42 protein-coding genes, 1 tRNA gene and 8 pseudogenes (2 of these 51 running past the window's edge) are annotated in these 57,671 nt (G+C 70.5%); 29 read left to right on the forward strand and 22 right to left on the reverse strand.

Annotated features, from left to right (window positions below; translation table 11 throughout):
* Nucleotides 1-226: the 5' portion of a winged helix-turn-helix transcriptional regulator gene (locus ACTYVM_RS08715; RefSeq protein WP_445525337.1), read on the reverse strand. It extends 197 nt beyond the left edge of the window; 226 of the gene's 423 nt are visible here — the first part of the coding sequence; the start codon lies at nt 224-226; its stop codon lies beyond the left edge, outside the window.
* A gap of 87 nt (nt 227-313) precedes the next feature.
* Here ACTYVM_RS08715 and ACTYVM_RS08720 point away from each other — a divergent pair, with 87 nt between their 5' ends.
* From ACTYVM_RS08720 to ACTYVM_RS08745, 6 genes and pseudogenes are all read left to right on the forward strand, one after another.
* Nucleotides 314-1,129 carry an NAD(P)H-binding protein gene (locus ACTYVM_RS08720; RefSeq protein WP_445525338.1) on the forward strand — a complete coding sequence of 272 codons (816 nt, stop codon included), beginning with the start codon at nt 314-316 and terminating at the stop codon, nt 1,127-1,129.
* 5 nt (nt 1,130-1,134) lie between these two features.
* Nucleotides 1,135-1,707: pseudogene (locus ACTYVM_RS08725) on the forward strand (helix-turn-helix domain-containing protein); the annotation flags it as partial.
* Nucleotides 1,708-1,774: 67 nt separating this feature from the next.
* Entirely contained in the window at nt 1,775-1,900 is a 126-nt protein-coding gene (locus ACTYVM_RS08730) for a hypothetical protein (protein WP_445525339.1), read from the forward strand.
* A 170-nt stretch (nt 1,901-2,070) separates the two neighbouring features.
* Complete coding sequence (locus ACTYVM_RS08735) at nt 2,071-2,460, forward strand: hypothetical protein (RefSeq protein ID WP_445525340.1); 390 nt, start codon at nt 2,071-2,073, stop codon at nt 2,458-2,460.
* Between the two features lie 469 nt (nt 2,461-2,929).
* A complete protein-coding gene (locus tag ACTYVM_RS08740) occupies nt 2,930-4,504 on the forward strand; it encodes a pentapeptide repeat-containing protein (RefSeq protein WP_445525341.1) in 1,575 nt (524 codons plus the stop codon).
* 139 nt (nt 4,505-4,643) lie between these two features.
* Nucleotides 4,644-4,735 (forward strand) — tRNA-Pro (locus tag ACTYVM_RS08745).
* Between the two features lie 206 nt (nt 4,736-4,941).
* Here ACTYVM_RS08745 and ACTYVM_RS08750 read toward each other — a convergent pair.
* The 4 genes from ACTYVM_RS08750 to ACTYVM_RS08765 are packed head-to-tail and all read right to left on the reverse strand — an operon-like array spanning nt 4,942 to nt 10,793.
* Nucleotides 4,942-6,642 (reverse strand): ABC transporter family substrate-binding protein, encoded by a 1,701-nt coding sequence (locus ACTYVM_RS08750; RefSeq protein ID WP_445525342.1) that lies wholly within the window; start codon nt 6,640-6,642, stop codon nt 4,942-4,944.
* A 23-nt stretch (nt 6,643-6,665) separates the two neighbouring features.
* A complete protein-coding gene (locus ACTYVM_RS08755) occupies nt 6,666-8,792 on the reverse strand; it encodes an ABC transporter ATP-binding protein (protein ID WP_445525343.1) in 2,127 nt (708 codons plus the stop codon).
* Complete coding sequence (locus ACTYVM_RS08760) at nt 8,789-9,745, reverse strand: ABC transporter permease (RefSeq protein ID WP_445525344.1); 957 nt, start codon at nt 9,743-9,745, stop codon at nt 8,789-8,791. Before ACTYVM_RS08760 ends, ACTYVM_RS08755 begins: the two co-directional genes overlap by 4 nt.
* A gap of 1 nt (nt 9,746) precedes the next feature.
* Nucleotides 9,747-10,793: an ABC transporter permease gene (locus ACTYVM_RS08765; protein ID WP_445525345.1), complete on the reverse strand. Its 1,047-nt coding sequence runs from the start codon at nt 10,791-10,793 to the stop codon at nt 9,747-9,749.
* A 651-nt stretch (nt 10,794-11,444) separates the two neighbouring features.
* Here ACTYVM_RS08765 and ACTYVM_RS08770 point away from each other — a divergent pair.
* From ACTYVM_RS08770 to ACTYVM_RS08810, 9 genes are all read left to right on the forward strand, one after another.
* Nucleotides 11,445-12,665: a substrate-binding domain-containing protein gene (locus ACTYVM_RS08770; protein WP_445525477.1), complete on the forward strand. Its 1,221-nt coding sequence runs from the start codon at nt 11,445-11,447 to the stop codon at nt 12,663-12,665.
* Between the two features lie 4 nt (nt 12,666-12,669).
* Nucleotides 12,670-13,482, forward strand: coding sequence for an ABC transporter ATP-binding protein (locus ACTYVM_RS08775; RefSeq protein WP_445525346.1), 813 nt, complete (start codon nt 12,670-12,672; stop codon nt 13,480-13,482).
* 26 nt (nt 13,483-13,508) lie between these two features.
* The gene (locus tag ACTYVM_RS08780; protein WP_445525478.1) at nt 13,509-14,306 is read left to right on the forward strand and encodes an ABC transporter ATP-binding protein; all 798 of its coding nucleotides are present in this window, start codon (nt 13,509-13,511) and stop codon (nt 14,304-14,306) included.
* Nucleotides 14,306-15,193: a branched-chain amino acid ABC transporter permease gene (locus ACTYVM_RS08785; RefSeq protein ID WP_400027994.1), complete on the forward strand. Its 888-nt coding sequence runs from the start codon at nt 14,306-14,308 to the stop codon at nt 15,191-15,193. Before ACTYVM_RS08780 ends, ACTYVM_RS08785 begins: the two co-directional genes overlap by 1 nt.
* Nucleotides 15,190-16,323 (forward strand): branched-chain amino acid ABC transporter permease, encoded by a 1,134-nt coding sequence (locus tag ACTYVM_RS08790; protein ID WP_445525347.1) that lies wholly within the window; start codon nt 15,190-15,192, stop codon nt 16,321-16,323. Before ACTYVM_RS08785 ends, ACTYVM_RS08790 begins: the two co-directional genes overlap by 4 nt.
* 190 nt (nt 16,324-16,513) lie before the next feature.
* On the forward strand, nt 16,514-17,989 hold the full coding sequence (locus ACTYVM_RS08795) for an extracellular catalytic domain type 1 short-chain-length polyhydroxyalkanoate depolymerase (RefSeq protein WP_445525348.1): 1,476 nt from the start codon (nt 16,514-16,516) through the stop codon (nt 17,987-17,989).
* Between the two features lie 277 nt (nt 17,990-18,266).
* Nucleotides 18,267-19,184 carry an alpha/beta fold hydrolase gene (locus ACTYVM_RS08800; RefSeq protein WP_445525349.1) on the forward strand — a complete coding sequence of 306 codons (918 nt, stop codon included), beginning with the start codon at nt 18,267-18,269 and terminating at the stop codon, nt 19,182-19,184.
* Nucleotides 19,185-19,285: 101 nt separating this feature from the next.
* A complete protein-coding gene (locus ACTYVM_RS08805) occupies nt 19,286-20,707 on the forward strand; it encodes an APC family permease (protein ID WP_445525350.1) in 1,422 nt (473 codons plus the stop codon).
* Between the two features lie 52 nt (nt 20,708-20,759).
* Complete coding sequence (locus ACTYVM_RS08810) at nt 20,760-21,782, forward strand: acetamidase/formamidase family protein (RefSeq protein ID WP_445525351.1); 1,023 nt, start codon at nt 20,760-20,762, stop codon at nt 21,780-21,782.
* Between the two features lie 21 nt (nt 21,783-21,803).
* Here the strand turns inward: ACTYVM_RS08810 and ACTYVM_RS08815 are convergent, their stop codons facing one another.
* A complete protein-coding gene (locus ACTYVM_RS08815; protein ID WP_445525352.1) occupies nt 21,804-22,283 on the reverse strand; it encodes a carboxymuconolactone decarboxylase family protein in 480 nt (159 codons plus the stop codon).
* A gap of 124 nt (nt 22,284-22,407) precedes the next feature.
* Between ACTYVM_RS08815 and ACTYVM_RS08820 the strand changes: the two genes are divergently transcribed.
* Nucleotides 22,408-23,397, forward strand: coding sequence for a pirin family protein (locus tag ACTYVM_RS08820; RefSeq protein WP_445525353.1), 990 nt, complete (start codon nt 22,408-22,410; stop codon nt 23,395-23,397).
* A gap of 57 nt (nt 23,398-23,454) precedes the next feature.
* Complete coding sequence (locus tag ACTYVM_RS08825) at nt 23,455-23,793, forward strand: GNAT family N-acetyltransferase (RefSeq protein WP_445525354.1); 339 nt, start codon at nt 23,455-23,457, stop codon at nt 23,791-23,793.
* Between the two features lie 88 nt (nt 23,794-23,881).
* Here ACTYVM_RS08825 and ACTYVM_RS08830 read toward each other — a convergent pair whose 3' ends face one another.
* The 4 genes and pseudogenes from ACTYVM_RS08830 to ACTYVM_RS08845 form a co-directional block, all read right to left on the reverse strand.
* Nucleotides 23,882-24,733, reverse strand: a complete 852-nt coding sequence (locus tag ACTYVM_RS08830) for a 3-keto-disaccharide hydrolase (RefSeq protein WP_445525479.1) — start codon at nt 24,731-24,733, stop codon at nt 23,882-23,884.
* Nucleotides 24,734-24,811: 78 nt separating this feature from the next.
* Nucleotides 24,812-26,974, reverse strand: a pseudogene (locus ACTYVM_RS08835) (ThuA domain-containing protein); the annotation flags it as partial.
* 6 nt (nt 26,975-26,980) lie between these two features.
* Nucleotides 26,981-27,916: pseudogene (locus ACTYVM_RS08840) on the reverse strand (ThuA domain-containing protein); the annotation flags it as partial.
* Between the two features lie 459 nt (nt 27,917-28,375).
* Nucleotides 28,376-29,401 (reverse strand): multicopper oxidase domain-containing protein, encoded by a 1,026-nt coding sequence (locus ACTYVM_RS08845; RefSeq protein ID WP_445525355.1) that lies wholly within the window; start codon nt 29,399-29,401, stop codon nt 28,376-28,378.
* 577 nt (nt 29,402-29,978) lie between these two features.
* Between ACTYVM_RS08845 and ACTYVM_RS08850 the strand changes: the two are divergent.
* The 3 genes and pseudogenes from ACTYVM_RS08850 to ACTYVM_RS08860 form a co-directional block, all read left to right on the forward strand.
* Nucleotides 29,979-31,514: pseudogene (locus ACTYVM_RS08850) on the forward strand (cupredoxin domain-containing protein); the annotation flags it as partial.
* Nucleotides 31,515-31,794: 280 nt separating this feature from the next.
* The gene (locus ACTYVM_RS08855; protein WP_400028010.1) at nt 31,795-32,976 is read left to right on the forward strand and encodes an ROK family protein; all 1,182 of its coding nucleotides are present in this window, start codon (nt 31,795-31,797) and stop codon (nt 32,974-32,976) included.
* A 282-nt stretch (nt 32,977-33,258) separates the two neighbouring features.
* Nucleotides 33,259-34,284, forward strand: a complete 1,026-nt coding sequence (locus ACTYVM_RS08860; protein WP_445525356.1) for a TrmB family transcriptional regulator — start codon at nt 33,259-33,261, stop codon at nt 34,282-34,284.
* 123 nt (nt 34,285-34,407) lie between these two features.
* Here the strand turns inward: ACTYVM_RS08860 and ACTYVM_RS08865 are convergent, their stop codons facing one another.
* On the reverse strand, nt 34,408-37,413 hold the full coding sequence (locus ACTYVM_RS08865; protein ID WP_445525357.1) for a M36 family metallopeptidase: 3,006 nt from the start codon (nt 37,411-37,413) through the stop codon (nt 34,408-34,410).
* A gap of 349 nt (nt 37,414-37,762) precedes the next feature.
* On the reverse strand, nt 37,763-40,327 hold the full coding sequence (locus ACTYVM_RS08870) for a CHAT domain-containing protein (protein ID WP_445525480.1): 2,565 nt from the start codon (nt 40,325-40,327) through the stop codon (nt 37,763-37,765).
* 158 nt (nt 40,328-40,485) lie between these two features.
* On the opposite strand from ACTYVM_RS08870, the gene ACTYVM_RS08875 reads away from it, so the two are divergent.
* The 3 genes from ACTYVM_RS08875 to ACTYVM_RS08885 are packed head-to-tail and all read left to right on the forward strand — an operon-like array spanning nt 40,486 to nt 43,072.
* Complete coding sequence (locus tag ACTYVM_RS08875; RefSeq protein ID WP_445525358.1) at nt 40,486-41,922, forward strand: S8/S53 family peptidase; 1,437 nt, start codon at nt 40,486-40,488, stop codon at nt 41,920-41,922.
* Between the two features lie 59 nt (nt 41,923-41,981).
* Nucleotides 41,982-42,557 (forward strand): RNA polymerase sigma factor, encoded by a 576-nt coding sequence (locus ACTYVM_RS08880; protein ID WP_400028016.1) that lies wholly within the window; start codon nt 41,982-41,984, stop codon nt 42,555-42,557.
* Nucleotides 42,554-43,072: a hypothetical protein gene (locus tag ACTYVM_RS08885; protein ID WP_445525359.1), complete on the forward strand. Its 519-nt coding sequence runs from the start codon at nt 42,554-42,556 to the stop codon at nt 43,070-43,072. Before ACTYVM_RS08880 ends, ACTYVM_RS08885 begins: the two co-directional genes overlap by 4 nt.
* Before the next feature lie 24 nt (nt 43,073-43,096).
* Here ACTYVM_RS08885 and ACTYVM_RS08890 read toward each other — a convergent pair whose 3' ends face one another.
* From ACTYVM_RS08890 to ACTYVM_RS08915, 6 genes and pseudogenes are all read right to left on the reverse strand, one after another.
* Nucleotides 43,097-43,897, reverse strand: a complete 801-nt coding sequence (locus ACTYVM_RS08890; protein WP_445525360.1) for an N-formylglutamate amidohydrolase — start codon at nt 43,895-43,897, stop codon at nt 43,097-43,099.
* 138 nt (nt 43,898-44,035) lie between these two features.
* Nucleotides 44,036-44,329 (reverse strand): annotated as a pseudogene (locus ACTYVM_RS08895) (homoserine O-acetyltransferase); the annotation flags it as partial.
* Nucleotides 44,299-44,436: pseudogene (locus ACTYVM_RS08900) on the reverse strand (PLP-dependent transferase); the annotation flags it as partial. The pseudogenes ACTYVM_RS08895 and ACTYVM_RS08900, both read right to left, overlap by 31 nt.
* 112 nt (nt 44,437-44,548) lie before the next feature.
* Nucleotides 44,549-46,765: an NADP-dependent isocitrate dehydrogenase gene (locus ACTYVM_RS08905; RefSeq protein ID WP_445525361.1), complete on the reverse strand. Its 2,217-nt coding sequence runs from the start codon at nt 46,763-46,765 to the stop codon at nt 44,549-44,551.
* A 98-nt stretch (nt 46,766-46,863) separates the two neighbouring features.
* On the reverse strand, nt 46,864-47,628 hold the full coding sequence (locus tag ACTYVM_RS08910; RefSeq protein WP_445525362.1) for a crotonase/enoyl-CoA hydratase family protein: 765 nt from the start codon (nt 47,626-47,628) through the stop codon (nt 46,864-46,866).
* Between the two features lie 117 nt (nt 47,629-47,745).
* Entirely contained in the window at nt 47,746-48,669 is a 924-nt protein-coding gene (locus tag ACTYVM_RS08915; protein ID WP_445525481.1) for a lysylphosphatidylglycerol synthase transmembrane domain-containing protein, read from the reverse strand.
* A 246-nt stretch (nt 48,670-48,915) separates the two neighbouring features.
* Between ACTYVM_RS08915 and ACTYVM_RS08920 the strand changes: the two genes are divergently transcribed.
* Entirely contained in the window at nt 48,916-50,850 is a 1,935-nt protein-coding gene (locus ACTYVM_RS08920) for an ABC transporter ATP-binding protein (RefSeq protein ID WP_445525482.1), read from the forward strand.
* A gap of 65 nt (nt 50,851-50,915) precedes the next feature.
* Here the strand turns inward: ACTYVM_RS08920 and ACTYVM_RS08925 are convergent, their stop codons facing one another.
* Nucleotides 50,916-51,554 (reverse strand): DedA family protein, encoded by a 639-nt coding sequence (locus ACTYVM_RS08925; protein ID WP_445525483.1) that lies wholly within the window; start codon nt 51,552-51,554, stop codon nt 50,916-50,918.
* 100 nt (nt 51,555-51,654) lie between these two features.
* Complete coding sequence (locus tag ACTYVM_RS08930; protein WP_445525363.1) at nt 51,655-52,179, reverse strand: PadR family transcriptional regulator; 525 nt, start codon at nt 52,177-52,179, stop codon at nt 51,655-51,657.
* 115 nt (nt 52,180-52,294) lie between these two features.
* Between ACTYVM_RS08930 and ACTYVM_RS08935 the strand changes: the two genes are divergently transcribed.
* The 4 genes and pseudogenes from ACTYVM_RS08935 to ACTYVM_RS08950 all read left to right on the forward strand — a co-directional run.
* The gene (locus ACTYVM_RS08935) at nt 52,295-53,701 is read left to right on the forward strand and encodes an MATE family efflux transporter (RefSeq protein ID WP_445525364.1); all 1,407 of its coding nucleotides are present in this window, start codon (nt 52,295-52,297) and stop codon (nt 53,699-53,701) included.
* A complete protein-coding gene (locus ACTYVM_RS08940) occupies nt 53,698-53,970 on the forward strand; it encodes a hypothetical protein (RefSeq protein WP_445525365.1) in 273 nt (90 codons plus the stop codon). The genes ACTYVM_RS08935 and ACTYVM_RS08940 overlap by 4 nt, the downstream gene beginning before the upstream one ends.
* 24 nt (nt 53,971-53,994) lie before the next feature.
* Nucleotides 53,995-54,411: an NAD-dependent epimerase/dehydratase family protein gene (locus tag ACTYVM_RS08945; RefSeq protein WP_445525366.1), complete on the forward strand. Its 417-nt coding sequence runs from the start codon at nt 53,995-53,997 to the stop codon at nt 54,409-54,411.
* Nucleotides 54,357-54,761, forward strand: a pseudogene (locus tag ACTYVM_RS08950) (sigma factor); the annotation flags it as partial. The gene ACTYVM_RS08945 and the pseudogene ACTYVM_RS08950, both read left to right, overlap by 55 nt.
* Nucleotides 54,762-55,064: 303 nt before the next feature.
* Here ACTYVM_RS08950 and ACTYVM_RS08955 read toward each other — a convergent pair.
* On the reverse strand, nt 55,065-56,135 hold the full coding sequence (locus ACTYVM_RS08955) for a protein kinase family protein (protein ID WP_445525484.1): 1,071 nt from the start codon (nt 56,133-56,135) through the stop codon (nt 55,065-55,067).
* A 201-nt stretch (nt 56,136-56,336) separates the two neighbouring features.
* Here ACTYVM_RS08955 and ACTYVM_RS08960 point away from each other — a divergent pair.
* Nucleotides 56,337-56,585: pseudogene (locus ACTYVM_RS08960) on the forward strand (ISL3 family transposase); the annotation flags it as partial.
* Nucleotides 56,586-56,895: 310 nt separating this feature from the next.
* On the opposite strand, the gene ACTYVM_RS08965 reads toward ACTYVM_RS08960, so the two are convergent.
* A protein-coding gene (locus ACTYVM_RS08965) for an aldo/keto reductase family oxidoreductase (protein ID WP_445525367.1) crosses the window boundary here: on the reverse strand, nt 56,896-57,671 show its 3' portion. Its footprint extends 97 nt past the window's final position; the window shows 776 of its 873 coding nt (coding positions 98-873); its start codon lies beyond the right edge, outside the window; the stop codon is at nt 56,896-56,898.

The following is a 57,671-nucleotide window of genomic DNA, read 5'->3' on the forward strand; positions in this document are numbered from 1 at the left end:
GCCGGCGCACCGTAAGGGTCAGCATGCGCTGGGAGATCCCATCGATGGCGCGCTGAAGTTGCCGGAAGCGCTGCGGGCCGTTGGCGAGCTCGACGATGACGAGGACCGACCACTTGTCACCGACCCGGTCGAGGACGTCGCGGATCCCGCAGTCAGGGTGGTCCTGCTGTCCGCAGGGTTCGAGTTCAGCGGGTTCAGCGGTTACCTCGGTGTGCGTCACTGACACGAAACTGCCTCCTTGTGGGTCGACCTGGGCCGGTTGAAGATCTCACCGTAGTTACTGAAGAGAACCACGGTAGGAGACAGAACCACAATGATCATGGTGACCGGCGCGAACGGGCAGCTCGCCTCTCTCACGCTCCAGGAGTTGACTGAGCGCCACGTGCCCGCCCTGGGCGGCACGCGATCGCCCGCAGAAGGGCAGCGGCGACTCGACTTCGACGACCACACAAGCCTCGACCTCACCGGCGTTTCTACCCTGGTCCTCGTCTCGGCGGGGTACGCCGAGGACGACCAGGTCATCACCCGGCACCAGGCAGCTCTAGACGCTGCGGTGCGCAATGGCGTGAGCCACGTGGTGTACACCAGCCTGGCTGGCGACGGTGACCACCTTGGCTTCGCCCTCGCCCATCGGGCCACCGAGCAGCTGATCAAGTCCAGTGGACTTGGGTGGACGGTCCTGCGCAACGGGCTCTACGCCGAACTTTTCGGGGCGCTCCTGACCTGGACCGCTGACAGCGTGGAATCGGCGTTCGGCGACGGAGCGCTCGCCGCTGTGGCGCGGGCGGACCTGGCCGCGGCCGCAGCCGTCGTGGCCAGCAATCCGACCGCGCACGCCGGCAAGACCTATGACCTGGTCGGCGAACCGATCACCGCCGTAGGCATCGCCGAATCCCTCGGAGTGGCGCACCGGACCATTGGGCTCGGGGAGTACCGGGCCCAACTCCTCGCTAACGACAGGCTACTGCCGTTCCAGCCGTCGATGCTCGCCTCGATCGCGACCAGCGTCCGCCACGGGTTCCTCAGCACCACCAGCCCCGACCTCGCCCAACTACTCGGCCGACCGCTCACCGACCCGCTCACCGTCGCCACGGACACTGCGGCCGCGATGCGCCCCGACGCCAGCTGACACGGATGGTTCACCGCAATGCGCCACTGTCCATCGAAGGTCGCCGTCGCCTGATCGAACGCTGCCGCACCCGGCCGATCGCGCACGTCGCCGCCGAGATGGGCATCTCCCGGGCGTGCGCCTCGAAGTGGGTCAACCGCTGTCGCCAACACGGGGACCTCGGATTGTTCGACCGATCCTCGACTCCGTCCCGCCAGCCGACCGCAATCAACGCAGACGTCGTCGCGCAGATCGAGGACCTGCGACGCAGGAACAAGTGGTCCGCCTCCCGAATCGCCTTTGAGCTTCAAGAAGACGGCTGGCAGATCAGCCGCCGTACCGTCTTGCGGTACCTGCACACGCTCGGGCTGAACCATCGCCGGTTCCTCGACCCGAACGGAGAATCCAACCGCGAGCCACGGCGGATCACAGCCCGCCGGCCCGAACACATGGTCCACATCGACGTGAAGAAGGTCGGGCGGATCCCCGACGGCGGCGGTTGGCGAGCCCATGGCCGAGGGAGCGCTCAAGCCAAGGCTGCCGAGCGTCGGAAGCGGAAGGGCCGGCGTGCCGGATACGCCTACCTGCACTCGACCGTCGGGACTGCTGCAGGGCTGGGTGACATCTGACCTGGCTCGCCGTCAGGCGGGCTGGAAGGATGGAGCAATGCCCAAGCCGTATCCCAAGGAGTTCCGCGAGGACGTCGTGCGGGTCGCGCGCAACCGTGAGCCCGGCGTGACGCTGGAACAGGTGGCCGCCGACTTCGGGGTGCACCCGGCCTCGCTGACGTAATGGCTGCGTCGTGCGGACACCGAGAACAGCACCGGCGCCAGGCCCGCGACGGCACCGGCCGAGTCGGTGGAGCTGTGCGAGGCCCGTAAACGGATCCGGATGCTGGAGCAGGAGAACGAGGTGCTCCGGAAGGCCGCGGCCTATCTGTCGCAGGCGAACCTGCCGGCAAAATGATGTACCCGCTCGTCCGCGAGCTGGCCTCCGCCGATGCCTCTGCGAGGGTGCCGGTGGCGGTGACGTGCCGGGTACTCGGGCTGGCCCGACAGCCCTGCTACCGATGGCTGGCCCGCCCGGTCACCGACGCGGAACTGACCGAGGCATACCGGGCCAACGCCCTGTTCGACGCGCATCGCGGCGATCCCGAGTTCGGCCACCGCTTCCTCGTCGACGAGGCTCGGGCCGTCGGCCAGGTGATGGCCGAGCGGACCGGGTGGCGGATCTGCCTCGAGGCCACAACTCTGCGCCTCACCAGGCGAATCGGGCAACACTGCAGGAGGATCCGCCGTGAGGCTCAGGCCACCGTGGGTCCCGCCACCATCCAGCTCGACGCCTGCGGGTGAGCCGTCAGGTCCTCTTGGCGTACAGGGTCACCACATGGTCGATCGCGGTGACGGCGTCGGGTGGCGTCGGGCTGCAGGTGGTCGTAGAGGTCGACAGTGTGGACAGTGTCGAATGGCGCAGTGTCTTGGAGACCAAGGCCAGTGGGGAATCGATGGAAATCCGATGTTTGGTGTGGATCGCTGCAACCGACTGCTGGCTGCTCCGCGTCCCAGGGACATGACCACCGTCCCTTACCGGGCTGCACCGGACACATCTTCATGGCCGCCTTGCGACGGTAACTTACCGGGCGGCGTCGAGTGTCCTGGCCGTCGGGTTGAGCCACACACCGCATGCCTGGCTCATCTGTCCGGCGCCGATCGCTCTGCCTACCTTGCAGGCCTCCGGCCCGGCGCCGATCTCGACCACAGAGGCACCTGCTTCACCGAAGAACTGCTGAGCGAACTGCTCACCGCGCTCACGGAGCCCTCCATGCGTAAGTCGCGTATCGGACAGGCCCGTTTTGATAGGGCAGTCTTCCGCGGCGATGCGCGGTTCGACCTGGTGGAGTTCGACGCCGACGCTGTGTTTGACGGGGCGAAGATTGCTGGGGATATTTCGTTCAGCCAGGCAGAGATCAGCGGGCGCGTGCTCTTCCGCCAGGTGAAGATCGGCGGCAACGGCTCGTTTGACCGGATGAAGGTCCGCCGACGCGTTGTGTTCGAGAGAGCGGAGATCGACGGCAATGCCTGGTTCGATCGGATGAACGTGGGCGGCCGTGCCGTGTTCGACAGAGCGAAGATCGGGCGAGATGCATGCTTCAAAGGAGTGGAGATCGGCGGCTACTTCTCGTTCGACCAGGTCGACCTCGGTGGTGATGCCAGATTCGATCGGGCCGATATCAGCGGCACCGTCTCGTTCCGTGGGCTGAGGGTCGGCGGCCAGATCTCGTTTCTAGGAGCGGCGTTCGAGCGTGCTGCGCTGATCGGGCCGTTAGTGTGCGCCAGGACGCTGACTCTGTCCGAGGCGGTATTCGGGGGCGCAGTGACGATGGAGGCGGCAGCAGCCGCCGTGCGGTGCTGGCGAACGCGGTGGGCCTCTACCGCGGCACTGCGATTGCGGTACGCGGCCGTGGACCTGAGCGATGCGGTTGTCGAACATCCGTTGAGCATCGCTGCCCGATCCCGGCCGTTCGTCGTGGACGGCGAGGAACTGGACGAATCCGGCCTCATGGATGCCGGGGTGCGGGTTGTGTCGCTGCGGGGAGTGGATGCCGCGCACCTGGTACTCACCGGCGTGGACCTCACCGGATGCCTTTTCGCCGGAACCATCCATCTCGATCAGCTGCGGCTCGAGGGGAGATACACCCTGGCTGTCGCCCCCTGCGGTCTACGCCGACGCGGGATGCGGCCAGTGCGCTGGACGCCACGCCGAACGCTGGCCGAAGAGCACCACTGGCGTGCCGCCCGCGGCTGGGGTGCCGATGGCTGGATGCCTGCGCCGCAAGGGGAAGAGGTGCAGGAACCGGCAGCCCTGGCGCCGGTGTACCGGCAACTGCGCAAGGCCTTCGAAGACGGCAAGCATGAACCGGGTGCCGCTGACTTCTATTACGGCGAGATGGAGATGCGCCGCCATGCCGACGACATCCCCTGGACCGAGCGGAGCCTGCTCACCGCGTACTGGGCGCTGTCCGGCTATGGGCTTCGAGCCTCGCGAGCCCTGGGCTGGCTTCTGGTGGCCATGACCGCCACTGTGCTGGCGATGATGCTGTGGGGTTTGCCGCAGAACGAACCGAAGCCGAAGAGCACCGGCACGGTAGCCGACCGCAGTATCACGATGACTACCGACATACCTGATCCGGTCAACCCGGACGGTCCGTATTACGAGCGTCTGACGACCGGGCGGTTCGAGAAGTCCCTGCGGGCGGTCATCAACTCGGTGATCTTCCGTTCCTCCGATCAGCAGCTGACCACCGCCGGTACTTACACCGAGATGGCGTCTCGCCTGGCCGAGCCGGCCCTCCTCGGACTCGCTGCCCTGGCGATCCGCGGGCGGCTGAAACGGTAGCCGGAAACACTGTTTGCCGTGCCGGTGCGGGACGGCGCCGTACCGTCTTCGAGCGCGGTGGACGAGCCCCTGCAGGAGCGTAAGGAGCGTAAGGAGCGTAAGGAGCGTCAACGTGCGTCAACCGGCAATGACTACGCACTGGGGTGTGCAACGTCTGTGCAAGTCTTCAAACCAAGATCGATCACTTGACTGGGGGTCAAGGGGTCGCAGGTTCAAATCCTGTCGTCCCGACTCGTGAGAGTCGCAGGTCGAAGGCCGCTTTCGGAGTAATCCGGAAGCGGCCTTCGATCATTCTTGGGGACCAGTGGCACCAGTTGTGTCCACTGGACGTCGACGACGCCCGTCACCTGCCGTCACCACCGACCAGGTAACAGAGCCCTGTACAGGCAGGGGACTCCGCCGCATCGATGCTGCGGCGGAGCCCCCGGCAGAGCGGCTTACTTCTGCCAGCCGATCAGCTCGGGCTGGCCGAGGTTGCCGTAGCTGCCGTAGAACTGGGCCGCCCCGTAGTTGGCGAGGCCCTTCTTGACGGCCCAGATGGTGGGGCCGTTGTGGATCGGCATGATGCCGTAGGTCTTCATGGCTTCCAGCTCGACCTTGTTGCCGGCCTCGAGCTGCTCGTCCAAGGTCGGCAGGTTGGTGACGGCCTTGGTCTCCTTGTCCATGCTCTTCGGCACCGAGCGGGAGACGTTGAGAGTGGAGTCGGAGCAGTACATCTGGCAGATGTAGAGCATGCCGTTCGGGTCGCTCGAGATGAAGCCCATCCCGAAGATGTCGAAGGCGCGCTCGGTGAACACCTTGTTGAAGTCGGCGGAGGGGCGAGCCTCGATGTTCAGCTTGACGCCGATGTTCTTCATCATCTGGGCGACGGCAGTGGCACGGGCCTTGACGGTGGAGCTGTCACCGATGGTGGGGAAGGTCAGCTCCAGCTTCTTGCCGTCCTTGGCACGCACACCGTCCGAGCCGACCTTCCAGCCCGCGGCATCCAGTTCCTTCTTCGCCGTGGCGGCATCGAACTTCACGAGCTTGCCGAAGTTGTCCTGGTACCCCTTCTGGAAGGGGAAGAGAGTGAAGGATCCAGGCAGGGGCTCGGTGTAGCCAAGTCCCTGGAACGTGATCTTCGCGAGCTGGGAGCGGTCGATTCCCTCCATCAGAGCCTTGCGCACCGCCGGGTCCTTCAACTGAGGCGAGGTGCTGTTGAAGACCAGGAGGTTGTTGGCGGTGGTCGTGCCGCGGCGAAGCTCGGTCCCCTTGACCGACTTCACCTGGTTGAGTTCCTCGGCGTTGCCTGCCTGCACCGCGTCGATCTGGCCGTTCTTGAACGCGTTGAGACTGGCGCTGACCTCCATCTGCACGAAGGTGAGCTCGTCCAGATGTGGCTTGGCGCCCCACCACTTGGGGTTGGGCTTGAAGGAGACGGTGCCGCCCTTGGCATCGAACTTCGAGATGGTGTAAGGGCCGGCACCCCACTCCGCGTGGGGGTTGCTCACGTAAGCCTTGTTGAAGGCGTCCGCCTTGGCGATGTGCGGGTTGACGAGCTCGTAGAAGAGGGACTTCCAGTACACGAACGGGCCGTCGAAGGTGACGATCGCCTGCTTGGCGTCCTTGCCCTTCTTGACCGAGGCGATGCTGGAGTAGCCGTCAGTGGAGCTGACGTCGTACGCCTTGTCCTTCCCGTTGAGCGCGTTCCAGGTGTCCCGGAACGTCGTCCAGTCGATGTCCTGGCCGTCGTTCCACTTGGCCTTCGGGTTGATGTCGTACGTGACCTGGGTGTTGCCGCCCACCGTCGTCTGCTTGACGTCGGTGAGGTAGTCCTCGTTGAAGGTGATGTTGCCCTTGGGGTCGTTGAAGGACAGCTGCGGCGTGTAGAACCACGCGATCTTCGCTGTGTACAGGGATGCGTTGCCCTGCATGTGGTTGAGCTGATCGGGAATCTCCACGATGGGAAGCGTCAGCTTGCCCCCCTGCTTCAGGTTGCTCGCAGGCTGGGGGTTGTACGCGGTCAGCACCTCGTTCTCCGAGGTGGCGCCCTTGGACTTCTTCTGCCCGGAGTCGTCGGTGCCACCACCGCCGCACCCGGAGAGGACGAGGGAAGCAGTGGCGGCGAACGCCAACCCGCTCAGAGTAATTCTTCTCATGACAGCCTTTCAGCTTAGATGTCTTAGTTGTCGACAGATGTGGTCGTGTCCGCGAAATGGCATGCGTCGCGGTGGTCCGGGTCTCCCCTCCCGGTGAGCTGCGGAGTGACTCCGAGACACTGCTTCTTCTGCGGCTCCGACAGCGTCAAGTGCAGCGGACACCTGGTGACGAACCGGCAACCCGGCTGATCGTCGGTCGGACTGGGAAGGTCGCCCTTGAGCAGGACTCGTTCCCGGGTGCGTTCCGCGACCGGATCGGGCAGGGGAATCGCGGAGAGGAGCGCCTTGGTGTAAGGGTGCCTGGGGTCGTCGAAGAGGGAGTCGGTGGTGCCGATCTCGACGATCCGCCCCAGGTACATCACCGCCACGCGGTCGGAGATGTGGCGCACCACCGACAGGTCGTGGGCGACGAGGAGGTAGGACAGGCCCAGCTCGGCCTTGAGATCATTGAGCAGGTTGATGACGCCGGCCTGCACCGAGACGTCGAGAGCCGAGACCGGCTCGTCGAGCACGAGCAGCTGCGGCTTCGTGGCGAGCGCCCGGGCGATGCCGATGCGCTGCCGCTGCCCGCCGGAGAAGGCCGCGGGGAAGCGGTCGCGGTGCTCGGGGTCGAGTCCCACGAGTTCCATGAGCTCCGCCACCTGGGTGGCGAGCACCTTCTTGTCACGTTCACCGACCGCGCGGAGGGGTTCCGCGAGGATGTCGAAGACCGTCATGCGGGGGTCCAGTGCCCCCATGGGGTCCTGGAACATCATCTGGATGTTGCGGCGGACGGAGCTGATGTCCTGCTTCCGCTTCAGGTCCGCCGTGTCCTGGCCGCAGACGGTGATGCTGCCCTGCTCGGGCGGCTTCAGCCCCATGATCTCCAGCAGTGTGGTGGTCTTGCCGCACCCCGACTCGCCGACGAGTCCGAGCGTCTCTCCCTCGCGGATGTCCAGGTCGATGCCGTTGACGGCGAAGACGGTGCCCACCTTGCGTTTGAGCAGGCCACCCTTGGTGAGCGGGAAGGTCTTGGTGACACCGGAGAGTTCCAGGACCTTCGGCCGGTCCTCGCGGGGGACGGCCGTGGCCCGGTTCTCCCTGGCCACCGGGACGGGGTAGATCGGCCGGCCGCCGATGGCGCCGTCGTCGATCTCCGCGGCACGCCGGCAGGCGGCCGAGTGCTCCTCGCCGGTGTCGCCCTCGGCGACCGCCAGCAGGGGCGGTTCGGCCTCCCGACAGGCGTCCTGCACCACGGGGCAACGCGCCGCGAAGGGGCAGGCGTCGGGAAGGTCCACCAGGAGCGGCGGAGTTCCCGGGACCGGGGTCAGGGCGTTTCTGGCGCGGTCGTCCAGGCGCGGAATCGCACCCATCAGGCCGATGGTGTACGGCATGCGCGGTCGCGCGAAGAGTTCGTCCACTCCGGCACGCTCGACCGGCCGACCGGCGTACATCACCATGACGTCGTCGGCCGAGCCGGCCACCACCCCGAGGTCGTGGGTGATCATGATGACCGCGGCCCCGGTCTCGCGCTGGGCGGTCTTGAGGACGTCGAGGATCTGCGCCTGCACGGTGACGTCGAGAGCGGTCGTGGGCTCGTCGGCGATGATCAGGTCGGGGTCGTTCGCGATCGCCATGGCGATGACGGCCCGCTGCCGCATACCGCCCGAGAACTCGTGCGGGAACCCCTTGGCGCGGCGGTCGGGGTTGGGGATGCCGACCAGGTCCAGCAGCTCGACGGCCCGTTTCCAGGCGGCCGCGGACGAGATGTCCTGGTGGATCTGGAGGGCCTCGACGATCTGGGCTCCGATGCTGAAGATCGGAGTGAGCGACGAGAGCGGGTCCTGGAAGATCATGCCGATGTGCTGACCGCGCACCTTCGACATCTGTCGGTCGTCGAGGTCGAGGACGTTCTTCCCGCCGAGCATGATCTCGCCGCTGACCGCGGCGTAGTCGGGCAGCAGCCCCATGACGGCCATGGACGTGACGGACTTGCCCGACCCCGATTCGCCCACGATGCCCAGGGTCTTGCCGCGGTGCAGGTCGAAGGAGACGCCGCGGACGGCTTCCACCCGGCCTGCCTCCGACGGGAAGGCCACCTTCAGGTCACGCACGGACAGCAGGGGCTGCTGTGTGTCGGCGGTGGGCGTGACAGCGCGCTGCTCGATCATGCGCGGCCTCCAGACTGCGAGGTGGGGTCGAGGGCGTCCCGCAGACCGTCGCCGATCAGCGCCATCGCCACGGTGAGCAGCACCACCATGGCTGCGGGCAGGTAGAACAGCCAGGGAGCGGTGGACAGGGTGTTCTGCCCGTCGGCGAGCATGGAACCCAGCGACACGTCGGGCTGCTTGACGCCGAAACCGATGAAGGAGAGCGCCGTCTCGGCCTGCACGGTCGAGGCGACACCCAGGGTGAACGTCACGATGAGCAAGGACCCGATGTTCGGCACCAGGTGGCGGACGATGGTGCGCATCGGGCTGACGCCCATGAAGCGGGCCGCCGTCACGTACTCGCGCTCCCGCAGGGAGGTGGCCAGGGACCAGATCACCCGGGCTGTGAGCATCCAGCCGAACAGCGTGAGGACCACGACCAGAACCTGCCAGTCGCCGCGGTAGTGCGTACCGACCAGGGCGATGATGAGGAACGAGGGCAGGATGAGCAGGAAGTGCACAACACCGAGCATCGCCCGCTCGACCTTGCCGCCGAAGTAGGCGGCGGTGGTGCCGAACAGTCCGGCTATGGCGGTGGTCAGCAGCGACACCGCCACGGCGATGATCAGCGATCTGCCGAGGCCGTGCACGAGCTGGGCGTAGACGTCGTTGCCCGCGCCGTTGGTGCCCAGCAGGTGGCCGTCGACTCCGGGGGCCACGGAGAGGGCGGTGAAGTCCGCCTCCATGTGGTCCCAGTGGGTCAGGTACCGGCCGAACACCGAGAAGAACACGAGGAGGGCGAAGAGGACCAGACCGCCGAGCGCCGGCTTGTTGCGCGCGAAGCGTCGCATGTAGAGCCTGGAGGGGGAGAGGCGCTTGCCGCCGGGGCCGGCCTTCCCCAGTTCGCGCGCTTCAGCCTCGTCGGGGTGCGTCTCTGCGGCGTCGGGTCCGACACCGGGCATGTTGATGGCCACGTCAGCTCACCCTGATCCTGGGGTCGAGGGCCACGATGACGAGGTCGGCCAGAATCGCGCCGATGGCCGTCATGAGGGCACCGAAGGCTGCGACAGCGACGACGCCGTGCACGTCGTTCGTGCTGATGGTCTTGGTGAAGTACTCACCCATTCCGTGCCAGGCGAAGACCGTCTCCGTGATCACCGCGCCGGTGAACAGCGCCGGCATCGCGAACGCGACCTGAGTGGCGACGGGGATGATCGAGGTCCGCAGCCCGTGCCGGTAGATGGCCTGCTTTCGCGTCAACCCCTTGGCCCGTGCGGTACGGACGTAGTCGGAGTTGATGTGATCCAGCAGCAGCGATCGCTGCAACAGGTGGTATCCGGCGTAGGAGATGAACGTGAGCGAGATTGTGGGCAGGATCGCGTGCGTCGCCCTGGACCCGAAGACCGGCCAGAACCCGGCGACGTCGGGGCTCTGCGCTCCGGCGACAGGCAGCAGCGTGCTGCCCAGGGCCTGGTTCAGCGCGATGGCCGCGAGCACCACCGCAAGGGAGGCCACCGCGGAGGGCGTGTTGAAGGAGAGGACGGAGATCCCCTGCCACACCCGGTCGGCGGCCTTGTACTGGCGCGACGCGGTGTAGACGCCCAGCCCGACGCCGATGACGATGGACAGGATCGTCGCGCCCAGGACGAGCTGGCCGCTGACGAAAATCCGATAGGCGACCTGGTCGTTGACGCTGCCTCCGGTCGGCGACTGGCCCCAGTCGAAGTGAGTCACGATCTGGGATATCCAGTGCCACCACCGATCGATGATCGGTTTGTCCGGATTGAGATTGTAAAGCGCCAGCGAATGGTTGATCTGGGCTGGAGTTCGAGGCGGTCGCAACGCGGTGTAGTTCGACGCAGGCTTGAGGAATGCGTTAGCGAGGAAATACGTGAGGTTGGTCGCGATGGCGATCATCAAAAACCAGCCGACTGCTTTGCGGGCGATGTAACGCAGCACTGTGAGCCGGCCTTTCGTGATGTGGAGCGTATCGGCCCGCAAATCCAGTGAGTGGCTGGACACTTGGCCGGGTTGACCGGGCACCGGGTCACGAGCGCTCGGACAGGACGTGCGGATCCTCGGGGGTCAGAAAATGATTGGCGCGAAACTGCTTTGGTGTACGAGCCTGGGGTGTGCTGACCAAGCGGCACGAGTGGGTGAAGCAGGAGTGAGCAGAGCGCCGGACATGAAGCGACAACCTCGTGTGGGAGTAAGCCAGTTCAAGGCAGCCGCATGATCCAGCAGCGCCGCTGCTGACGATTTCAACTGCCCGTGTGGCACGTCAAGGCTGGTCAGGTCGCGATCCGATTAAGCCGAAGCCGCATATCACCCTTTTTCGCGACAGTTTTCAACATCGCGGCGGACGTGCGATGAACGGGAGCGCTCGACTGGGGGGCTCTCGTGGGTCCGGGCACAGGATCAGTGCGCGGAGGGAGCGGATCGTGGGCGGGCGCCCGCGGCGCTTCGACCATGTGCGCCGAGGACATGCCTGGCCGCCCAGGAGCGGTGGTTGACCACATGTCATACGGGCCGTGGCGCTCCTATCGTTCCGGCAACTCATCACCGCGATTCCGCCACCGCGCCTACGAGCGCCGTTCTCAGCAGAAGACGGCGCCCGGCGATGGCGGGCGGGCGACACACCGTCAGGAGCCGGTCATCATGCGTCCCAGCGTCATGGACACCGTCAGAAGCAGAACCGTCCGCGCACTCACCCTGATCGCCATCGGGGCCCTGGTCACGGGCTGCTCCGCGGCGGGCACCGCCGGCACCGCGTCCTCCAGCTCCGGCAGCAAGGACTCCGCTCCCGTGAAGGTGGGCCTCGTCTACTCCCGCAGCGGACTGCTCGCCGCCTACGGCAAACAGTACGAGGAGGGCTTCAAGGCGGGCCTGGCCTACGCCACGCACGGGACCAACAAGGCAGGCGGCCACCCGATCGAGGTCACCGAGCAGGACGACGCGGGCGACCCGGCGAAGGCCGTCGCCGCCACCAAGACCCTCGTCGGCAAGGGTTACAAGATCATTACCGGCACCACGGACTCCGGTGTGGCCCTGCAGATGGCACCGCTGGCCGCGCAGAACAAGGTGCTGTACGTCGCCGGCCCCGCCGCCACCGACGCGGTCACCGGCGTCAACGGCTACACCTTCCGCTCCGGACGGCAGTCCTACCAGGACATCCTCGCCGCCGGCACGCTCCTCGGCGACGCCAAGGGCAAGAAGGTCACCGTGCTCGCCCAGAACTCCGCGTTCGGGCAGGCCAATGTGGCCGCGGTGAAGGCCGTCCTGGGCGGGAAGGGCGCGAAGGTCGACTCCGTGCTGGCCCCGCCGAGCGCCACCGACCTCACCCCCTTCGCCCGCCAGACCAGGGCCGCCAAGCCGGACCTGGTGTTCGTCGCGTGGGCCGGCGCCACCGCCCCCGCCCTGTGGACCGCCCTGGACCAGCAGGGTGTACTGGACGCCGGCAAGGTCGTCACCGGACTGGCCGGGACCGCCTCGTACCCGATCTTCGGCAAGGCGGGCTCCAAGGTCTCCTTCCTCGCGCACTACTTCCCGGGCGCCGGCGGCGACAACCCGGTGGAGAAGGCGATGCTCGACGGCATCAACAAGGACGGCGGCACCCCCGACCTGTTCAGCCCCGACGGCTTCACCGCCGCACAGATGATCGTGCACGCGATCGAATCCGGCAGCGCCACCGACACCGACGCCATGGTCAAGGCGCTGGAGGGCTGGAGCTTCGACGGGCCCAAGGGCAAGGAGCAGATCCGCGCCGAGGACCACGCCCTGCTGCAGCCGATGTTCACGGCCAGGCTGAAGGGGACCGGCAGCGCCGCCCGGCCCGAGCTGATCGACAGCATCCCGATGGCGGCGGTCGCGCCCCCGGTGAACGCGGCGGGCTGACGACATGACCTCCTCGGACACGACGCGACCGAGCGCCGTGCGGGGTCCAGGGGTCGGGGGGCCCAGAACCTCCCCGACCCCGGTCCTCCGGCTGCGTGACATCGGCTGGACGGTCGGCGGCGCGACCATCGTCGACTCCGTCTCCTTCGACGTCCACGAAGGCGAGTTCCTGGCCTTCATCGGCCCCAACGGCGCGGGCAAGACATCCCTGTTCAACCTGGTCAGCGGGATCACCCGGGCCTCCCGGGGCACGATCGGGCTCGACGGTGCCGACGTCACCGCCGAGGCCGCCCACGCACGGGCCCGGCGCGGACTCGGGCGCACCTTCCAGACCTCCAGTCTGTGGCCGGGCATGACGGTCGCCGACCATGTACGGCTGGCGGCCCAGGCCGCCGGCGGCGGCTCCTACCGGGTCTGGCGTCGCGCCGACAGCTACCCGGAGCAGGTCGCCCGGGTACTGGAGCGCACCGAGCTCGCACACCGCGCCGACACCTGCGCCGACTCCCTCTCGCACGGAGAGAAGCGCAAGCTCGAACTCGCCGTTCTGCTCGTCGGCGATCCCCGGCTGATGCTGCTGGACGAACCGATGGCGGGGGTGAGCGCCGAGGAGGTGCCCGCACTGACCGAGCTCATCCGCTCGCTGCACCGCGAAGAGGGCCGCACCGTGCTCATGGTCGAGCACCACATGGACGTGCTCCTGGGCCTGGCCGACCGGCTCGCCGTGATGCACCACGGCACGCTGCTGGCCCTGGACACCCCGGGGGCCGTCATGGCCGACGCCACTGTTCAGCAGGCCTACCTGGGGGAGGAGCTGTGAGCACCCTGCCCGATCCCCTGCTGACGGTGCGTGACCTGAAGGTCGTCATCGGCGGCCGGCACATCCTGCACGGCGTCGACCTCGAGGTCGCCGCCTCCGGCACCACCGCCCTGCTGGGCCGCAACGGCGCCGGGAAGACCACCACCGTGCGCGGCATCCTCGGCCTCGTCCCCCGCACCGGCAGCGTGCTGCTGGGCGGCGAGGAGACGGTACGCCTGGCCACCCACGCCCTGGTCCGCCGCGGCGTCGGCTACGCCCCCGAGGACCGGGGTGTCTTCGCCGCCCTCACCGTGGCCGAGAACCTCCGGCTGGCCGAGCGTCCCGGCGCCGGCGAACCGGCGTACGACCTGGTGTACGAACTCTTCCCGGAGCTCAGGCAGCGCGCCCGGCAGGCCGCCGGCACCCTGTCCGGCGGCCAGCAGCAGATGGTCGCCATCGCCCGCACCCTGCTCAACGGCAACCGGCTGATCATCGCCGACGAGTCGACCAAGGGCCTGGCACCCAAGGTCGTCACCGAGGTCGCCAGGGTGCTGGAGCGCGCCGCCGAGGCGGTGCCCGTCCTGCTGGTGGAGCAGAACCTCGCCGTGGTGCGCCGCCTCGCCCGGCACTGCGCCGTACTCGCCGACGGCCGCACCGCGCACCAGGGCCCCGCAGCCGAACTGCTCGCCGACGCCGACGCGGCCCGCCGGCTGCTCGGCGTCGGGCGGGCGCGTCACGGGGGCACCGGCACCCCGTCCGCCGGCACACCCGACGGTGCGTCCCCCGGCACACCCGCCCGCACCGCGGCCCACCCCGCCGCCCCGACCGCGGAGGCAGACGCCTGATGTCCACCGTCGTTCTGCTCACCCTCACCGGACTCGGCCTGGGCGCGCTGTACTTCCTGGTCGCCTCCGGTCTCTCGCTGATCTTCGGGCTGATGGACGTGCTCAACTTCGCGCACGGCGCCCTGATGTCCATCGGCGCGTACGCCACCTGGTGGGCCGCCTCCGGTCACCTGCCCGGCGCCGGATCAGGGGGCGCCGGCTTCGCCCTCGCGGTCGTCTTCGGCACGGCGGTGGGCACCGCCGCCGCGGTGCTGCTCGAACTCGCCGTCATCCGCCCGCTCTACACCCGCCCCCGAGAGCAGATCCTCGCCACCGTCGGTGTGGGCCTGGCCGTACCGGCGCTGCTGTCCGCGATCTGGGGAGCCGACGCCCGGCCCTTTCCCGGACCCGAGGCGCTGTCCGGCACCTTCGGGCTGCTGGGCGCCGAGGTGCCGCTCAACCGCCTGGTGCTGATCGCCGCCGCCGTGGCGGTGCTGGCCGCACTCCACCTGTTCCTGGGCCGCACCCGGCACGGTCTGGTCGTCCGCGCGGGCGTCGAGGACCGGGCCATGGTCACCGCGCTCGGCATCGACGTGCGCAAGGCCTTCACCCTGGTCTTCGCCATCGGCGGGGCGGCAGCGGCCCTGGGCGGTGCGCTCGGCGGCCTCTACTTCGGCTCGGTCGACCCGGCCCAGGGCACCTCGCTGCTCATCTTCGCCTTCGTGGTCGTCGTGATGGGCGGCATGGGCTCGCTCACCGGCGCGGCGCTGGCCTCGGTCGCGGTGGGCCTCGTCCAGCAGTTCGCCAACTACTACACCACCGCCGGGCTCGGCGACCTCGCCGTCGTCGTCCTGCTCGCCGCCCTGCTGCTGGTCCGGCCGCGTGGGCTCACCGGGAGGCTCGCATGACCACCGCCACCCAGCCGCGCGGCCAGGCCCGCACGGCGGACCACCCCCGCGCGGCCCGCGCCGGGCAGCTGCGCCGCGCCGCCCGCTGGTGGCCGGCCCCGCTGCTGGTGGTGCTCTTCACCGTCCCCTACAGCGCGCTGCCCCTGCCGGGCCTGCTCGACGGCCCGATCGGCAGCCCAGGCAACCTCCAACTGCTCGCCCTGTGCCTGCTCTTCGGGGCCCTGGCCACCGGATACGACCTGCTGCTCGGCCGCACCGGCCTGCTGTCCTTCGGCCACGCGCTCTACTTCGCCGCGGGCACGTACGTCACCAACACGATCATGCTGGAGGCGGGCCTGCCGTTCGCCGTCTCCGCGCTGCTCGGCCTGCTCTCCGGAGTCGCGCTGTCCGCCCTGCTGGGCGCGGTCAGCCTGCGCGTGAGCGGCATCGGGTTCTCCATGGTCACCCTCGCCTTCGCACAGGCCGGGTCGATCCTCGTGCAGCGCGACCCGGGTGGCGTCACCGGCGGCGAGGAGGGCAGGGCCGCCCCCACCGACCAGCTGCCCGCCTCGCTGGTCGGCATCGAACACACCGCCAACCTGTACTGGCTCGCGCTCGCCTACCTCGTCGTGGTGGTGTGCGCCGTCCAGTGGGCGGTCCGTTCACCCATCGGCCGGGTCTGGGAGGGCATCAAGGAGAACGAACGCCGCGTGGAGGTGCTGGGGCTGCGGCCGTACGGCTTCAAACTGGCCGCGTTCGTACTGGCCGGCGGCCTGGCCGCGCTCGGAGGCATCGTCTACCTCCTGCTGACCGGCGGCGCCACCCCGCAGACCACCACCTCCGACTTCACCCTGTCCCTCCTGGTGATGGTGGTGCTCGGCGGCTCCGGCACCCGCTGGGGCCCTCTGCTCGGCGGCATCCTCTACACCTGGGCCGACCACCGGCTCGGCGACCTGGCCGACTCCGGCGCGGTCGCCGGTCTGCCCGCCGTGGTCCGGGTGCCGCTCTCCCAGCCGTTGTTCCTGCTCGGCGCGCTGTTCGTCGCGGTGATCTACCTGCTGCCCGGCGGCGTCGTACGGCTGCCCGCGCGGCTGCGCGCCGCGCGCGCCTCCCGCGTCGCCACCGGCCACAAGGAGGCCTCCCAGCCGTGAGCCGCACTCGGCACAGCCGCACGACGGCCCGTCAGGACACGGCTGCCCCGCATGTCGGCCGACCGGCGCACCCCCGGGCCGTACCGGTCGGACCTCTGCGGACACGTACGGACCCGCGACATGAGAGCGCAGGGCACCGCGTCTCGTCCGCACTCCTGTTCCCCCCACCGCCACCGACTGGAGGCCCTCCATGCACTGCTCGATACGCGGACTTCTCAGGCGCGGCGTTCTCGCCGCCACGATCGGCGCCCTGGCCGCGGCCCTGACCGCTGTCACTCCGCTCGCCCCGACCGCCGCGGCTGCCGGTACCCTCCAGCAGGTCGCGAGCTTCGGCTCCAACCCCGGCAACCTCGCGATGTACGAGTACGCGCCCGTGAACCTCCCCGCGAACGCGCCGCTGGTCGTGGCTCTGCACGGCTGCAGCCAGTCGGCGAGCGACTACCACGCGCACTCCGGCTGGCAGAAGTTCGCCGACCAGTGGGGCTTCGCCGTGGTCTACCCGCAGACCAGCGCGGCCAACAACCTCCTGTCCTGCTTCAGCTGGTTCGACCCCGCCAAGGACACCCGTGGCAAGGGCGAGGCGGCCTCGGTCGCGCAGATGGTCGACACCGCCGCGGCACAGTACGGCTCGGACCGCGGCCGGATCTTCGTGACCGGCCTGTCCGCCGGCGGCGGCATGGCCGCCGACCTGCTCGCCGACTACCCCGACGTGTTCGCCGGCGGCGCCATCGACTCCGGACTCCCCGCACAGTGCGCCACCACACAGGCCGCCGCCTCCGGCTGCCAGTACAGCAACCAGAACCTCACCCCGAAGCAGTGGGGCGACAAGGTGCGCAACTCCTACCCGGGGTACACCGGTCCGTGGCCGCGGGTCGCGATCTGGCAGGGAACCTCCGACACCACCGTCGCCCCGGTCAACGGCACCGAGCTGCGTGACCAGTGGACCGACGTCTGGGGCATCGGCCAGACGGCCTCCAGCACCCTGAACCTGACCGGCGGAACCACCGAGAGCATCTACAACGACTCCGCCGGCAAGCCCGCCGTCGCCCTCTTCTCGGTCTCCGGCATGGGCCACGGCCTCGCCGTGAACCCCGGTTCGGGCGCCGACCAGTGCGGCAGCACCGGGGCCTACTACCTCAACGCCATCTGCTCCAGCTACCACACCGCGACGTTCTGGGGTCTGGACGGGTCCGGTGGCGACGACGGCAGCGGCCCCGGCAGCGGCGCCCTGCCCGCGCCGTCCGGAGTGGCGGTCACCGGCACCACCGACACCGGCGCATCGCTGTCCTGGACCGCCGTCAGCGGTGCCGCCTCGTACCACGTCTACCGCGACGGCACCAAGGTCGGCTCTCCGACGGGCACCTCGTACACCGACACCGGCCTGTCCGCCGGCACCTCCTACCGCTACACCGTCACCGCGGTCGACTCCACCGGAGTCGTCGGCGCCTCCTCCGCACCGGTCACGGCGACCACGACCGGCGCCGCGCCCAAGTGCTACACCGCCAACAACTACAACCAGGTCGCGGCCGGTCGCGCCCACCAGAGCCTCGGCTACACGTACGCCAACGGCTCCGACCAGAACATGGGCCTGTACAACGTCGCCATCACCCACACCCTGAAGGAGACCTCCCCCGGCTACTTCGTCATCGCCGACTCCGGCTGCTGAACGCGAGGCAGGGGCCGGCTCCCGCCGGCCCCGCACCCCGCTGGTCATCGAGGATGTGTACGTCCGGCGGAGCAGTCGTCATGCCTCCCCCCGAGGGAGGACAGCGGTCCTGCCGTGGGCGATCCTGTGGCGTGTGACAGCTGATCTCAGCGGAGTCGGTGATGCCCCACCGGCGTCCACCGCGCCAACGCCCCCCGCCGATCCCGCGGCTCGGCCGCGCCGTTCACGGCCGCGGCGGTGGTTGCGGCGCGTCGCGCTGGGCTGCGTCGTCGCCTTGGTGGTCACCACCGTGGCCTCGTTCGCGTACAACGGCTTCACCGCCGGGCGCGCCGCGCCCCCGCCGGGGCTCAGGTACGTCCAGGCCGGGGACGTCCGGACGCGTTACCAGACCTGGGGTGCGACGGGCTCGCCGGTCGTCCTGGTGCACGGCGCCTTCGAGTCCGTCGACACCTGGTCGCGGCTGGCCCCGTTGCTTGCCCGCCACCACCGGGTGTACGCGCTCGACCTGACCGGCGACGGGTACAGCGAGCACCGCGGCCCGTACACCGTCGACCATTTCACCCGTCAACTGCTGGGGTTCCTCGATGCCATGGACCTCGGAGGCCCCGGTGAGCGCCCGCTGCTGGTGGGGCACTCCAGCGGAGCCGCCGTGGTCACGGAGGCCGCGCTGCGCGCTCCCGGCCGGACGGGCGGTGTGATGCTGCTCGACGGCGACGCCCTCGACACGGGCGCCGGTCCACCGTCGGCCTTCAAGTACGTGCTGATCGACCCCTACCGCACCAGCCTCCTGCGGATCGGACTCGGCTACGACGGCTTGATCCGAAGGCTGTACGACGCGCAGTGCGGGCCTGCCTGCCCGCCCCTGGACGCCGCCGGTGTGGAGCAGTGGCGACGCCCGCTCCAAGTGCCCGGCGCGGAGGGCGCGCTGTGGAGCATGCTCGCCGAAGGCGTGCCGGGCCTGCCCGCCGACCGGGTGGCGCGGCTCGCCGGGCTGGACCTGCCCAAGGCCGTGGTCTTCGGTGCACAGGACGACGTGTTCACCCGGCAGACGCCGCAGCAGACCGCCCAGCGCATCGGCGCACCACCGCCGACCCTCATCCCGGGCGCCCGGCACCTGACGATGATCTCCGACCCCGAGGCGGTCGCGGCGGCCGTGGACAAGCTCATGGCCGCGCCGCACGCGGCAACCCGCTGACCGCCGCTGTCATTCGTAGGAGGTCAGAACGCTTCCGTCGGGAACCGACTGGCCCTACGCTCTCCTCCGCGGTTCTGGCACCCGGCAGTGAGGAGAACGCGATGACCGAACATCCGCCTCCCGACTCGCTCCAGGACTACGGCTACCGGCAAGAACTCCACCGCTCCCTGACCTTCCGGGACCTGCTGGTCTACGGCCTGGTCTTCATGGTGCCCATCGCGCCCTTCGGCATCTTCGGCAGCGTCTTCCAGGGCTCCGGCGGCATGGTCGCCCTGACCTACGCCATCGGCATGGTGGCGATGATGTTCACGGCGCTGTCGTACGCGCAGATGGCCCGGGCGTTCCCCATGGCCGGCTCGGTCTACGCCTATGCCGGACGGGGCATCGCGGCACCCGTCGGGTTCCTCTCCGGCTGGATGATCCTGCTCGACTACGTGCTGGTGCCCGGACTGCTGTACCTGATCGCCTCGATCGCCATGAACTCGCTGGTCCCGGCCGTCCCGGTATGGCTGTGGCTGCTGGGTTTCGTGGTGCTCAACACCGCGGTCAACTACACGGGCATCCGGATGACCGCGCGGGTCAACAAGGTGATGCTGCTGGCCGAACTCGTCGTGCTGGCCGTCTTCGTGGTGATCGGCGTGATCGCGCTCGCCCAGGGCAAGGGCCGCGGTTTTGACTTCACCGCGGTCTACAACGGCGGGACCTTCTCCTGGGGGCTCGTCTTCGGCGCCGTCTCCATCGCCGTGCTGAGCTTCCTCGGCTTCGACGGCATCTCGATGCTGGCCGAGGAGAACAAGGACTCCGCCCGCGCCATCGGTCGCTCCATGGTGGCGGCGCTGCTGCTGGCCGGCGTCCTGTTCATCGTGCAGACCTGGCTGGCCTCCCTGCTGGTGCCCGACCCGGACAAGCTCATCGACCACGGCGACCCCGACGGCACCGCCTTCTACGACGCGGCCCGTGCGGCCTCCGGCCAGTGGCTGGCCACCCTGACCGCCGCGGCCACCGCCGTGGCCTGGGGCTTCGCCAACTCGCTGGTGGCCCAGGCCGCCACCTCCCGCCTGCTGTACGCGATGGCACGGGACCGGCAACTGCCCTCTTTCCTGGCCAGGGTTCACCCGCGGCACCGGGTTCCGGTCAACGCGACCCTGCTCACGGCCGCCGTCTCCGTGGTGCTGGGCCTCTACATGAACTCCCGCGACGACGGCGTGACTCTGCTGAGCACGCTGATCAACTTCGGTGCGCTGACGACCTTCCTGGTCCTGCACGTGTCCGTGGTCGTCCACTACCTGATCCGCCGGCGCAGCCGTGACTACTGGCGGCATCTGATCGCACCCGCCATCGGCTTCGCCATCCTGGCGTACGTCGTGGTGAACGCCGACATCGCCGCGCAGCGACTGGGGTTCGTCTGGCTGGGCATCGGCGCGGTGGTGCTGGCCGGGCTGCTGCTGACCGGCCGCCGACCGCGGCTTGCCGCCATGGAGTCCGCGGACGAGCAGGCCGCGACCCCGCCGCGCAGCGGATAGACACCGCACACGCATGCCGCATCCCGTACTCCCTCGCAGCCAAGGAGGCGCATTGAACTCGCTCGCCCAGGTGATCAGCATCCCCGCGGACCCGGACCGGTACGCCTACTCCTTCGGCGGCGGGTCGCCCGTCGTGACGGTGCCACCCGGCAGCATCGTGGAGCTGACCACCGAGGACTGCTTCGGCGGCCGGGTGCGCGGGGCGGCCGACCTGCCCAGCCAGGTGTGCGCCTTCCCCTACCTGAACCCGGTCACCGGTCCCATCGCCGTCGCCGGCGCCGAACCCGGCGACGCGCTGGCGGTGCACTTCGTGGACATCTCCCCGGCCCGTGACTGGGGCGTGTCCAGCACCTTCCCGCACTTCGGAGCGCTGACCGCCACGCACACCACCGCCATGCTGCATCCGGCGCTGGAGGAGCGGGTCTGGCTCTACGCCATCGACGCCAAGGCCGGCACCTGCCGGTTCGAGGCCCGCCATGGCGACTTCGCGGTGGACCTGCCCCTGGATCCGATGCACGGCACGGTCGGCGTCGCCCCCGCCGCGGGCGAACGGCTGATGTCCATCTCGCCGGGTGTGCACGGCGGCAACATGGACACGCCCGAGCTGCGCGCCGGAACCACCGTGTACTTCGGGGTCAACGTCGAGGGCGCGATGCTCGCCGTCGGGGACGGCCACGCCCGGCAGGGCGAGGGCGAGGTGTGCGGGACGGCGGTGGAGACCGCCATGAACACGGTCGTGGCCGTGGATCTCGTCAAGGGCGGTGCGCCCGCCGTGCCACGGCTGGAGAACGACGACTTCCTGCTGAGCACGGGGCACGCGCGCCCACTGGAGGACGCCTTCCGTATCAGTCAGCACGATCTGGTGCAGTGGACGGCGGACCTGCTGGGGCTCGACCGGCTGGACGCCTACCAGCTGGTCAGCCAGGCCGGTCTGGCACCGGCGGCGAACGTCTGTGACACCCAGTACACGATGGTCGCCAAGCTGCCCAAGCGGATCCTGGGCGGCGCCCGCGCCTACACCGGGGTCCACGACCGGTTGCGGGCGCTGGGCGCGGAATACCTGCGGCAGCGCTGAGCCGCCGCGGCCGGGGACCGCCTACTGCGGCCGCACCGGGTGCTTGCTCATGATCGAGATCCGGTTGAACGCGTTGATCGTGACCGCCACCCAGATCACCGCGGAGATCTGGTCGTCGGTGAGCACGTCGCGAGCGGTCTCGTACGCGGTCTCCTGGAGGGCCGCGTCGCCGGGATCGGTGGTCGCCTCGGCCAGCGCGAGCGCCGCGCGCTCGTCGGGGGTGAACAGCTCGGTGTCCCGCCAGGCCGGGAGCACTCCGAGCCGCTGCGTGGTCTCGCCCGCCCGCACGGCCGCCCTGGTGTGTACGTTGAGGCAGTAGGCGCAGCCGTTGATCTGCGACACGCGCAGGTTGACCAGCTCCACGAGTGTCCGGTCGAGCCCCGCCCCGGCGGCGACCTCACGGACCGCTTCCGCGGTCTGCACCAGCGAGCGATAGGCGGTGGGATGCTGCTTGTCGATGAAGATCCGCCGGTCCGCGGACTCCGTCGTGTGGGTGCTCAACCTGGGACTCCTCCGGGGCCTGTCCGGCTCCCTTGCCGTGTCGTGTGTACCTGCCGGTGCCGGCGACCTATTATCGCGACACGATGGTTGAATGTAAAACGATTCTTGAGGGAGGCGGTCCACGGTGAGCAACGCCGAGACGAACCCCATGGAAGTGCGGTGCGGAGGGCCGGCCGACGGCGAGGCCGCGGCCGAGGCGGCCCGGGTCGACGTCCTGACCGCGCGGGACGTGCCTCTCGGCGGCCCCCGGGCGATGACCGTGCGGCGGACCCTGCCGCAGCGCGCGCGGACCCTGATCGGCGCCTGGTGCTTCGCCGACCACTACGGCCCCGACGACGTCTCGCTGACGGGCGGCATGGACGTCGCCCCGCATCCGCACACCGGGCTCCAGACGGTGAGCTGGCTGTTCAGCGGGGAGATCGAGCACCGGGACAGCCTGGGCAGCCACGCCTACGTACGGCCCGGCGAACTGAACCTCATGACCGGCGGGTACGGCATCTGCCACTCCGAGGTCTCCACCCCGCGGACCACCGTCCTGCACGGCGTCCAGCTGTGGGTGGCGCTGCCGGAGGAGCACCGTGACACCGCGCGCGACTTCCAGCACCACGTACCCGAGCCCGCGCGGATCGACGGGGCCGAGATCAGGGTCTTCCTGGGTTCCCTGGCGGGCCACGCCTCCCCGGTGCGGACCTTCACGCCGCTGCTCGGCGCCGAGATCGTCCTCCAGCCGCGCGCGTCCCTCACGCTCGCCGTGGACCCCGGCTTCGAGCACGGCCTCCTGGTCGACCAGGGAGAGGTGCGTCTGGCCGGCACCCTGGTGGGCCCCGCGGAACTGGGCTACGCCCACCCGGGCGCCGACGCGCTGACGCTGACCAACGAGTCGGACGGCATCGCGCGGACGGTCCTGCTCGGCGGAACCCCGTTCGAGGAGGAGATCGTCATGTGGTGGAACTTCATCGGGCGCAGCCACGAGGACATCGCCAAGGCCCGGGACGACTGGCAGAACTCCTCCGACCGCTTCGGCGCCGTCGAGGGGTATCCGGGAGACCGGCTTCCCGCCCCCGCGCTGCCGAACGCCGTCATCAGGCCGCGCCGGAACCCACCGCGCCGCTGATCCGCCGAGGCGCTGATCCGTCCGACGTGTCACCGACCCCGTCCGAGAGGTAACCCGATGAGCCGGTCCTCCACCGCCGCGACCGTCCGGCGGGCGGACGCCAAGCACCGCTACGAGATCCTGGTCGACGGCGAGCGCGCCGGACTGACCGCCTACCGCGACCGCGGTGAACAGCGCGTCTTCTACCACACCGAGGTCGGCGAGGCCTTCGCCGGACAGGGCCTGGCCGCCCGGCTGGTCCAGGAGGCGCTCACCGACGTACGCGCGTCCGGGAAGCGGATCGTGCCCGTCTGCCCGTACGTGGCCAAGTTCCTGAAGAAGCACGAGGAGTTCGCCGACATCACCGACCCCGTGACCCCCGACGTCCTTCAGTGGCTGGAGACCCGACCGGGCTGACCGCCCGCACTCTTCGAGCCGGCCGGCCGAGCGGCGAGAAGCCGGGCCCGGGGCGTCCGCCCCGGGCCCGGCTCCCGTCGTTGTCCGGCTACAGACTCCGTACCCGGATGTTGCGGAACTCGATCAGATCGGTGTCGCTGTGGTTCTGGAGCCCCACGTACCCGCTGAGGAACTGACGCAGGTCCGTGGGCGGGTCACCCGCACGGGACGACGACTTGCCGGGCGTGTTGTCGAACTCGTTGATCACCACGCCGTTGCGGATGATCGTGTAGTGCTGTCCGACCGCACGCACCTCGTAGTCGTTCCACTGGCCCTTCGGGGTCACCCCCGCCTTGTCCAGGTTCACCGGCTTGAAGTTGTAGACGGAACCGGTCTTCTGGACCTCACCCGTGGCCCCGTCGTAGATCTGGATCTCCTGGCCGCAGTAGATCGCGACCCACTCGGGGGCGGTGCGGGCCGAGCCGACCGTGCCGCAACTGCCGTCCGGGCGGTCGGCCAGCGGCGTCCTCGGGTCCGGGAACCGGATGAAGACCCCGCTGTTGGCGTTGGCGGTACCCGGAGCCACGTCCCGGAACTGGAGCCTGACCGAGAAGTCCTTCCACTCCTGCTTGGCGTACCACAGCATGCCCATGCCGCCGGAACTGCGCAGGGTGCCGTCCGGCTGGAGCGAGAACGTGCCCGCGCCCGCCTGCCGCCAGTCGGCCAGACTCGCCGCGGTCCCGTCGAAGACGGACTTGTACCCGGCGACCTTGCCGATCTCGCTCTGCGCCGCCGCCTTGCTGATCGCCGACGCCTCGCGGTTGTCGAGCACACCCTCCTTGCGGAGGTCGTTGACCACGGCGTTGACGTGGCTGACGAATCCCCCGTGGTTCGGCCAGGAGGCCTCGTCGTCGATCAGGTCGTTGACGGTGCAGCCGCCGCCGGCCCGGTGGTTGGTCACGCCCGTGTCAGTGTCCAGCAGATGGACGGTCGGCCGGGCGTCGGGAGCGGGGCAGCCTGCCTTGGCGTCGAACGTCGCGGTGGCCTTCTCGCCGTCGGCGTAGGTGACCGTCAGCTTCGCGTGGTACGTGCCGTAGTCGGCGTACGTGTGCGTGGGGTCGGCCTCGTGCGAGGGCTTGCTGCCGTCGCCGAAGTCCCACTCCCAGGCCACACCACCGGTCCTGGCGCTGGAGAACGCCACCGTCTTCGGCTCGCTCTGGGTGATGACCCGCGCCCCCGCGTCCTGGGGCTTCGGGGTGGCCGGGCCGCCCTGGTAGGTGATGCGGACGAGCTTCTGGTTGTTGTCCAGGCTGAAGAAGCCGTTCGCGTAGTCGAGCATGTACAGGGCGCCGTCGGGACCGAACTTGGCGTCCATCCAGCTCTGCACCTGGGTGGCGCCGCCGCCCGGCGCGATGATGCTGCGCAGGTCCTCACCGAAGGCCGGCGCGCCCTGGTCCTTGACGTGGTCGGGGTCGACGGTCACCGCGACCCGGTTGTTGGCGTTGGACTCGTCACCGATGAACCACTTGTCCTCCCAGTACGCCGGCCAGGCGACGCCGCTCTTGGTGTCCACCTGGGAGCGGTGGTAGGTCGGACCGGACATGACGGCCTGGCCGCCGCCCTTGAGGTACGGCTGGGTGTAGGTGGCCTCGCTGTCGACGTAGCTGGGGACGCCGCTGCCGTCGGCGCGCTCGGGGAAGACCGGTCCGCCGCCCTGGGGCGAGTACCAGATCATGTTGTCGCGGGCCGGCGGGATGTCCACCAGGCCGGTGTTGCGCGGCGACTCGTTCTTCAGGTGGTCGCAGTCGTACCAGCCGGTGAGGACCTTGGCGTCGGTGCTGCTGCGGTCGCGGTACGGCTGCCGGTTGCCCATGCAGTACGGCCAGCCCTGGTTGCCCGCGGAGGTGATGACCGTGGCCGTCTCGTACTTGGCCGGGCCGAGGTCCGGGCTGGAGGCTCCCGCGTCCGGACCGACCCAGCCGGCGTTCAGCCAGTTGTGCACCGGGTCGACGGAGAGCCGCGCGATGTTGCGGACACCCATCACGTAGATCTCCGGGCGGGTCTTGTCCGTGCCCGGCGCGAAGAGGTTGCCCTGGGGAATGGTGTAGGTGCCGTCGGCCTCGGGGTGGATACGGATGATCTTGCCGTTGAGGTCGTTGGTGTTGCCGGAGGTGCGGCGCGCGTCCTGGAACGAGACGCCCTTGTAGTCCTGCGTCCAGTTGTTCCCGGAGTAACCGTCGGATCCGCCGGAGGAGTTGTTGTCGCCGGAGCCGATGTACAGGTTGCCGTCCTTGTCGAAGGACATGCCGCCGCCGGCGTGGCAGCAGCTGTGGATCTGGGCGTCCCAGTGCAGCAGGTCCTTGCGGGTGCCCTGGTCGATGGACTCGGACGCGAAGTCGTACGTCAGCCGGGAGACCGTCCGCTGGCCGATCCGCTTGTCGCGGTCGATCGACTCGTGCGGCATCCAGTAGATGTAGATCCACCCGTTCTGCTCGAACTTCGGGTCGAGGGTGATGCCGACCAGGCCTTCCTCGTTCTTGACCAGTTCGTCGCCGCTGCCCCGGTTGCCCATCACGTCGAGCGTGGTGAGCAGCTTGACCTTCTTGGTCTTGGGGTCCCACTGGTGGATGGTGCCGCAGCCGAGACCGACCTTGGGGTCGTCCCAGGAGACGATCGGGCCGGACGGGCAGGCGGCCTTGCCGATGTAGAAGGCCTTGCCGTCGGGGGCCATGGTGAGGCCGTGCGGCTCACCGATCTGGTCGAGCTGCCCCGCCTGGTTCTGGGCGGTGAGCCGCTCGGTCTTGTAGTTGGACGCGATGGTCGCCTGGCAGTCGCCGCGGACCATGCCGGTGGTCCACTGGATGGCGCCGAGGAGGTGGCTCTGGAACTTCGTGTCGGTGGTGTAGCTCTCCTCGGTGCGGCCCATGCCGGTGTAGAAGGACCGGCCGCCGTCGTAGTCCCGGCACCACGAGATCGGGTGGAACGCGCCGTTGGCGCCGGCGCCCGGCTTGTACTTCCACTCCTCGACCTGGGCGACGGTGTGGACCTTGCCGATCGGGTTGGGGTCCCAGTTGATCCACTGGTCGGAGCGGGTCCAGTTCAGCGGCAGGCCCTTGTTGGCCGGGTGCTGACGGTCCGTCACGTCGACGACCGCCTGCTGGACCTTGGACTCCTGCGGAGGCGTCGGGTTGGCGTCGAACAGCCGCAGCTCCGCCAACTGGGTCAGCGATTCACCGCTGTTCGCGGTGATCTCGAGGCGGTAGTGCTGGTATGCCTCGGTGTTGGCGAACTGGAACTGCCTGGTCTGGAACCGCGACGGGAAGGTCTCGCCGGACCGGGTGTCCAGGGTCGTCCAGTTCGCGCCGTCCTGCGAGCCCTGGAGCTTCCAGTCCTTCGGGTCCCGCCCCTGGTAGTCGTTGGCGGAAGTCAGCGCGTAGTTGACCACCGCGACCGGCTTGTCCAGCTTCACGGTGACCCAGCCGGTCGGCGCGTGGGCCAGCCACTTGGTGTCGTCCTTGCCGTCGAACAGCTTGTCCTTGGTCTCGTTCGGCGGGTTGTCGTCGCTGACCGCGCTCTCGACGACCTTCTCGGCGTCGGGCAGGCCCAGGGCCGGGCGGGTGCCGATCAGCCCGGTGAACCAGGAGGAGTCGGACTGGGCCCGGGCGGCGTCGTGGACGCCGACGAAGCCCCCGCCGTTGTTGATGTACGCCTGGAACGCGGCCTCCTGCTCGGCGTCGAGGGTCACGCCGTCGGCCGACAGGAACACCACCCCTCGGTACTTGGCGAGGCCGGCGGCGGTGAACACACCTGTGTCCTCGGACTCGACGACGGTGAACCCGTTCTTCGCGCCGAGGCTCTCGATGGCCGCCGTGGCCTTCTTGACGGGGTCGTCCTGCTTGGCGGCCGGTCCGTGGAAGACCAGGACGTTCACCTGGCTTTCGGCGCCGGCGGCCTGGGTGTTCTCCGCGGGCGACTGCGCGTTCGCCTGCACGGCCGGCAGCGTGGCCAGCCCCACGGTCAGCGCGGCGCTGGACAGCAGGACGACGGCGCGGCGCCAGGACCACGCGTGGCCGGAGGCCCGTGCGGGACGCGACGGCGGTGCTCCGCTTCGTCGTGAGAGGGCGAACCGGTCTCTCTTGCCCATGGTTGCTCCTTGACTCGATCCGACAACGGAAGAGTGATCAGGGGATGGAGCGAGGGCTGCCGCGGACGCCCCGCCCGGCGTGCGCCGGGTGAGGCGGCTCTCGGCGGGCGGTCACGATGCCCGGGAGGACGGGTGCAGGAGGGGTGAGGTCGGAGTTCGCCTCGGGTCCTTGCGGGGGACCGGCCGGCGGCAGTCGTACACGCCCGTCGGACCGTCAGGTGGGTGCCGACGGGCGTGGCTTGGGGGTGTGGCTCGGGAGGGGGCGGAGCCCGGCGTGGGCCTCGCCGCTGCCGTCTAGTGCCGCGTCAGGTGACGTTTGCCCGTCAAGGAGCGGCGTCCGGTGCGTGCTCTCGGTGTGCCGGCCGGAAGTCCTCGTACTGGATGTACTTGGGCTTTCGGGCGGTGCGGCGAGAGTGCGTGCCGGGCGTCGCGACGGGGCGAACGTTGCCTGCCGGGGCACTAGTGGTGGTGCATGCCGTCGGAGGCCGAGCCGTCGGGCTCGGCCATGTGGTGGGGCATGCCGCCGGGGACCGAGCCGTCCGCCTCGGTCACGAGGAACACACCGGCCATGCCCATGTCCGAGTGGCTCTGGACGTGGCAGTGGTACATCCAGGCACCCGCGCCGACCCGGTCACCCGCGATCACCTGGAACCCGAACGAGTCCGCGGGACCGACCGTCTTGGTGTCGATGACCCGGCTCACGTCCTGCGGACCCTGGAGGATCCCGGTGCGGTTGTCCACCCAGCGGTGGCCGTGGATGTGGAAGGTGTGGAAGAACTCCCCGTGTGTGATCATGATGAACTCCACCCGCTCACCGCGGACGGCCTGGAAGGTGGGCGCCTCGTGGGCGGGCTTGTTGTTGATCGCCATGTCGTTGAACACGATCGTGAACTGCTTGTCGGGCAGCACGTCACCCTTGCGGCGCACGATCACGGGGCCGTACAGGCCCTTCTTGATGCCGCCGGTGCCGTGCTCGGTCCCCACGTTGTGGTCGTGGTAGTGCCAGTAGCCGGCGCTGCCGGCCTCCCATGTCCCGCCCTGGTTCGACGGGGCATGGGTGCGCCAGACATAGGTCCGCCGGCCCCCCGGCTCGACGACACTGTCGTTCATCTTGGTGCCGTCGCTGGCGACGTCGTAGTCCAGGCCGTGCACGTGCAGACTCGCGGCGACGTCCAGGTTGTTGACGACCTCGATGTTCATCGTGTCGCCCTCGGTCAGCTCGATGAGCGGGCCGGGGATCGTCGCCTCGCCCGGCTTCAGGCCGTAGCCCATCTCCCCGTTCGGCAGGTTCTCCATGTACAGGGTCAGGTTGCGGACGGTGCCCTTGTCGTTTCCCTGACCGTTTCCCTGCGGCGACTTGTCCTTCGGGTCTGCGGTGGCGGTGGCGGCGCCGAGCACCGTGGGTACGACCGCCGCGGCGGCCGCCCCGGCGGCGAACGCTCGCCGGGAGAAGAGGCGTCTCGTACCTGTGCCTGAGTCGGTCATCGCTCTCCAAACCTCGATACGCGTGCGGGCCCGAAGGCGTCGCGTGGTCGTGATGTGAGCCGCCGCCGACGGCAGCCGTCCCGTCAGGGCGGTGTGCGGTGTGCGGTGGTGCACGGGGCGTACGGGCCCGCGGGGCAGGCGGGGCGGTCGTCGGATCGGACTCCGGTGGCAGCCGCCCGGCTTGGCACGATGCGCCGGACGCGGCGGGGTTCGGGTCGGTTGGGCGAACGGGATTCGCCTCGGGACCGCCTTACCGTAGCGGGCACCCCTCCAGTTTTTCCAGACTCAGGTCAAAGTTGGTTGGATTGCGGCCATAGGCCTTGGCGAGTGGTCAAAAGCTCGGTAACTTCCCCACGTTGCCGCACTTTGAGAGAGGTGGGGTCGGGTCCGGGAGACCACCCCCTCGGCGCGCTCATCCCGGCGACTGGCCGTCCAGCAGACGGGACCGCGAGTCCCTGCGCGGTGCCGCACAAGCGAATTCGCGAAAGGTGCAGCGGTGTTCAGAAGACTGCTCCATGCCCAGACGGATCCGCCCTCCTCAGGATCAGCGCCACGCAAACGATTCCGCGCGCACCCGGTGCTGGTGGCGCTGGTCGCCGTGGTCTTCACGGCCTTCTCGGTGGCCGTGCCGGCCGCGTACGCCGCGGTGAGCCACGGGTCGGAGAAGGCGGCTGCCCAGGTGCTCACCTGGACGGCCGGCGACGACTACACGAAGTACACGTCGGCGCCCACCACCGCGGTGGCCGGACCGGCGACGATCGTGTTCGAGAACAGCCAGGCCACCGGCAACACGACCGGCATGCCGCACACGTTGACGTTCGACGTCTCGAACTCGGACTACAACAACGACGTCAGCCTCAACATCCAGGCGAGTCCCTTCGACTCCAACGGCGGCAAGTACACGGCCGAAGTCGTCCTCACGCCCGGCGTCTACCGCTACTTCTGCGCGATGCCGGGCCATCAGACGATGACGGGCGAACTCGTCGTCACCGCCGCCCCCGGCGAGGACGACACCACCGCGCCGGAGACGTCGGCGTCGGTGTCCGGGACGAAGGACGCTTCCGGGAACTACGTGGGTAGTGCGACGGTGACGGTGTCGGCGTCGGATGCCGAGTCGGGTGTGGCGAGTGTGGAGTACTCGCTGGACGGCGGTGCGTTCGTGGCGTATTCGAAGCCGGTTGAGGTGAGCGCGGTGGGTGCGCACACGTTGGCGTATCGGGCGTCTGACAAGGCGGGGAATACGTCGGCTGTGAAGTCGGTGGAGTTCACCGTGGTGGCGGCTGAGCCGGAGGATGAGACGCCGCCGGAGACGTCGGCGTCGGTGTCGGGGACGAAGGATGCTTCCGGGAACTACGTGGGTAGTGCGACGGTGACGGTGTCGGCGTCGGATGCCGAGTCGGGTGTGGCGAAGATCGAGTACTCCCTCGATGGAGGCTCGTACGTCCAGTATTCGGCGCCGGTTGTGGTGAGCGCGGTGGGTGCGCATTCGTTGGCGTATCGGGCGTCTGACAAGGCGGGGAATACGTCGGCTGTGAAGTCGGTGGAGTTCACCGTGGTGGCGGCTGAGGAGGAGGACAAGACGCCGCCGGAGACGTCGGCGTCGGTGTCGGGGACGAAGGATGCTTCCGGGAACTACGTGGGTAGTGCGACGGTGACGGTGTCGGCGTCGGATGCCGAGTCGGGTGTGGCGAAGATCGAGTACTCCCTCGACGGCGGCCCCTACCTCCAGTACTCGGCGCCGGTGGTGATCGACAGGGCCGGTAGCCACACCCTCCTCTACCGGGCGACCGACAAGGTCGGCAACACGTCCACGCCGAAGTCGCTCTCCCTCACCGTCGTCGACAGCGAGCCGCCGACCGACTGTCCGGAAAGGGACGACCGGGCCACCGTGTTCGTCGGTTCGATCAACACCGGGGTCCCCAACCGCGTCACGGCCGACGGCTGCACGATCAACGAGCTGATCGAGGACCACCAGGTCTGGAAGAACCACGGCGCGTTCGTCTCCCACGTCGGACAGGTCGTCCAGACGCTGCGGGACGAGGGCGTCATCGACCAGCGGGAGGCCGCCGAGATCAAGAAGGCGGCCGGCCAGTCCGACGTCGGCAAGCCGGGCGGCGGGCCCTCCGACGCGTGAGTCGGGACAGGGGCGGTGACGCCACCTGAGCCGTGAGCCCTGGCGGGCTGTGTCAGCGGCCCGCCAGGGCACCCTTCGGGCCCGAGCCCATGACGCCACTGTGAACCGGCTTTGTCCATCGGCAGATGAAAGTCGCACACGTTGGTTCCCAAGTTTCTTTCATCAGTGGCGGCTCGGTGCTACGGTCCTCCTCAAAGTCGTGCCCCCCAAGTGCCGGGCATGCGACGATTCTTGCCACGACGGGGGCGGCGTGAGGTCTATGACGGCTCGACCGGCCAATCTTCATCAGGCCCGGCTGCTCCGCCTCCTGCGCGACCTCGGCCCGCAGTCCCGGGTCGCCCTGGGGGAGCAGGTCGAACTGTCGCGCTCCAAGCTCGCGTTCGAGATCGACCGGCTGCTGGAGACGGGCCTGGTCGTCCAGGACGGCCTCGCCGCCTCCCGCGGCGGCCGCCGCTCCCACAACGTCCGAATCGCCCCGTCGCTGCGGTTCCTCGGCGTGGACATCGGCGCCACCTCCGTGGATGTCGCGGTCACCAACGCCGAGTTGGACGTCCTGGGCCACGTGGCCGAGCCACTGGACGTCCGTGAGGGACCGGTCGCGGTCTTCGAGCGGGTGCTCGCCCTGGCCGGCAAGCTCCGCGAGGCGGGTCTTGCGGACCACTTCGACGGCGCCGGGATCGGCGTGCCGGGCCCCGTCCGGTTCCCCGAGGGCGTCCCCGTCGCGCCGCCGATCATGCCCGGCTGGGACGGATTCCCCGTCCGTGAGGCGATGAGCCAGGAACTGGGCTGCCCCGTCCTCGTCGACAACGACGTGAACCTGATGGCGCTGGGCGAGCAGCAGGCCGGCGTCGCCCGCTCCGTACGCGACTTCCTGTGCGTGAAGCTCGGAACCGGCATCGGCTGCGGCATCGTCGTCGGCGGCGAGGTCCACCGCGGTGTCACCGGCAGCGCCGGCGACATCGGCCACATCCAGGCGGACCCGGACGGGCCGCGGTGCGCCTGCGGAAACATCGGTTGTCTGGAGGCGTACTTCGGCGGCAGCGCTCTCGTGCGCGACGCGACCGCGCTCGCCCAGTCCGACCGCTCGACGGAGCTGGCCGGACGGCTCGAAGCGGCCGGGAGGCTGACCCCCGAGGACGTGTCGGCCGCCGCCGGCGCCGGGGACGCCGCGTCCCTGGAGCTGATCCGCATGGGGGGACGACGCACCGGTCAGGTCATCGCCGGCCTGGTCAGCTTCTTCAACCCCGGCCTTGTGGTCATCGGGGGAGGGCTCACCGGGCTGGGGCACAACCTCCTCGCGAGCATCCGCACCCAGGTCTACCGCCAGTCCCTGCCGTTGGCGACCGGCAACCTGCCGATCGTCCTCGGCGAACTCGGTCAGGTCGCCGGCGTCGTCGGCGCCACCCGGCTGATCAGCGACCACGTCTTCTCACCGGCCTGATCCACCCGGCCTGATCCACCCGGCCTGATCCACCTGGCTTGATCCACTCGGCCTGATCCACCCGGTCCGACGCTCCTGGCCGGAGCATGCGCACCCGATGAGGTTCCACTCATGCGTTCGCGGGCGCGAGCCCATAGCCCGTGCGCCAGAGCGCGATCTCCGGCCGTCCGCACTCTGGCGCGAGTGGACGATGACACGTCAAGATCTCCTCCCCGGCGACTCCGTCGGCGGAAAGCCGGTTCCGGGGAGGGCTGGTGCACGACCGGAGGGGAGAGGAGCGACATGTACGAGAGCGCCAGTCTTGACTCCGTGGAGGTACGTGCGTACCGCAACCTGGTCAGGGTGCGGGAGGCGACGCCGTCCCAACTCGCCCGCCGCCTCAATCTGTCGGGGCGGGAGGCGGCCAGGCTCCTCGCCACGCTGGAGGCCAAGGGGCTGGTGAGCCGCGCCGAGGGTTCGGCACAGCGCTTCCGTGCGTCGCCGCCGGATCTCGCGCTCGGCCCGTTGCTGCTGAGCCGGCAGCAGGAGTTGCATGCTGCGGAGTCGGTGATGGCGGAACTCACCGAGGAGTACCGCAGGCAGACCCGGCGCCGGGGCTCGGTCGAGACGGTCGAGACGGTGACCGGGGCACCGGCGATGGCCCGGACCTTCGACCAGCTCCAGCGCGGCGCCCGGGACGAGATCCTGGCGCTGTGCAAGCCACCGAACGTGGCCGTGCCGTCCCGGGGCAACGACACCCAACTCGAGGTCCTGGCCTCGGGGGTGCGCTACCGCGCGCTCTACGAGCGGTCGGCGCTCGAGGTGCCGCCCGAGGTGTTCCGGATCCGCGAGTTCGTCGCATGCGGGGAACAGGCCCGGGTCGCCGCGGAGGTCCCGGTGAAGATGGCGGTCGCCGACCGGCAACTGGCCATGCTGGTGTCCTCGCCCCTACCCACCATGGACGCGGGCGGACCGGCCGCCACCCCCTGCGCCGAGCCCACGGCTCGGCCGTCCGCCGTCCTGGTCCGCCCCGGCGCACTCCTCGACGCTCTGATCGCGTTCTTCGAGAGCCTGTGGGCGGGCGCCTCCCCGCTGGCGCTCACCGAGGACGGGCTGGTCGGCGAGAGGGAATCCGACCGGACCCCTCCGCCGGAGGACCTGCTCCTGCTCTCACTGCTGCTCACCGGGCTGACGGACACCGCCGTCGCCGGCCAACTGGGTACAAGCCTGCGCACCGTCCAGCGCCGCATCCGCGATCTGATCGAGTTCGCCGGGGTCCGCACCCGGATGCAGCTGGCCTGGGAGGCCTCCCGCCGCGGCTGGCTGTAGTGCCCGTCGCACCGGGCCCGATGCGACGGGCCCGGTGCGACGGGCTTGGGATCAGCAGGGACCACCTGGGGCGGCCCCTGTACGGGGCGGCTCCGGTACGTCCGTACCGGAGCCACCGGCGGATCACTTCTCGAAGACCTGGAACTCCGCGGCCCGGACGTTGAACGCCGCCGGGGAACCGGTGGCGCAGTCCGTCACGTTGTTCGGGTCGTTGTCCTGCTTGCCCGCGTAGGCGGGGTTGCCCACGCACTGGTTGGTGATCGCCTCGATGCGCAGGTCGGTGGCCGAGGTCGCCGGGATGTCGAAGCCGCGCATGACCAGGTCCGGCGCCGCCGGGCGCGGCTTCGGCGCGTCGAAGGCGTCCGCCGGGCTGAGGTAGACGACGTGGAACTGCTTGGGCTGGGAGCAGTCGACGGTCGCGGTGCGGGTGCAGGCCGAGACCTCGAACTGGCGCAGCGCCGAGAAGCGGCTCTGGCTGCCGGTGTCGCCGCCCGGGTCCTTGCTGTCCGTCGGCCGGTTGAGGGCGCTGACCTGGATGCGGCGGACCTTGGTCGGACCGTCGACGGCCAGGTGGATGTAGACGCCCTTGCCGGTCACCGAGGTGCCGGTCTTCTCACCGACGTACGCCCAGTTGGTGCCCTCGTCGTCGTCGATCAGGGAGGCCGCGTTGTACCCGTCGCCGGTCGCGGTGGCGCCGGCCACCGCCGAGGCGAGGTTGGGCTGCATCTTCACCTTGACGGTCTGCTTGGAGGCGTCGTCGACCTGGAAGTCGAACCGCGTCAGGCCGTAGCCCGGGGCGACCGCGATGGCGTCGTAGTGGCCCTTGGTGAACAGCGCCTTCTTGTCGAGGCCGGCCGTGGTACCGGCGATCGGCGTGGTCCGGGCGCTGAACTTGCCTATGTAGATGCGGGCGTTGGGGATCTCGTCGCCGGTGTTGACCACCTTGAAGGTGATGTTGCCGTTGACTCCGGTCGGGGTGGCGAAGTCCGCGTGCGGCCGGGTGTCGCTGGTCGAGGTGGCGGTGGCGTCGATGCCCATGCCGCGCTTGGCGAAGGCGCCCCACATGACGTCGAGGTCGGCGCCGTGGTAGCGGATCTTGTCCGCGGCGAGCATCGCGTCACGGGCGTCGATCATGGTGATCTTGCCCGTGCCCATCAGCAGGTACGAGTCGAACATCAGCTGGATCCAGCGCCGGCCGCCGCCGCAGTCGTCGACCGAGGTCTTGCCGGCCGCGCACGAGGCGAGCACCTTCTTGGCCGGCTCGCCGTACTTGCCGACGAGCGCCTGGCGCACCTCGTACTGCACGGCGTTCCAGATCTCGCCGTCGGAGTGCACCTCCGGACCGCCCATGTCGTAGCCGAAGTTGGAGTAGTTGAGCGGACTCCGGTCGATCGCGAAGTTGCGGATGCCGCGCTCGTTGTTGTCGGTCACGTACGGGCCGACCACCCAGGGGTCCACGCCGTCCGGGACCACACCGGTCTCGATCAGCCGCTCGGTGGCGACCAGGTCGCTCCAGGACTCGCCCATCGAGCCGCCGTGCGTACCGGAGATGCCGGAGGTGCCGCCGCCGATCATGCGGTTGGTGATGGCGTGGGTGTACTCGTGGCCGATGACGGAGGCGTCGAAGTCGCCGTCGGCGCAGCGCCCGTAGAAGGCGCCGGCCTGCGGCTGCCACAGGTACATGTTGGTCAGCGCCACACCGCCGTCGGCGCCGGTGCTCTGGTTGGCGTTGTTGCGGGTGGCGGGGTTGCTGCCGCCGGAGCGGGCCACGCCCATCTCCGGGTCGCCGCCCTTGCCGCCCAGGTCGTGGTTGTCGTGCTGCATGTTCCACGTCTTCTCGGTGAACCCGAGGTGGTACGAGAAGTCGTGCATCACGTTGTGCTGGGCGAACAGGTTGCCGATCGCCGCGTCGCGGTCCGGCTTCGCGGGGTCGGTCAGCACCTTCGGGTCACAGCCGGTGGCGTGCCAGGCATCGGTGTAGGAGTAGTCGTAGATCCGGTCGGCCCGCACGTCCGGGGTGATGCCGAGCCAGTTGCGCCCGGTGGCCGTCAGACCGTCGCTGGCGAAGGCGTTGGAGCCCAGCGTGGTGCCCAGTTTGTAGGAGCCGCCGTAGGTGCCGCCGCCCTCACCGGAGGCGATGTCCCAGGCGTGGTGCGGAGTGCCCGGGGCGGAGTCGCTCATGACGCGGTCGCAGCCCGGAGCGGCCACCCAGCACCAGGTCTCGCGGGTGTCGGCGGAGGAGTCGTCCAGCGGGGGAGAGAAGGGGAAGGCCTTCCACTGCGGGTTGCCGTCGTGGTCGTCCGCGACCCCGTCCTCGACCAGGGACCGGCGGGCCAGCACCTCGCCGGTGCGGGCGTCGACGATGCTGTCGTACAGCTCCGGCTCCTCGCCGGCGGAACCGGCCTGCACCTGGTAGGCCGAGCGTACGGTGCCGTCGGGGTCGGCGATCACGACGGGGCGCACGAGTTGCGGTCCGGACAGGCCCGAGCTCTCGAACTTCCGCCACGTGTCGGCGCTGTCCACCGCGGTCAGCTTGCCGGCGGTCAGTGCCACGTCGGCCAGCGCGGCCTTGATCGCGTCCTGCTCGGACAGGGTCGCCGGCTTCGGTGCGCCGGTGACCGGTGCCAGGGCGCCGGTGACGCTGACCACGGTGCCGTCGACCACACCCACGGAGACCTTGCCGTCCCGGCCGAACGCCTTGCCGTCCACCTCCTGGGCGAGCAGCACCGCGGCGCCCTTGCCGATCGGGGTGCTCGACACCAGCTTGAGGTCGTCGACCTGGCCGGCCGGGATGCCGAACAGGTCGGCGTTGGCCTTCAGATAAGCCCGGGCGGTCTGCTCGGGCTTGGTCGGCAGCCCCGTCGCCAGGGCGGTGCCGTCGCCTTCCGGCACGACCGTGGTCGGTGTGCCGTACCGGCTCCAGCTCACCCGGGCGTCCGCCTTGGCGGCCGCGCCTCTGGCCTTGCTCGACGGGGATCTGTGGGTCCCGGGCAGGTCCTTGTCGGGCTTACCTCGGTGGTGGGCGCCGGGCGTGCCCGGGCCGGAGTCCGCCGACCGCGGCTGCGCCGGGCCCGGGTCCGCGCCGGCCGACGGGGTCTGGATCACCGCGACGATGCACGCCGTGGCCACCGCCAGGACGGTTCGCCGAACACGTGTGGAGCGTGTGGAGTATGTGCGCACTCGTACCCCTCTCCTCATGGAAGGGCCGGACGGGGATCGCCCTTCCGGCACTCGCGGAGAGTGGCACGCGGCGTGATCCAAGAGGAATGATCGCGCGTGGCGGAAACATGACAACGCACGATTCCGCCACAGCGGCACCACAGTTCCGTCACGCTCCCGCCACAGGTTGACGCCGGTGCTCCGGTGCTCCGGTGCTCCGGTGGGCCGGTGGGCCGGTGAGCCGCGTCCGCTTGTCCTGGGCCGCCCCGCCCGCCGGTCTCAGACTCCGCCCGCCGGTCTCAAGCCCCGCCCGCAGGTCTCAGGCCGCGCCGAACGCCGCGAAGGCCCAGCCCGTCGCCTGGTGCGTCGCGTCGTCCGGCAGCGCGGCACGCGCGTCGCGCAGCGCCTCGGCCAGGGAGAGCCCGGCGTCCAGGCCCTTGTGCAGGGCGAGCATCAGGGGAACCACCGCCTCGTCGTTGACGGGGGCGCTGCACGCCACCACCCCGGCGGTGCCCAGCGGCAGCAGTGCCGTGACCAGGCCCAGGAGTTCGTCGGCGCCGACCGAGGCGAACCGAGCGGTGTCGCAGCAGGACAGGATGATCCGGTACGGGCTGCGGTCCAGACGTTCGAAGTCGTGCACGATCAGCGGGCCGTCGGCCATCGTCAGCGACGAGAACAGCGGGCTGTCCGCGCGGAAGGTGCCGTGCGCCGCGATGTGCGCGAGCGCGGCCCCGTCCAACTCCCGCAGCACCCGCGACACATGCGCGTCGGCCTCCTCCAGCACGGTCGGCGTGCCGTAGCGGTCGGCGAGTTCCGGCACCTCCGCGCCGCCGGTCGCCAGACCCGGGCCGCGCACCAGTACCCGGCGGCCCCCCGGCGGCCGTTCGGTCTCGTGGGCGCGCAGCCAGCTGCTCGCCGACGGCGACACGCTCAGCACCCGCTCCCGCAACGACGGCAGCAGCGCCCACGGCACCCGGTGCAGCGAGCCAGGCGGCACCACCACGACCGGTCCGGAACCCAGGTGCCGGGCGGCCGGACCGAGCAGCAGCTCCTCCAGGCGGCGCCCCGCCGCCTCCACCAGCGGCAGCCGGGCCGCCGCCCCCGGGTGGGCCAGCCGCCGCAGTCCCGCCTGCACGTGCTCGGCCTCGGCCACCGCGTCCGCGAGCCGCCCGGCCTCGAAGCGCCGTACCCGCCCCTCACCGCACAGCAGCACATGCACCCGCCCGTCCAGCACGGCCAGTTCGACCAGCCGCGCGTTCCCGAGCCGCGCCAGCAGCCGGCCGGGGTCGAACCGGTCGCCGCCGCCGGGCGCGTCGCCGCGCAGGCGCAGGGTGCGTGAGCGGATCTCCCGTTCCAGGCGCCGCTGTTCCCGTTCCAGGGCGGGCACCGGGTGGCCGTCCTGGCGGGCGTCCTGCGCGCGGGCGGCGATCTCACGGAAGGCGGTCAGCCCGCTGAGCAGGGCCGGGTCGGCGGGCGGCCGGGTGGGCGGCGCGGACAGCACGGTGGCCCGCCAGCGCTCGCTCCACACCAGCAGCCGCCGCGGCTCACCGGAGGCCAGTGCCGCCTCCTGGGCCAGCGCGGCCAGTTCGGCGCCCTGCGCGGTCGCCCGGGCGCGCAACTCCGAGGCGCCCAGCGTCATCCGGTGGTCGTCCAGCACGTCGAGCCCGCGCCGGCACGCCTCCAGCACACCGCGGCGGGAGCCCGCCGCCCGCGCCCGCAGCGCCTGCGCCGCCCAGCCCGTCATCCGGGCGAGCGGCGGTCCGCCGTGCCGGCTGCGCGCGGCGAGGGCCAGATGGCTCTCGGCGTCCGCCGGCCGGCCCAGGGCGAGCGCTATCCGGCCCGCCAGCAGCGACGCCTCCGGCGCGGCCGGTGAGCCGAAGGAGGCCAGCCGCTCGGCCACCGCCGCGGCGTCCGTGACCAGCCGGCCCGAGCGGCGCCCGTCGGCCACCCGGGCCTCGATCAGCACCAGCCGGGCGTGCGTCTCCCACCAGGTGCGCCGCTGCCCGGCGAACAGCCGCACGGCCAGCGCCGCGCGCGCGATCGCCGTGTTCGGGTCGTCCGCCAGCCGCGCGGCCCGCGCCGCGGCCAGCAGCAGCTCCGCCTTGCGGGTCGACTGGCCGCCGATACCGTCCAGTTCGGCGATCGCGGCGTCCGCCCCGGCCAGCGCCTCGGGGGCGAGACCTGCCGCCATCAGGACCTCGCAGCGCCGGATGTCCAGCATGAACGTCGGCGTGCCGAGCTTGGCGTACCGCTCCTCGGCCTCGTCGAGGAGCCGCAGCGCCGCCGGGACGTCGCCCTGCCGGAACGCCGCCAGGCCCCGGCTCTCCACGGCGTCCGCCTTGTCGTGCTCCTGGCCGGTGGTGTCCCACAGCGCCTGAGCCGCGGTGAAGTCGGCGTCCGCCCGTTCCACCGCGCCCAGCGCCAGGTGCACGGTGGCCCGCAGCGTCAGCGCCCGCGCCGTCCAGATCACGTCGCCCGCCTGCCGCAGCACGGGAATCGCCCGCCGTACGTCCTCCAGCGCCTCACGATGGCGGCCCAGCACCCACCACACGTACGCCCGCCGGAACAGCACCCGCGCCCGGGTGTGGCCCGTCCCGCGCACCACCCCGCGCTCGAACGCCGTCAGTCCCTGCCGTGTGCGCCCCGCGTGCACCAACGCGACTCCCAGCGTGGCCAGGACGTCGGCCTCCCGCTCGGCCGAGTCGGCGCGCGCCGCCAGGTCCCGGGCCCGGCGCAGATGCCGCAGGGCCAGCCGGGTGTCGCCGAAGTCCCGTTGCCAGATGCCGATCACCTGGTGCGCCACGGAGCCGTGCAGCGGCGGCGGACCGGCCTCCAGCAGCCCGCGGGCCCGCGCCAGGGCCTCGCCCGGCGCGGCGAACACCATGGGCAGCAGTTCGAGGACCGAGTCGCTTCCCGCTGTCACGGGTCGGATGGTAGTGGCCTGGTGGGGCACCTGGAACCGGCGCATGCGGGTTGACGCTGTATCAAGCGGAAGCCGAATGGCTCAGACTGACGACCGGCGCACCAATGGGAGGATCCGCCATGGCACCTCAGCGATTCAGCGAGCAGTTCGCCCAGATCCAGCGCTCGATGCCGGACGTGCCGCTGGCGAAGGGCCCGGACGACGCCGCCGAGTTCTGCTACGAGCAGGGCGTCGTCCTCGCCCGCGACGGCGAGGAGGCCCGGCTGGTCGAGGACACCGTCCGCGCGCACTTCGCCGCGGCGCCCGACCTGACCGCGGACCGCGTGCGCCGGGCGGGCCCGGAGACCAACCGCACCGGCGTCACCCGTATCCAGGTCGGCGACCCGGGTCGCGGCGTCCGCGGCGGCGACCTCGACGTCACGCACGCGCTGCGCGCCCTGCGCGAGCACGAGGGCAGAGCCGGACGGCGGCTGGTGAGCCGCAACCACGTGGTGTCGATCGCGGTCAACGCCTGCCCCGGCGACGAGCCGGTGCCCGCCCCGTTCGGCGAGGGCCCCAACCCGGCGCCGGCCGAGACCGCCTACGACGAGGACACCGCCGTCGGCGTCCTCGTCGTCGACACCGGCCTCATGCACGACTACCGCTCGGTCCCGACGCTGGCCCACGTCCAGGGCGACGCGCAGGTGCGGGAGACCGACGAGGCCGGCGTCCTCCAGCAGTACGTCGGCCACGGCACGTTCATCGCCGGGCTGGTCGCGGCCGTCGCCCCCAACACCGACATCACCGTGCGCGGCACCCTCAACGACGCCGGCGCCGTCCTGGAGTCCGACTTCGGCCACCGGCTGTTCGAAGCCGTCGAAGCGGGCGGCTGGCCCGACATCCTCAGCCTGTCCGCGGGCACCTCCAACGGCCGCACCGACGGCCTGCTCGGGGTGGACGCGTTCATGCGGGAGCTGCGCGCCCGGGGCACCCTGCTCGTCGCGGCCGCCGGGAACAACGCCAGCGGTACCCCCTTCTGGCCCGCCGCCTACGCCGGTCTGCCCGACTACGCCGACTCCGTGCTGTCGGTCGGCGCCCTGCGCGGCGACGGCGAGCACGGCGCCTGCTTCAGCAACCACGGCGCCTGGGTACGGGCGTACGCCCCGGGTGAGCGGCTGACCAGCGCCCTCACCGGCTTCGAGGCACCCGTGCCGTACGTCTACCAGCACTCCACCTACGACGACTGCCGGTTCGGCTTCGCCTACGCCTGCACCTGCCGGTCCCCGCGGCACACCGGGGTGCTCAGCGAGGCGGAGCAGAGCCCTCCGGCCAAGGCGGACCGGGCGATGTTCGAGGGCTTCGCGCAGTGGAGCGGCACCTCCTTCGCCACTCCCGTGGCGGCCGGCATGATCGCGGCGCACATGAGCGCGCACAAGGAGCGCGACCCGCGCGCGGCCCGGCGCCAGCTGCTCGAGTCGAACACCGAGTACGCGGAAGTACGCGGGGCGCACGTCCCGGCGCTGCGTCCGCCGACCTGGCGTCCGGTCCCCGTGGTCCGGCTCGCCCCACCGGCATGAGGTCCGGAACCGTCCCCTCCACGGCGTACGATGGCAGGCCGTATTCGAGGGGTGGGTCCGTGGATCGTGCAGAAGTCGGCGTGCTCGTCCAGTCCGCCGTCGACGGTGACGCGGCGGCCTGGAAGGCACTCGTGGAGGGGCTGAGTCCGCTGGTGTGGTCGGTCGTGCGCGCGCACCGGCTCTCGGACGCCGACGGGCACGAGGTGTACCAGACCGTCTGGTTCCGCTTCGCCCAGCACCTCGGGCGGATCCGGGAACCCGACAAGGCGGGCTCCTGGCTGGCGAGCACCGCGCGCAACGAGTGCCTGAAGACGCTCAGGAGCCTGAGCAGGCTGACGGTGACGAGCGATCCGCAGCTGCTCGACCGGGTCAGCGAGGACCGTACGCCCGAGCAGTCGCTGCTCGACTCGGAGGAGGCCGCCGCGCAGAGCGAGCGGATCCGCAGGCTGTGGCAGGAGTTCGAGAAACTCGGCGACCGCTGCCGCCAGTTGCTGCGGGTGCTGATCGCCTCGCCGCCGCCCAGTTACCAGGAGGTGTCCGCGGCTCTCGGCGTCGCCGTGGGCAGCATCGGACCACTGCGCCAGCGCTGTCTGCGGCGCCTGCGCGCACGACTCGACGCACGGGGGACAGTGTGAACGACGGAAACGACACCCGCGACAACGACGGCACCGGCGACGGACTTCTCGGCTGGGAAGCCCCGTCCGAAGAGGAGGAGCTGACCGCGCGGCTGCTGGAGGAGGAGTTGCGGCAGGCCGCCGCCGTCCTCGACCCGGTCCCCGACGACCTGCGGCAACTCGCCGTCGAGGCCTTCGCGTTGCGTGAGCTCGACGCCCGGATCGCCGAGCTGACCTTCGACTCGCTGACCGACGCGATTCCGGTCCGGGGCGCGACGGACACACCGCGGATGCTGACCTTCCAGGCCGGTGAGCTGACCGTGGACGTCGAGGTCACCGGGGACGGGCTGATGGGACAGGTGCTGCCGCCGCAGCCGGCCCGGATCGAGGTGCTGGCCGGACCGCGGCGGCCGGGCCCCGCGCTTACCGCCGACGAACTGGGCCGGTTCACCGGCGACACACCGCCCGCCGGCCCGTTCGCGCTGCGGCTGAGCGCGGGCACCGAGGTCGTGGTCACGGAGTGGCTACGGGCGTGACCGGCCCGGCCCGTCCCGCGCACGTCAGCGGTGCGGACCGTCGACGAGGGCGGCCAGCGCCCCGGCGAGCCGGTCCAGCCCGGGGGCCGAGGGAACGCCGCCCGGTTCGGTCATGTACGTGTCCCGCCGGATCTCCACCATCAGGGCGCCGACGCGGTCGTCGTCGCCGTGGAACTCCAGCGGGACGTACGCGCCGCTGAACGGGCTGTCCAGCCCCGTTTCGCCGCAGCGCGCGAACGCCGCGCGGGCCTGCTCGGTCAGTTCGGGCGGGGTGTGGAAGGAGTCGGTGCCCAGGCACACGGGCGGCCGCGGACCGCCGCCGTGCAACTCGTAGGGGAGCGCGGCGCCCGGGTAGGAGTGCACGTCGATGATCACGGCACGTCCGGTGGCGGCCAGCCGGTCGGCCACGGCCTTCGTCATCGCCTCGGCGTACGGCCGGAAGTACCGCTCGATCAGCGGCTCCGGGTCGGTGCCCGCCGGCCGCAGGACCTCCCGGTGCGTGGTCCGCGTGTACACCGCGCCCATCCCGACCGCGAGCATCTCCTCCCGCTCGTCAGGAAACCGCTCCGGGTCCACCACCAGCCGGGACAGCCGGTTGACGAACCGCCACGGCGTCAGGCCCGCCAGAGCGGCCGCCGCCTCGGCGATCCGGTCGGTGTACGCGTCGGTGATGTGGTCCAGCTCCCGCTCCAGCGCCGCGTCGTCCAGCACGATCCCGGCCCGGACGTCGGCCGGTATCGCCCGCGCCGAGTGCGGCACGTGCAGGATCACCGGCGACTCGGCGGCGCCTGGCAGCAGTTCGAAGGACGGCGGGGTGTCGTGCATATGGGGCTGTTCCTGTCTCTCTTCACGTCGCCACGCGGGTCTGGACGCCATGGCCCCGCCCATCCTGCCGCACCCCACTGACAACGCACCGCCCTGACAACGCCCTCCACGGACAACCCGGCGCACTGACAACGCGGCTCAGACTGACCCCAGCAACTCCCTTACCAGCCCTCCCGCTTGCTCCGTCTCGATCAGGAAGCCGTCGTGGCCGTGCGGCGACTCGATCACCCGCAGGCGGTCGGCGCCCGGTATGGGGTCGGCCAACTCGGCCTGCTGGGCCATCGGGTAGAGGCGGTCGGAGTCGACCCCGGCCACCAGCCTGGGGGCGGTCACCCGGCGCAGGGCGGCGCGCACACCGCCCCGGGCGCGGCCGGCGTCGTGGGCGTTCATCGCCTCGGTCTGTTGCCGCGTGGATTGCCCAGCGTCTCCGCGAGCAGCGCCTTGGTATGCGGCCGGATCGCGGCCCGCCAGGCGTCCGGGTCATCCGGGTCGTCCGCGAACGACACCTCGATGCCGAACCTCGGCAGGGTGTGCCGGAAATGACACACAGCCGTCACAAAAGGGCTTCGCCCCGGCCGGCGGGGTGCCGGTCGGGGCGGAGCGGTGAGGGTCGTCGGGCCGCCCGGCGGGGTTGCCGGGGCCCGGGTCGGCTCAGAAGGCGGCCAGTGCCTCGTTCCAGGTGGCCGACGGGCGCATGGCCGCGGCGGCCTTGGCCGGGTCGGGCTGGTAGTAGCCGCCGATCTCGACCGGCTTGCCCTGGACGGCGATCAGCTCGTCGACGATCTTCTGCTCGTTGGCGGCGAGGGTCTCGGCGAGCGGCGCGAAGGCCTCGGCCAGAGCGGCGTCGTCGGTCTGCTTCGCCAGCTCCTGCGCCCAGTACATGGACAGGTAGAAGTGGCTGCCGCGGTTGTCGATGCCGCCGACGCGACGGGTCGGGGACTTGTTCTCGTTGAGGAAGGTCGCCGTGGCCCGGTCCAGGGTGTCGGCGAGGACCTGGGCGCGGGCGTTGCCGGTGGTCTTGGCGTACTGCTCCAGGGACGGCACCAGGGCGAAGAACTCGCCCAGGGAGTCCCAGCGCAGGTAGTCCTCCTTGACCAGCTGCTGCACGTGCTTCGGCGCGGAGCCGCCGGCGCCCGTCTCGAAGAGGCCGCCGCCCGCCATCAGCGGGACCACGGAGAGCATCTTGGCGCTGGTGCCCAGCTCCAGGATCGGGAACAGGTCGGTGAGGTAGTCGCGCAGCACGTTGCCGGTGACCGAGATGGTGTTCTCGCCGCGGCGGATGCGCTCCACCGACAGCTTCGTCGCCTCCACCGGGGACAGGACCCTGATGTCCAGGCCCTCGGTGTCGTGCTCCGGCAGGTACTGCTTCACCTTGGCAATCAGGTTGGCGTCGTGGGCGCGGCCCTCGTCCAGCCAGAACACGGCCGGGTCGCCGGTGGCGCGGGCGCGGGTGACGGCCAGCTTCACCCAGTCCCGGATCGGGGCGTCCTTGGTCTGGCAGGCGCGGAAGATGTCACCGGCCGAGACGGTCTGCTCGAGCACGGCGTTGCCGGCCTGGTCGACCAGGCGGACGGTGCCGGTGACCGGGATCTCGAAGGTCTTGTCGTGGCTGCCGTACTCCTCGGCCTTCTGCGCCATCAGGCCCACGTTCGGGACCGTGCCCATGGTCGACGGGTCGTAGGCGCCGTGGGCGCGGCAGTCCTCGATCGCGACCTGGTAGACACCGGCGTAGGAGGAGTCCGGGAGGACCGCGAGGGTGTCGTGCTCCTGGCCGTCCGGGCCCCACATGTGGCCGGAGGTGCGGATCATGGCCGGCATGGAGGCGTCGACGATCACGTCGGAGGGCACGTGCAGGTTGGTGATGCCCTTGTCGGAGTCGACCATGGCCAGCTCCGGGCCCTCGGCGAGCTCGGCGTCGAAGGAGGCCTTGATCTCGGCGCCCTCCGGCAGGTTCTCCAGGCCCTTGTAGATGCCGCCCAGACCGTCGTTCGGGGTCAGGCCGGCCGCCGCGAGGGCCTCGCCGTACTGCGCGAACGTCTTCGGGAAGAAGGCACGCACCACGTGACCGAAGATGATCGGGTCGGAGACCTTCATCATCGTGGCCTTCAGGTGCACGGAGAACAGCACGCCCTCCTGCTTGGCGCGGGCGACCTGCGCGGTGAGGAACTCGCGCAGCGCGCCGACGCGCATCACGGAGGCGTCGACGACCTCGCCCTTGAGCACGGGCACGGACTCGCGCAGCACCGTGGTGGAGCCGTCGTCGCCCTTCAGCTCGATGCGCAGGGCGCCGTCCTCGGCGATGACGGCGGACTTCTCGGTGGAGCGGAAGTCGTCGGCGCCCATGGTCGCCACATTGGTCTTGGACTCGGCGGTCCAGGCGCCCATGCGGTGCGGGTGGGTCTTGGCGTAGTTCTTCACCGAGGCGGGCGCGCGGCGGTCGGAGTTGCCCTCGCGCAGCACCGGGTTCACCGCGGAGCCCTTGATCTTGTCGTAGCGGGCGCGAATCTCGCGCTCCTCGTCGCCCTTCGGGTCGTCCGGGTAGTCCGGCAGCGCGTAACCCTGGCCCTGGAGCTCGGCGATCGCGGCCCTGAGCTGCGGGATGGAGGCCGAGATGTTCGGCAGCTTGATGATGTTGGCCTCGGGCGTCTTGGCGAGCTCGCCCAGCTCGGTCAGCGCGTCCGGGATCCGCTGGTCCTCGGTGAGGTACTCCGGGAACACGGCGATGATGCGCCCGGCCAGCGAGATGTCACGCGTCTCCACCGCGACACCCGCCTGCGAGGCGTACGCCTGGACCACCGGCAGGAAGGAATACGTCGCCAGGGCCGGGGCCTCGTCAGTGTGTGTGTAGATGATGGTCGAGTCAGTCACCGGGTGCTCCGCTCCACGTCTGCAACATTGCTCGACATCAAGATATCTCGTGGCGAGCCCCGACTCGACAGGGGTCCGCCCGGACCCGGAGGGCGGGCTCACTCGTCCGCGAACGAGCCGTGCCGTCCCGCCCCGGCGGCGAACAGGGCCGCGCCCTCAAGGCCCTCGGCCAGTACGTCCGTGCCGTGCCGGAGTTCCGCGCGCAGGGCCGACGCCTCGTCCAGGGACTCCTGGTCCAGGACCGAGGCGCGGTCCGAGCGCAGGCAGGCCTGGGGGAAATCGGCGATCCGGGCGGCCAGCCGCTCCGCCTCGGCGCGGGCCCGACCGGTGGGGACGACCCGGTTCGCCAGGCCCATCGCGTAGGCCTCACGGGCCGGGACCGGCCGTCCGGTGAGGATCATGTCCATGGCGCGGCTGGTCCCGATTAGCCGGGGCAGCCGTACCGTGCCGCCGTCGATCAGCGGCACGCCCCAGCGGCGGCAGAACACACCGAACACGGCGTCCTCCTCCGCCACCCGCAGATCGCACCACAGCGCCAGTTCCAGACCACCCGCCACGGCATGGCCGGCCACCGCCGCGATCACCGGCTTCGACAGCCGCATCCGGGTCGGCCCCATCGGCCCGTCGCCGTCCTGCGCGACCCGGTTGCCCCGTTCGGTGCCGACCGCCTTCAGGTCCGCGCCCGCGCAGAACGTGCCGCCCTCGCCCCACAGCACCGCCACCCTGGCCTCCGCGTCGGACTCGAACCGGCGGAAGGCGCCGGCGAGTTCGGCGGCCGTCGGGCCGTCCACCGCGTTACGGGCCCCGGGCCGGGACAGGACGACTGTGGTGACGTGCCCCTGGCGCTCGATCCGGACCGGCATGGCGGCGACCTCCTGCTGTGTGGTGGGACGGCAGGTTACTCCCCAGTCACCTCGTGCGGGAGCCGGAAGCGTGCGGGAGCCGAGGGTCCGGCCACCTGCTGGGGGTAGCGGCGGAGGTCAGATGACCTTCAGCCGCACCAGCGCCCCCAGCGTGAGCGCTCCCGGCAGCAGCGGCAGCCACACGGTGATGATCCGGTAGGCCACCACCACCGCCGTGACGACCGCGGCCGGCCCGCCCGCCGCCATGAGCGCCACGACGAGCGCGGCCTCCACCGAGCCGAACCCACCGGGCGTGGGCACCAGCGCGACGGCGGTGGTGGCCGCCAGGTACGCCAGCGCCATGTGCGTGGACGGCACCGGCAGCGCCAGCGCCCGCCCCACCGCGACCAGGGAGACCGCCTGAAGGGCCGGGAAGGCGAGCGAACCGCCCCACAACGCCAGCGCCCGCGCCGGACGGGAGTGCACCGAGCGCGCCTCGCTCAGCGCGGTGCGCACGAAGGCGGCCACGGCCACGCGCAGCCGCCGTACGCACAGCGCCGCCCCGGCTGCGGCGACCAAGGCGCCGCCCACCGCGTACAGCAGCGGACCGGCCGCACCCGAGGGCAGCTGGCCGCCGAGCCGCAGCGCGTTCGGGAAGGCGAGGAGCAGGGCGGCGAGCAGGGCCAGCCGGGCGATGCTCTCCGCGAGCATGTACAGCGCGAGCGCGGCGGAGGACCGGGCCAGGGAGACCCCGCACACCGTCAGGAACCGCAGGTTCACCGCGCTCGCCCCGAGGCCCGTCGGCAACAGGTGGTTGGCGGCACCGGCCGCGAACTGGGTGGCGAGCAGCCGCCGTCTCGGCAGCCGCTGGACGACCGCGCCCTGCCGGGTGACGGCCGCCGCGACCCAGGTCAGACAGGTCGTGCCGACCGCGGCCAGCAGCCACGGCCACTCGGCGTTCCGCAGGTGCGCGAAGCCCTCGGCCAGCACCGACCGGTGCTGCACCGCGGCCACCGCCACGAGCAGCACCGGCAGTAGGCACAGCACCTGGCGGACGGGCAGGCGCCGCGGGAGCCGGCCTGGCCGCGGATCGGGGAGTTCGACCACTGTCGCATCCGCTGTCGGACGCACTGTCGCTTCCGGGGTCACATCCGGAGAGGTTCCCCCCGCCACGCCAACGGCCGGTGGCGGTACCGGGGACGGCGCCTTACGAGCGGGAAGCGGGTGGGGAGGCGGACTCGGCGGGACCTTCGGGGTGCGCACATTGACCTCAACGATGCTTGAGGTTCTAGGTTCTGCTCCATGAGTATGGAGACCACCGCCTGGACGCAGCTGCACAGCGTCATGACCGCCCAGCAGGAGCGGCGTCCGCTCGCCCGCGCGACACTGCGCCGCATCGGCGCGTTCGCCCGGCCCCACCGCCGCCGTATCGCACGGTTCGTCGCCCTCGGGGTGGTGACCGCGCTGCTCGCGGTGGCGACCCCGGTGCTCGCCGGGCGCGTCGTCGACGTGATCGTGTCACGGGGCGACCAGGGGACGGTCGTACGCCTGGCCCTGCTCATCGCCCTGATCGCGGTGGCCGAGGCGGCGTTCGGCATCCTCGGCAGACGTCTGTCGGCCACGCTCGGCGAGGGACTCATCCTCGATCTGCGCACGGCGGTGTTCGACCATGTGCAGCGCATGCCGGTGGCGTTCTTCACGCGTACGCGTACGGGAGCGCTCGTCTCCCGGCTCAACAACGACGTCATCGGCGCCCAGCGGGCCTTCAGCAACACCCTCTCGGGTGTCGTCAGCAACGTGGTCACGCTGCTGCTCACCCTCGCCGTGATGCTCACCCTGTCCTGGCAGATCACCCTGCTCGCCCTCGTGCTCCTCCCGGTGTTCGTGGTGCCGGCCCGGCGGATGGGCAGCCGGATGGCCCGTATGCAGCGGGAGGCGGCCACGCTGAACGCGGCGATGGGCACCCGGATGACGGAGCGCTTCTCCGCCCCCGGCGCCACCCTGGTCAAGCTCTTCGGCCGCCCGGAGCAGGAGTCGGAGGAGTTCGCGGCCCGCGCCGGCCGGGTTCGGGACATCGGCATCCGTACGGCGACGGCGCAGTCCGCCTTCATCACCGCGCTGACCCTGGTCTCCTCCCTGGCGCTGGCCCTGGTCTACGGGCTCGGTGGGTACTTCGCCCTGCGGGGCACCCTGGAGCCGGGCGCCGTCGTCTCGCTCGCCCTGCTGCTGACCCGGCTGTACGCGCCGCTCACCGCGCTCGCCGGGGCGCGTGTCGAGGTGATGAGCGCCCTGGTCAGCTTCGAGCGGGTGTTCGAGGTGCTTGACCTCAAGCCGCTGATCGAGGAGAAGCCGGAGGCCCGCCAGGTGCCCGAGGGGCCCCTCGCCGTGGAGTTCGACGGCGTCCGCTTCGGCTACCCGTCCGCCGACAAGGTCTCCCTCGCCTCCCTGGAGGAGGTCGCGGGACTCGACACCCGCGACGGCGCCGAGGTCCTGCACGGCGTCTCCTTCCGCGCCGAGGCCGGGCAGACCGTCGCGCTCGTCGGCTCCTCCGGCGCCGGCAAGTCGACGATCGCGCAGCTGCTGCCGCGCCTGTACGACGTCGACGAGGGTGCCGTGCGCATCGGCGGCGTCGACGTACGCGACCTGACCTCCGCGTCCCTGCGGGCAACCCTCGGCATGGTCACCCAGGACGGCCACCTCTTCCACGACTCCGTGCGCGCCAACCTGCTGCTGGCCCGGCCCGCGGCGACCGACGCGGAACTGTGGGACGTCCTGCGCCGGGCCCGCCTCGACGACCTCGTGCGCTCCCTGCCCGACGGCCTCGACACCGTCGTCGGCGAGCGCGGCTACCGTCTGTCCGGCGGCGAACGCCAGCGCATGACCATCGCCCGGCTGCTGCTGGCCCGCCAGCGGGTGGTCATCCTCGACGAGGCCACCGCCCACCTCGACAACACCTCGGAGGCGGCCGTGCAGGAGGCGCTGACCGAGGCTCTGGAGGGCCGGACCGCGGTGGTCATCGCCCACCGGCTGTCCACTGTGCGGGCCGCCGACCTCATCCTGGTCGTCGAGAACGGACTGATCGCCGAACGCGGCACCCACGACGAGCTCCTGGCGGCAGACGGCCGGTACGCGGAGCTGTACCGCACACAGTTCGAGCAGCGGTCGGAGGAGGCGGGGGACGCGGGGGCCGTACGGGAAGCGGGGGAGGTACGGGAGATCGTGGCCGGGGAGGCGGTGGCGTAGGCGACACCGAGGTGGGGGACCCGCCCGCGGGCAGCGGCGGTCCCCTGCTCGCCGCGAGGGCGTGCTCACCCCGACGGCGGTTGCCGGGTGCGCCGCGCACGCCATGCCTGCACCAGCAGGGGCACCAGCGAGAGCACGATGAGCACGGCGACCATCACCAGGAGGTAGTCGCCGATGCGGGGGACCGACGCCCCCAGGCCGTACCCGGCCAGCACCAGGCTCTGGGTCCAGAGCACGCCCCCGACGGTCGCCCAGAGCGTGAAAGTCCGCGTGGGCACGCCGAGCGCCCCGGCCGCGGGGTGCAGGACGGACCGCAGCATCGGGATGAAGCGGCCGATCACGAGCGCCTTGCCCTGCCCGTAGCGGGCCAGGAGTTCCTGCGCCCGCGCCGCCCGCTCCTTCAGACGCCGGCTGGAGGAGCGGGCCAGGAGTGTCCGCCCGCCCCGCCGCCCGAGCAGGAACCCCACCTGCCCGCCCGCCACCGCGCCCACGGCGGCACACAGCAGCACCTGCCACAACGCCAGCCGCGGCGCATGGCTGCCGCTCTGCGCGCACAGCACACCGGCCGGGATCAGCAGCGTGTCGCCGGGAAGGAAGAAGCCGACCACGAGCAGACCCGACTCCGCGAAGGTCACGACCAGGACCCCCAGCGCACCGAAGGCGGCCAGCACCGAGGCGCTGTCCGTCGGGTTGACGGCGAACACCGTCGTCATCGCCTCACGGCCCTCCTCACTGTGCACACGTCGGGCCTCCGCTGGATGAGTACCCCTGTGGCACCGAAAGCGGTCCGAGGGGTGACCGCGCTCAGCTCTCCAGTCCGCCGATCGCCTCGGCGAGCCACTTCCTCTCCTCGGCTCCCGTGGCGCGGGCGATGCGCAGCATGCCCTGCCGGAACAGGTCCGGCGCGTCCTCGGCCCGTACGGGCTCGCCGTCGCGGTAGAAGAAGCTCGCCGGAGTGTCGAGGAATGCCTGACGACGCCGCAGGACGGCCGCCTGCTCGGCACGGTCGGGAAGGTGCCGCAGGAACGCGAGCAGCGTGAAGAAGCGCTGCCCGTCGGTGATTTCGACCTCCTTGGGGCCCCTCAGGCGCCCCAGGAGTTCGGTCCGGCCCGCCTCCGTGAGGGACAGCGTCCGGCGGTGCGCGGCACCACTTCCGGGCTCGGTGCGCTGCTCGACCAGGCCCGCCTTCACCAGCCGGGTGATGGCGGGGTAGAGCGCGCCGTCGCTCACCGGACGGATGTGGCCGCTGAGGCCCTGGATGCGCGCCTTCAGTTCGTAGCCGTGCAGCGGAGCTTCGTAGAGGAAGCCCAGGATCGACAACTCCAGCATGAACCGGTCCCCTTCGGTGCCATCCGCACGCTTGTCCGCCCGAGGCCGCCATGCTATCTCTTTTCGCTGTACCTCGAATCGAGGTATAGCGAAAAGAGGGGGGTGTGGGGGTGTGATGAGCGCAGCGGAACACCGTCGCAGGCTGATGTCGCTCGCGGTCCCGGTCTACTTCGAGCTCCTCGCCGGGGTCATGGCCGGGATCATCAACATGGTGTGGGTGGCCCGGCTCGGCGGGCAGGCCGTCGCCGCGGTGGCGGTCGCCACGAACGTCGAGAACCTGCTGCTCGGCGTCATCCTCGTCGCCGGCTCCGGTACGACCGTGCTGGTCGCACGGGCCAGGGGCGCGGGGGATCCGGCGGCGCTGCGTTCCGCCGTACGCGGCGGCTGGGCGCTGTGGGCACTCGTCACACCCGTCGTCGCCATCGGCGGACACCTCTGCCGCGAACCGCTGGCCCGCCTCGTGCTCGGCGGCGACGAAGGCCGTCCGCTGTCCCTCGCCACCGGGTACTTCTCGATCGCGCTGCCCGGGATCGCGGTGTTCTTCGCCACCAACGTCGTCGACGGCATCCTCAAGGGCACGGGCGACACCCGCACCCCGATGAAGCTCTCCCTGCTCGCGAACGGGCTGATCCTCGTGCTGGATCCCCTGCTCATCCTCGGCCTCGGACTCGGGGTGCGCGGGGCGGCGATCTCCACCGTACTGGGGAGGACGGCCGCGCTCGTGTGCGGCTTCCGCACGCTGCTCCGCGACGGCACACTCCCGCGGACTGGCGGAGGAGCCCCGCTCAGCGTCAGGGAACTGGGCGCCGGCGCACGCAGGACGGCCGCGACCGGACTGCCGATGTCCGCCGACTTCGTCGTCAGAATGGCCGGGACGCTCGCCCTCGTCGCCGTGGTCGCCCGGATCGGTGTCGGCGACGTCGCCGCGTACGGGATGGCGACCAAGGCGATGTACGCCGCCACCATGGCCTTCTACGCGGTGCGCCAGGCCGCCGCCATCCACACCGCCCATCAGCTCGGCGCCGGTCAGGACGAGCGCCGGACCGTCGGACGCCAGGCGCTGCTCCTCGCCGGGGCGCTGGGACTCGCAGCCGCCCTGGCCCTGCTGGCCACGGGACCGTGGATCATGCGCGCCTTCGGCGCCGGCGGCGCGGTGGCCGAGGCGGGAACGCTCTATCTGCGCTGCGTGGGGCCCTACTTGCTGTTGCTCGCGTGCTTCATCGCGCTGGGCGGCGTGTTCGAGGGCAGCGGTGGCAGCCCGGCCCTCGCCCGGATCACCACGTGCGGGGTGGTGCTCCAACTGGCGCTCGCGTACGGCCTGTCGGGCTGGGGCCTGCCGGGCATCTGCGCGGCCATGGCACTGTCGGCGGCGGTCCAGTGCGCAGCCGTAGCCGGCACGTACAGGCGCACGAAACCGAAGCGTGTGCTCGGTCGCGGTGGTGCGCGACGTCAGGACTCGACGCGGCGTCGGTCGGCGAGGCGGTGGCCACGGCCCGGCCGGACACGATCGTGCACCAGATGACCGGGATCTCCATGGCGCACGCCGGCCGGCCCGACTTCAGGCATTTCGACCGGTGGGCCGTTCCGACGATCAGGCTGCGCACCGAGGGCACGGATCATCTGCTGGCCGCCGCGGAGGCGAGTGGCGTGTCCCACTTCGTCGCGCAGGGTTACGCGTGCTGGAACGGGATGCGCGAGGGCGGCTGGGTGAAGACCGAGGAGGACCCGCTGGACCTCGAGGAGGGCACGGCCGCCTACACGTCGATGCAGGCCCTGCGTCACGTCGAGTAGGTCGTCGGCCAAGCCGGCGGAGCGGTGCTGCGCTACGGGGGGCTCTACGGGCCCGGGGCCATCGACGACCAGGTCACGCTGGTGCGCCAACGCAAGTACCCGCTGGTCGGGCGCGCGGGCGGTTACCACTCGTGGGTCCACCTCGACGACGCGGCGAGCGCCACCGTGCTGGCGGTGGAGCAGCAGGCGGCCGGCGTGTTCAACATCGTCGACGACGAGCCCGCGCCGGTGAACGAGTGGCTGCCCCACCTGGCGAAGTGCGCCGGGGCCAAGCGGCCGATGCGGGTTCCCACGTGGCTGGCCCGCATGTTGGCCGGGCAGGTGCCGGTGATCATGATGACCGAGGCCCGCGGCTTCTCCAACGCCAAGGCCAAGCGCGAACTCAGCTGGCAGTTGCGGTACCCGTCGTGGCGCCAGGGCTTCCAGGAGGAACTGGCGTGAACCGAGCCGAGGAGTTCGAACAGCTGCGACCGCTGCTGTTCTCGATCGCCTACCGGATCCTGGGCAGCGTGAGCGAAGCCGAGGACGCCGTCCAGGAGACCTGGCTGCGCTACGAGGCCACATCGACCGAACCCACCTCGGCCAAGGCGTTCCTGTCGGCGGTGGTCGCGCGCATCTCGATCGACGTGCTGCGTTCGGCGCGCGTCCGCCGCGAGGAGTACGTCGGGCCGTGGATTCCCGAGCCGCTGCTGGCCGACCCGTACGAGGACCCGGCGCGATCGGCCGAGCTGGCCGATTCGGTGTCGATGGCGGCCCTGCTGCCGCTCGAACGGCTCAGTCCGCTCGAGCAGCAGCAGGGCCGCGAATTGGCCCAGAGTGGTTCGGCCAGCCATGTTGGCAGCACAGGCACAGGTCTCTCCAATGATCACAGAGCGTCGCAACTCCATGATCACCAGGACCTGTGCCTGCCTTGCCGTCGAGGTACCACCGCGCCAATCTGTGCGGCCTCAAAGTGGTCTGGTTCGTAAGTCCTTCGGGGGTTGATCACGCGGTGGGGCGGACCGAAGATTCTTCTGGCTGCCTGGCAGTGTGCCGGGCAGCCATAGCCTGCCGCATCCGGCCCGACGCTGACGGCTGATGGCCGCCCAGGTCCATCAGACGATGGGCGAGCCAGCTGACCCGCCGATCCGGCGGATCTCCTCCATCGGATACGGAGTTTGCCTGCTCTCCAGTTGGAACTTGCGGTAGAAGTCCGTCATCACCGCGGCGATCGGAGCGTGGCGGGTGAGGATCGCCGAGACCTGCGGCGGAATTCCCTTCGGGTGCTCCCCCTGGGCACATGCGCGAACGAACGCGTTGCGGTCGTCCCGCTTGTATCCGTACAAAGCGGTGACGAGCCAGATCACCAGATGTGTGACGCTGTAGCAAGGGTCATAGGTTTGGTGTGCGGCGAAGAACTCGGCCTCCTCCTTCGACAGGTCGAACCGGGAGGAGATCGCGAGGCCGTAGTCCGCGAAGAAGAGACGCTCACCGTCGGTCAGGATGTTCTGGAAGTGGGCATCGAAGTGCAGGAGTCCGCGGGCGTTCATGAACGAGGTCCCAGCCTCCAGTTGCCTCACGACCATGGCGCAGGCGCGCTCGGCCGCCTCGTCGCCGGCTTTGACCTGAGCGCCCAGCCAGTCGTGCAAATTCTGCGGGATGTACTCCAGGAACAGGGCGATGCTCGCCGACGAGTCCCGCACAGCCTCGATCCGGCGGCGCATCTCCGCTCCGCCTCCCCAGTAGGCGACGGCCCGCTCCACGTCGGCAAGTTCCTCGGGAAGCAACTGCCCGGGGTGCGGCAGCACCCGCCAGTGGTACATCAATGGGAAGCCCTCATAGTCCTGTGCGAGCACCCAGTTCGTCGTCATGGTGTGCACGGCCAGCTCCCGCCAGGCCCCAAAGCCCGGCCCCCCGATGACGCCGACGCCGTAATGGCAGAAGGAGGGCAGCCCGAAGAGGTTCGCCGTGGACCGGACGTTCTCCGGATACCTTTCCAGATCGGTCAGCGGCACCCGCTTGACGAAGACCGGGGTCCCGCCGACGTCCAGCAGTGCTGATGTCCCTCCGATGCCGGATCCCATCGGCACAGCCGCATCCACGAGGTCCCGCAGTTCACGATCACTGCACAGGGCCAGCGCTGTGGAGACGGCACTATGAGTGGCCAGACGCGCACCGCGCGACATGTCAACGCCTTCGGCGGCTGCCTCCACGTGGGCATCAACCTCTCTGAAACACCTGGGTGCCTCCAACGAGCACGTGCCCGCGACGCACAGCCCTGCGGTTCGACCCTTGACACGTGCAGCGGGGATCCACTTGCGAACGCGGATCCGAACGCCCTTTTGGCTGCACTGTACGTGAGGATCGACAAGGAGATCCGGCGAACGTCCTGGCGCAACCGCGTCGAGGTCGTCGCGATGGACGGTTTCACCGGGTTCAAGACCGCCGCCAGCGAGGAACTGCCCGACGCAGTCGCGGTCATGGACCCATTCCACGTCGTGCGTCTGGCCAGCGACGCACTCGACCGATGCCGCCGACGTGTCCAACTGGCCATCCACGGGCACCGCGGACGCAAGAGCGACCCGCTCTGTACCGCAGGGCGAACCCTCCACACCGGCGCTGACCTGCTCACCGACAGCCTGGTGTGGATTCATGTCAGCGCGGGCGAAGCCCGCCTCAGGGGTAGCGTCGTGCAACGTCGAGGTCTTCCGGATGGGCTTGGTGTAGGGACCCCCGTCCTCGGGAGACCTCGACGCCTACCCGGCCACCGACGCGGGATGAGCTTCCACCATCGGTGCGACACAAGTTTTTGCCGGTTGATGATCTGAAGTCATCCAGGTGAGGGCGAATCACCCTGCTTCGGCCCCGATCGCGCGAGGGTGCCCGGGGCCGGAACTTGAACGGTGGCTTCAGCCGTGGCTTGTGAGCCGTTCAGCTCTGGGGCATTCAGCGGCCGATGTCGTCCAGCTCGGCCAAGTCCCCATGAGAGAGGGCGAGTCCCGCGCCGGCGATATTCTCGCGAAGGTGGGCCGTCGACGACGTGCCGGGGATGAGCAGGATGTTCGGTGATCGCTGCAGCAGCCAGGCCAGTGCGACGGACATCGGTGTCGCCTCCGATCGAGCGGCGACCGCCGAGAGCGCCGAGGACTGAAGCGGGGTGAAGCCCCCGAGGGGGAAGAAGGGCACGTACGCGATGCCGTCGGGGGCGAGCCGGTCGATGAGCTTGTCGTCGTGGCGGTGGGCGAGGTTGTACATGTTCTGCACGCACACGATCGGCGCGATGCTCTGGGCCTCGGTGACCTGCTCCTCGGTGGCGTTGCTGACCCCGAGGTGGCGGATCAGGCCCTGCTGCTGGAGTTCGACGAGCGTCTCGAACGCCTCGGCGAGCGAGCCGGGCTGGGGGCCTTCGGCGTTGCCGAGTCGGAGGTTGACCAGGTCGAGTACGTCGAGCCCGAGGGACTTGAGGTTGTCGTGGACTTGGCGGCGCAGATCTTCGGGCCGCCGGGCCGTAGGCCAGCCACCCTGTTCGTCGCGGGTCGCGCCCACCTTGGTCACGATGTGCAGCGACTCGGGATAGGGACGCAGTGCCTCGCGGATCAACTCGTTGGTGACGCGCGGCCCGTAAGCGTCGCTGGTGTCGATGTGGGTGATACCGACGTCGACCGCTTCACGCAGAACGGCCAGGGCACCCTCGCGATCGGCGGGCGGCCCCATAACCCACG

The organism is Streptomyces cyslabdanicus (genome assembly GCF_052663305.1).

Coding starts and splice junctions, on each gene's coding strand:
- ACTYVM_RS08955 (WP_445525484.1), bottom strand. CDS start 56,135: ATGTCGCGCGGTGCGCGTCTGGCCACTCATAGTGCCGTCTCCACAGCG.
- ACTYVM_RS08920 (WP_445525482.1), top strand. CDS start 48,916: ATGGAGACCACCGCCTGGACGCAGCTGCACAGCGTCATGACCGCCCAG.
- ACTYVM_RS08775 (WP_445525346.1), top strand. CDS start 12,670: ATGACCTCCTCGGACACGACGCGACCGAGCGCCGTGCGGGGTCCAGGG.
- ACTYVM_RS08805 (WP_445525350.1), top strand. CDS start 19,286: ATGACCGAACATCCGCCTCCCGACTCGCTCCAGGACTACGGCTACCGG.
- ACTYVM_RS08910 (WP_445525362.1), bottom strand. CDS start 47,628: ATGCCGGTCCGGATCGAGCGCCAGGGGCACGTCACCACAGTCGTCCTG.
- ACTYVM_RS08890 (WP_445525360.1), bottom strand. CDS start 43,897: ATGCACGACACCCCGCCGTCCTTCGAACTGCTGCCAGGCGCCGCCGAG.
- ACTYVM_RS08750 (WP_445525342.1), bottom strand. CDS start 6,642: ATGAGAAGAATTACTCTGAGCGGGTTGGCGTTCGCCGCCACTGCTTCC.
- ACTYVM_RS08940 (WP_445525365.1), top strand. CDS start 53,698: ATGACCGGGATCTCCATGGCGCACGCCGGCCGGCCCGACTTCAGGCAT.
- ACTYVM_RS08825 (WP_445525354.1), top strand. CDS start 23,455: ATGAGCCGGTCCTCCACCGCCGCGACCGTCCGGCGGGCGGACGCCAAG.
- ACTYVM_RS08930 (WP_445525363.1), bottom strand. CDS start 52,179: ATGCTGGAGTTGTCGATCCTGGGCTTCCTCTACGAAGCTCCGCTGCAC.
- ACTYVM_RS08870 (WP_445525480.1), bottom strand. CDS start 40,327: ATGGTGTTCGCCGCGCCGGGCGAGGCCCTGGCGCGGGCCCGCGGGCTG.
- ACTYVM_RS08860 (WP_445525356.1), top strand. CDS start 33,259: ATGTACGAGAGCGCCAGTCTTGACTCCGTGGAGGTACGTGCGTACCGC.
- ACTYVM_RS08855 (WP_400028010.1), top strand. CDS start 31,795: ATGACGGCTCGACCGGCCAATCTTCATCAGGCCCGGCTGCTCCGCCTC.
- ACTYVM_RS08875 (WP_445525358.1), top strand. CDS start 40,486: ATGGCACCTCAGCGATTCAGCGAGCAGTTCGCCCAGATCCAGCGCTCG.
- ACTYVM_RS08790 (WP_445525347.1), top strand. CDS start 15,190: ATGACCACCGCCACCCAGCCGCGCGGCCAGGCCCGCACGGCGGACCAC.
- ACTYVM_RS08735 (WP_445525340.1), top strand. CDS start 2,071: ATGATGTACCCGCTCGTCCGCGAGCTGGCCTCCGCCGATGCCTCTGCG.
- ACTYVM_RS08935 (WP_445525364.1), top strand. CDS start 52,295: ATGAGCGCAGCGGAACACCGTCGCAGGCTGATGTCGCTCGCGGTCCCG.
- ACTYVM_RS08845 (WP_445525355.1), bottom strand. CDS start 29,401: ATGACCGACTCAGGCACAGGTACGAGACGCCTCTTCTCCCGGCGAGCG.
- ACTYVM_RS08755 (WP_445525343.1), bottom strand. CDS start 8,792: ATGATCGAGCAGCGCGCTGTCACGCCCACCGCCGACACACAGCAGCCC.
- ACTYVM_RS08740 (WP_445525341.1), top strand. CDS start 2,930: ATGCGTAAGTCGCGTATCGGACAGGCCCGTTTTGATAGGGCAGTCTTC.
- ACTYVM_RS08785 (WP_400027994.1), top strand. CDS start 14,306: ATGTCCACCGTCGTTCTGCTCACCCTCACCGGACTCGGCCTGGGCGCG.
- ACTYVM_RS08720 (WP_445525338.1), top strand. CDS start 314: ATGATCATGGTGACCGGCGCGAACGGGCAGCTCGCCTCTCTCACGCTC.
- ACTYVM_RS08770 (WP_445525477.1), top strand. CDS start 11,445: ATGGACACCGTCAGAAGCAGAACCGTCCGCGCACTCACCCTGATCGCC.
- ACTYVM_RS08730 (WP_445525339.1), top strand. CDS start 1,775: ATGCCCAAGCCGTATCCCAAGGAGTTCCGCGAGGACGTCGTGCGGGTC.
- ACTYVM_RS08795 (WP_445525348.1), top strand. CDS start 16,514: ATGCACTGCTCGATACGCGGACTTCTCAGGCGCGGCGTTCTCGCCGCC.